This window comes from Solibacillus merdavium, from assembly GCF_014836935.1.
GTDB lineage: Bacteria > Bacillota > Bacilli > Bacillales_A > Planococcaceae > Solibacillus > Solibacillus ferritrahens.
Window position 1 is genome coordinate 1 of sequence record NZ_JACSPW010000004.1, and the last position, 57,671, is coordinate 57,671.

General features: G+C 34.4%; 46 protein-coding genes (1 of these 46 running past the window's edge). 6 read left to right on the top strand and 40 right to left on the bottom strand.

Annotated elements, in window-relative coordinates:
• Positions 1-159: 159 nt before the first annotated feature.
• Positions 160-2,157, bottom strand: coding sequence for a S8 family peptidase (locus tag H9632_RS05680; RefSeq protein ID WP_191703155.1), 1,998 nt, complete (start codon positions 2,155-2,157; stop codon positions 160-162).
• 339 nt (positions 2,158-2,496) lie between these two features.
• Positions 2,497-5,796 (bottom strand): DUF6359 domain-containing protein, encoded by a 3,300-nt coding sequence (locus tag H9632_RS05685; protein WP_191703156.1) that lies wholly within the window; start codon positions 5,794-5,796, stop codon positions 2,497-2,499.
• 473 nt (positions 5,797-6,269) lie between these two features.
• Between H9632_RS05685 and H9632_RS05690 the strand changes: the two genes are divergently transcribed.
• Positions 6,270-6,422: a hypothetical protein gene (locus H9632_RS05690; protein ID WP_191703157.1), complete on the top strand. Its 153-nt coding sequence runs from the start codon at positions 6,270-6,272 to the stop codon at positions 6,420-6,422.
• A gap of 285 nt (positions 6,423-6,707) precedes the next feature.
• Positions 6,708-7,598 carry a sulfurtransferase gene (locus H9632_RS05695; protein WP_191703158.1) on the top strand — a complete coding sequence of 297 codons (891 nt, stop codon included), beginning with the start codon at positions 6,708-6,710 and terminating at the stop codon, positions 7,596-7,598.
• 118 nt (positions 7,599-7,716) lie between these two features.
• Here H9632_RS05695 and H9632_RS05700 read toward each other — a convergent pair whose 3' ends face one another.
• The 23 genes from H9632_RS05700 to H9632_RS05810 form a co-directional block, all read right to left on the bottom strand.
• Positions 7,717-11,154: an S-layer homology domain-containing protein gene (locus H9632_RS05700; RefSeq protein ID WP_191703159.1), complete on the bottom strand. Its 3,438-nt coding sequence runs from the start codon at positions 11,152-11,154 to the stop codon at positions 7,717-7,719.
• A 402-nt stretch (positions 11,155-11,556) separates the two neighbouring features.
• Complete coding sequence (locus H9632_RS05705) at positions 11,557-13,251, bottom strand: phospho-sugar mutase (protein ID WP_225223702.1); 1,695 nt, start codon at positions 13,249-13,251, stop codon at positions 11,557-11,559.
• A gap of 3 nt (positions 13,252-13,254) precedes the next feature.
• Positions 13,255-14,529: a glucose-6-phosphate isomerase gene (locus H9632_RS05710; RefSeq protein WP_191703161.1), complete on the bottom strand. Its 1,275-nt coding sequence runs from the start codon at positions 14,527-14,529 to the stop codon at positions 13,255-13,257.
• Positions 14,530-14,643: 114 nt separating this feature from the next.
• Complete coding sequence (gene galU, locus H9632_RS05715; protein WP_191703162.1) at positions 14,644-15,519, bottom strand: UTP--glucose-1-phosphate uridylyltransferase GalU; 876 nt, start codon at positions 15,517-15,519, stop codon at positions 14,644-14,646.
• Positions 15,520-15,535: 16 nt separating this feature from the next.
• Positions 15,536-16,099: a sugar transferase gene (locus tag H9632_RS05720; RefSeq protein ID WP_191703163.1), complete on the bottom strand. Its 564-nt coding sequence runs from the start codon at positions 16,097-16,099 to the stop codon at positions 15,536-15,538.
• A gap of 8 nt (positions 16,100-16,107) precedes the next feature.
• Positions 16,108-16,962, bottom strand: coding sequence for an NAD-dependent epimerase/dehydratase family protein (locus H9632_RS05725; protein ID WP_191703164.1), 855 nt, complete (start codon positions 16,960-16,962; stop codon positions 16,108-16,110).
• A gap of 89 nt (positions 16,963-17,051) precedes the next feature.
• Entirely contained in the window at positions 17,052-17,804 is a 753-nt protein-coding gene (locus H9632_RS05730) for a glycosyltransferase family 2 protein (protein ID WP_191703165.1), read from the bottom strand.
• A gap of 9 nt (positions 17,805-17,813) precedes the next feature.
• Positions 17,814-18,944: a glycosyltransferase family protein gene (locus H9632_RS05735; protein ID WP_191703166.1), complete on the bottom strand. Its 1,131-nt coding sequence runs from the start codon at positions 18,942-18,944 to the stop codon at positions 17,814-17,816.
• Between the two features lie 44 nt (positions 18,945-18,988).
• Positions 18,989-20,053, bottom strand: coding sequence for an acyltransferase (locus H9632_RS05740; protein WP_191703167.1), 1,065 nt, complete (start codon positions 20,051-20,053; stop codon positions 18,989-18,991).
• 228 nt (positions 20,054-20,281) lie between these two features.
• On the bottom strand, positions 20,282-20,698 hold the full coding sequence (locus H9632_RS05745) for a GtrA family protein (RefSeq protein ID WP_225223703.1): 417 nt from the start codon (positions 20,696-20,698) through the stop codon (positions 20,282-20,284).
• A complete protein-coding gene (locus H9632_RS05750) occupies positions 20,691-21,632 on the bottom strand; it encodes a glycosyltransferase family 2 protein (RefSeq protein ID WP_191703169.1) in 942 nt (313 codons plus the stop codon). Before H9632_RS05750 ends, H9632_RS05745 begins: the two co-directional genes overlap by 8 nt.
• A 7-nt stretch (positions 21,633-21,639) precedes the next feature.
• Positions 21,640-23,127 (bottom strand): glucosyltransferase domain-containing protein, encoded by a 1,488-nt coding sequence (locus tag H9632_RS05755; RefSeq protein WP_191703170.1) that lies wholly within the window; start codon positions 23,125-23,127, stop codon positions 21,640-21,642.
• An 86-nt stretch (positions 23,128-23,213) separates the two neighbouring features.
• Positions 23,214-24,236 (bottom strand): glycosyltransferase, encoded by a 1,023-nt coding sequence (locus tag H9632_RS05760; RefSeq protein ID WP_191703171.1) that lies wholly within the window; start codon positions 24,234-24,236, stop codon positions 23,214-23,216.
• Between the two features lie 19 nt (positions 24,237-24,255).
• The gene (locus H9632_RS05765) at positions 24,256-26,595 is read right to left on the bottom strand and encodes a methyltransferase domain-containing protein (RefSeq protein ID WP_191703172.1); all 2,340 of its coding nucleotides are present in this window, start codon (positions 26,593-26,595) and stop codon (positions 24,256-24,258) included.
• A 4-nt stretch (positions 26,596-26,599) separates the two neighbouring features.
• Positions 26,600-27,847 (bottom strand): ABC transporter ATP-binding protein, encoded by a 1,248-nt coding sequence (locus H9632_RS05770; protein WP_191703173.1) that lies wholly within the window; start codon positions 27,845-27,847, stop codon positions 26,600-26,602.
• 12 nt (positions 27,848-27,859) lie between these two features.
• Positions 27,860-28,648, bottom strand: a complete 789-nt coding sequence (locus tag H9632_RS05775; protein ID WP_191703174.1) for an ABC transporter permease — start codon at positions 28,646-28,648, stop codon at positions 27,860-27,862.
• The gene (locus H9632_RS05780; protein ID WP_191703175.1) at positions 28,649-30,475 is read right to left on the bottom strand and encodes a polysaccharide biosynthesis protein; all 1,827 of its coding nucleotides are present in this window, start codon (positions 30,473-30,475) and stop codon (positions 28,649-28,651) included.
• 26 nt (positions 30,476-30,501) lie between these two features.
• Complete coding sequence (locus tag H9632_RS05785; protein WP_191703176.1) at positions 30,502-32,058, bottom strand: O-antigen ligase family protein; 1,557 nt, start codon at positions 32,056-32,058, stop codon at positions 30,502-30,504.
• 15 nt (positions 32,059-32,073) lie between these two features.
• Positions 32,074-32,571 carry a tetratricopeptide repeat protein gene (locus tag H9632_RS05790; RefSeq protein ID WP_191703177.1) on the bottom strand — a complete coding sequence of 166 codons (498 nt, stop codon included), beginning with the start codon at positions 32,569-32,571 and terminating at the stop codon, positions 32,074-32,076.
• A 289-nt stretch (positions 32,572-32,860) separates the two neighbouring features.
• Positions 32,861-35,416, bottom strand: coding sequence for an S-layer homology domain-containing protein (locus H9632_RS05795; RefSeq protein WP_191703178.1), 2,556 nt, complete (start codon positions 35,414-35,416; stop codon positions 32,861-32,863).
• 691 nt (positions 35,417-36,107) lie between these two features.
• A complete protein-coding gene (locus tag H9632_RS05800) occupies positions 36,108-36,830 on the bottom strand; it encodes a WecB/TagA/CpsF family glycosyltransferase (RefSeq protein WP_191703179.1) in 723 nt (240 codons plus the stop codon).
• Positions 36,831-36,909: 79 nt separating this feature from the next.
• Positions 36,910-38,178, bottom strand: a complete 1,269-nt coding sequence (locus H9632_RS05805; RefSeq protein ID WP_191703180.1) for a nucleotide sugar dehydrogenase — start codon at positions 38,176-38,178, stop codon at positions 36,910-36,912.
• A gap of 678 nt (positions 38,179-38,856) precedes the next feature.
• Positions 38,857-39,336, bottom strand: coding sequence for an IDEAL domain-containing protein (locus H9632_RS05810; RefSeq protein WP_191703181.1), 480 nt, complete (start codon positions 39,334-39,336; stop codon positions 38,857-38,859).
• Positions 39,337-39,775: 439 nt separating this feature from the next.
• Between H9632_RS05810 and H9632_RS05815 the strand changes: the two genes are divergently transcribed.
• Positions 39,776-41,350 (top strand): hypothetical protein, encoded by a 1,575-nt coding sequence (locus H9632_RS05815; protein WP_191703182.1) that lies wholly within the window; start codon positions 39,776-39,778, stop codon positions 41,348-41,350.
• A 51-nt stretch (positions 41,351-41,401) separates the two neighbouring features.
• On the top strand, positions 41,402-44,152 hold the full coding sequence (locus H9632_RS05820; RefSeq protein ID WP_191703183.1) for a DEAD/DEAH box helicase: 2,751 nt from the start codon (positions 41,402-41,404) through the stop codon (positions 44,150-44,152).
• A gap of 171 nt (positions 44,153-44,323) precedes the next feature.
• Here the strand turns inward: H9632_RS05820 and H9632_RS05825 are convergent, their stop codons facing one another.
• Entirely contained in the window at positions 44,324-44,734 is a 411-nt protein-coding gene (locus tag H9632_RS05825; protein ID WP_191703184.1) for a single-stranded DNA-binding protein, read from the bottom strand.
• A 256-nt stretch (positions 44,735-44,990) separates the two neighbouring features.
• Here H9632_RS05825 and H9632_RS05830 point away from each other — a divergent pair, with 256 nt between their 5' ends.
• Both H9632_RS05830 and H9632_RS05835 read left to right on the top strand, forming a co-directional pair.
• Positions 44,991-45,419, top strand: coding sequence for a YwpF-like family protein (locus tag H9632_RS05830; protein ID WP_191703185.1), 429 nt, complete (start codon positions 44,991-44,993; stop codon positions 45,417-45,419).
• Between the two features lie 164 nt (positions 45,420-45,583).
• Positions 45,584-46,552 (top strand): nuclease-related domain-containing protein, encoded by a 969-nt coding sequence (locus H9632_RS05835; RefSeq protein ID WP_191703186.1) that lies wholly within the window; start codon positions 45,584-45,586, stop codon positions 46,550-46,552.
• A gap of 794 nt (positions 46,553-47,346) precedes the next feature.
• Here the strand turns inward: H9632_RS05835 and H9632_RS05840 are convergent.
• From H9632_RS05840 to atpD, 14 genes are all read right to left on the bottom strand, one after another.
• Positions 47,347-47,709 (bottom strand): hypothetical protein, encoded by a 363-nt coding sequence (locus H9632_RS05840; protein ID WP_191703187.1) that lies wholly within the window; start codon positions 47,707-47,709, stop codon positions 47,347-47,349.
• A gap of 111 nt (positions 47,710-47,820) precedes the next feature.
• Positions 47,821-48,204 carry a hypothetical protein gene (locus H9632_RS05845; RefSeq protein ID WP_191703188.1) on the bottom strand — a complete coding sequence of 128 codons (384 nt, stop codon included), beginning with the start codon at positions 48,202-48,204 and terminating at the stop codon, positions 47,821-47,823.
• A 192-nt stretch (positions 48,205-48,396) separates the two neighbouring features.
• Positions 48,397-48,834 carry a 3-hydroxyacyl-ACP dehydratase FabZ gene (gene fabZ, locus H9632_RS05850; protein ID WP_191703189.1) on the bottom strand — a complete coding sequence of 146 codons (438 nt, stop codon included), beginning with the start codon at positions 48,832-48,834 and terminating at the stop codon, positions 48,397-48,399.
• Between the two features lie 172 nt (positions 48,835-49,006).
• Positions 49,007-49,297 carry a DNA-directed RNA polymerase subunit beta gene (locus H9632_RS05855; RefSeq protein ID WP_191703190.1) on the bottom strand — a complete coding sequence of 97 codons (291 nt, stop codon included), beginning with the start codon at positions 49,295-49,297 and terminating at the stop codon, positions 49,007-49,009.
• 25 nt (positions 49,298-49,322) lie between these two features.
• A complete protein-coding gene (locus H9632_RS05860; protein WP_191703191.1) occupies positions 49,323-50,162 on the bottom strand; it encodes a flagellar hook-basal body protein in 840 nt (279 codons plus the stop codon).
• 65 nt (positions 50,163-50,227) lie between these two features.
• Positions 50,228-51,070, bottom strand: coding sequence for a flagellar hook-basal body protein (locus H9632_RS05865; RefSeq protein ID WP_191703192.1), 843 nt, complete (start codon positions 51,068-51,070; stop codon positions 50,228-50,230).
• A 72-nt stretch (positions 51,071-51,142) separates the two neighbouring features.
• Positions 51,143-52,135: a rod shape-determining protein gene (mreB, locus tag H9632_RS05870; protein WP_318247676.1), complete on the bottom strand. Its 993-nt coding sequence runs from the start codon at positions 52,133-52,135 to the stop codon at positions 51,143-51,145.
• Between the two features lie 191 nt (positions 52,136-52,326).
• On the bottom strand, positions 52,327-52,593 hold the full coding sequence (locus H9632_RS05875) for a sporulation transcriptional regulator SpoIIID (protein ID WP_191703194.1): 267 nt from the start codon (positions 52,591-52,593) through the stop codon (positions 52,327-52,329).
• 338 nt (positions 52,594-52,931) lie between these two features.
• Positions 52,932-53,582 carry a M23 family metallopeptidase gene (locus H9632_RS05880; protein WP_191703195.1) on the bottom strand — a complete coding sequence of 217 codons (651 nt, stop codon included), beginning with the start codon at positions 53,580-53,582 and terminating at the stop codon, positions 52,932-52,934.
• A 49-nt stretch (positions 53,583-53,631) separates the two neighbouring features.
• Complete coding sequence (gene spoIID, locus H9632_RS05885; protein ID WP_191703196.1) at positions 53,632-54,540, bottom strand: stage II sporulation protein D; 909 nt, start codon at positions 54,538-54,540, stop codon at positions 53,632-53,634.
• Positions 54,541-54,771: 231 nt separating this feature from the next.
• A complete protein-coding gene (gene murA / locus H9632_RS05890) occupies positions 54,772-56,073 on the bottom strand; it encodes a UDP-N-acetylglucosamine 1-carboxyvinyltransferase (protein ID WP_191703197.1) in 1,302 nt (433 codons plus the stop codon).
• A 366-nt stretch (positions 56,074-56,439) separates the two neighbouring features.
• The gene (locus H9632_RS05895; protein ID WP_191703198.1) at positions 56,440-56,682 is read right to left on the bottom strand and encodes a DUF1146 family protein; all 243 of its coding nucleotides are present in this window, start codon (positions 56,680-56,682) and stop codon (positions 56,440-56,442) included.
• Positions 56,683-56,824: 142 nt separating this feature from the next.
• Positions 56,825-57,232, bottom strand: coding sequence for a F0F1 ATP synthase subunit epsilon (locus H9632_RS05900; RefSeq protein ID WP_191703199.1), 408 nt, complete (start codon positions 57,230-57,232; stop codon positions 56,825-56,827).
• 23 nt (positions 57,233-57,255) lie between these two features.
• Positions 57,256-57,671, bottom strand: partial view of a F0F1 ATP synthase subunit beta gene (gene atpD, locus H9632_RS05905; RefSeq protein ID WP_191703200.1) — the 3' end only. 1,000 nt of this gene lie beyond the right edge of the window; the window shows 416 of its 1,416 coding nt (coding positions 1,001-1,416); its start codon lies beyond the right edge, outside the window; its stop codon occupies positions 57,256-57,258.

Consider the following 57,671-nt stretch of genomic DNA (forward strand, 5'->3'; position numbering starts at 1 on the left):
ATCAGTTAACTTTATTTTAAAACAAAAAAGACTGTAGGCAAACTCGAATTTCTTCGAGTTTGTCTACAGTCTGAAGCGGCATTTCACTTAATGTGAAATGCCGCTTTTTAATATTATGCCAAAACCAACCTTTGTTTTAATAAGATATAAGAGAACTTACTATTTTAACCGTTTCAATAATTGCTCTTTCTCTTTACTATTAGGCAACTCACGTACCAGCTTTATTGCTAAATTACGATTTGTCTCTGTTTTTTTCTTCTCGTAATTTGCGACACGTACTTTTGCTTTAGCCATATTATTATTTACGGTTTTTTGAATTTTCTTTTCGAGCAGGGTACGTTGCTTATCATCAAATATTGCTTGTATAAACTCCTTAGCATTATTGTAATTCTTTAATGTTTGTTTTTTCTCATATAAAGAAATTTTAGCTGTCGCTTGTTTAACCGCAGTTTGTACTTGTTTATTCATTTTTTCCATTAAATCAGATTTGATGGACGAATCTGGTAAACTATTAATTGAAAAATGTGCATAATCATAGTTCTTTTTTGTAGGTTGCTTTTCATATTGCGCTATGCTGTCAATAGCGTTTTTTGCAAACAATTGTAATCCTTCATTTAATGCTATTTCAAGCTCCTGCTTCGCCTTTAAGGAAGGAAGTTTTTTTAATTCGGCATCTGCCTTTTTGTAATTATAAATTGTTTTATTTTTGCTAAATACATTTACAGCATTTACAGCCGGCTCAATTAAGGCAGCAATTACAGCATCTATTTCCTTTTGTTTGCGAAACTTTAAATCTGTCGAAACAACCTCTGTTAAAAGCTCATTTAATTGGTTATTTTTCTGCTCATTAGGATTTTTCGCAAAGTCCGCTAATATTTGATCGATTTGTGTAATGATTGTTTGCTGTGATTTATTCCATTCATTTTTTAAAGCTAATTTTTCTATTGTATTGGGCATTGTTTCAATTTTACTAAATTTTGATTTTACCGATACATCGCTATTTAATATTTCATTAATGACCTGACTATTCGGAAGTTGAATTTTCGGAAGACCATATCCATATAAAGTATCATATCCAACATCACCTAAATCTTCTGCGATATAGCGTAACCCTTCGCGCAACTCTGCAGGTGTAGCATATGGATACTGTTCCATTAACAGTGCAAGTAACCCTGTAATATGGGGTGTTGCCATTGAAGTTCCATTATATGTTGCATATTGCCCATTTAAATATGTACTGTAAATCTCTTCACCCGGTGCAGCAAAGTCATTTGTATCCCCTGTCCCACTAAATGAAGAACGTTTGAATTGACGATTAATCGAGGCTACAGATATCACTTCATCATGACGAGCCGGGTAATTAATTGTATTTCCCGTTCCGTTGTCATTCCCTTCATTACCACTTGCTGCTACAATCATAATACCGTTGTCAGCAGCCTTTTTTACGCCTTCATGAAGAGATTTTGCATATTCTAAATCACCAAAACTTAAATTAATGATATCCACCTTGTTTTCAATTGCCCAGTCAATTGCTTTTAAGACATCGGATACATCGCCTTTACCATCTTTTCCAATTGCTTTTAAAGCATAAACTTCAGCATTTGGCGCAATGCCGGCTACACCAGTTCCGTTATGCTTCCCAGTAATAATTCCAGCAACATGCGTGCCGTGACCATGATCATCTTCATAGCTATCTCCTACAAAAGCAACCCCACCTGCAATAGTAAGATCTGAATGGTTTGCAACTCCAGAATCGATAATTGCAATCTTTACACCTTCACCAGTAAATCCAGCATTCCATCCTTGTTGGACATCCATCGCTTTTAAATTCCAGCGTTCCAATTCAGCAGTCGATAGGTTTGCTACTTTAAACTGATGTTGAATAGAAAATGAAAGATTTTCTTCATAGAATTCAATATGTTTATCCTTCTTTAATGCTTGTAATCGCTCTTCTGAAATATTAATTTCCAGTAAAGGAAGTTGATTATATTCCTTAATGACCGAATCCGATTGTTGTATAATCTGCTTCTTATCATACTCTGCGGCATATTTAACAATAATATTTGTTTGTTGTTCCGAAGCAGCTTCCCCACTAGATAATGGTGTTAACATCATCATTACGAAAAACAAAACAATTCCAAAAATAACTTTCTTCATACCTTACACCTCTTACTTAATAAGTATAGATTCCCTATATATAACATATCACATTCATCAAAAAAACCCAGCCTCTTCCATAAAAATTTCAGTGACTGGATACTATATTGATATTTTAATGAGGCTGGGACAAAACCAAAAACATCATTTTTCTCCGAGAGAAAAATGATGTTTTTTCGCTGTATACAAAATTGATTTCCATTACGAGGACGCTTTCCACGGGCGTGACACCTGAGCCTGTAGGAGTCGCTCCTCCATTCCAATCAATTTTATTAAATATCCATTTCTTAATAAGATTTCTTTTTATTCAATGAGATTTCTACGTATGTCCCACTCTCATTACTTAAATTCAATATCCTCTGCTGAAGCTCCTTTTGTATACGTAATGTTCGCTCCTGCAGGTAAATTGCGAATTTCTTTTACATTTTTGCCTTCAATAATAATTTTGCCTATTTGCGTTCCTTTAAAATCAATAATTGCCTTCCCTTTTTTCGGACTGATTGTGACTGTTTTGTCCGCAAATCCTTCTCCGTGGAATTCCGCATATTGACTAAATACCGCCACCCCGTTTTTAATATTCGTATTTTCCCCTAAAGTAAGAGAAATACTAGGGCGATTCATGATTAACTTACCTGTTTTGTAGTTTTTATAGCTGTACACATTTTCAGGTACGATTGGTGTTGGTATCTCTTCTTTCCCTGCCTTCAAGTCAATTTGAACTAATACTGGATCATGGTCCGATGCACGTCCTTGTGCTTCAGTAAAGTTCGCATTAATATGAATCAAATCAATTTCCGTTATATTCGCAAGATTATTTGATACTAAAATATGATCCAGTACTTGGTTATTTCCTTGGAAGTAGTAAGTAAAACGATCTTCTTCCGGTGCTTTATCCACCATGTTCGTTAAAATATCACCTTTTAATGTTTCAAGTGCCGGTGTGAATTCAAAGTCATTCATATCACCTGCTACGACAACATTTAAATCCGGATCTTTTGCAAGGCCTTCATCGATAAAGTCATTGATTGCCTTTGCCAGCTCAAGACGTTCCGGTACAGATCCTAATACTGGGGGTTGTGTTGGTCCCCAAAGTGAATCATCTCCACCTTTAGAATTTAAATGCGCTCCAATAACGATGATTCGTTCATCTTGGAATTCAAATTCTGCAGCAATTGGTTTACGTGTATCTTCAAATTTTGATGGGTCGACAAAACCTGGATTCAATGTCAGGCTTCCTTCTGCTGTCCATGAGTTTGCTTGATCACCCGTTCCTTTTACACCGTCTACTAGTGAAACACGTGTCGGGTTGTACAAGTAACCTACACGAATATTGCCGCCTGGTGCACCACCAACTGTATTGTTAATCGGTGTAACATCGGTCCAATCATAAGAAGGGCCACCTGCAGCTTTGATTGCGTTAATTAAACGCATATAACTTTCTGATGCATCTGCATTTCCTGAATCGATTTGACCATCATTATCCTGTACTTCCACTAATGTAATAATATCCGGCGACTTCATATTATGCACAAAGCTTGAGGCAATTTTTCTTACTTTTTCATCTGGCGTATTTGCACTATTATTCGAGAAGTTTTCGATATTATAAGCTGCGACATTAAGCTTGTCCGCTACTGGTTCCAGATGTGTGACTTCCTGCTGAATATTCGCCTTTGTTACTTCCGGGAACACTTTATTCGTATTCAGTCGGTAGCCATCCGAAAAATTTTCCACAAATCCGATCAGCGCTTCATTAAAACGATCGCCTGATTCATAATTTTTACCTCCTACCCCTTCAAGCATAATCTTTTCCGGGTTATAATCATCAGCAGCAATATTTAAACCGCCATTTACGTTAAATATGTTATTTGTTGTACTCGGTACGACGATTGGTGAATCATTATTATAGATTGGCCCAATTACTCTCGCATCTGGGAATGATACTCGCATGTACTCGATTGATTCCCAGAAATCGATACCGTCTTCCTGTGGATCAAAAATTGCAAAATTGTCATTATCGATAACTTTGTTTGGTGGGAATAAGTCCTCTCCTATAACAAGAGGTTCTGGCATTACTGTATTACCTGTTTTTGTAATTGTTGTTGCTGTAATTTGTGTATCTTTTAAACGCGTGTTTCCACCTACTTCAATTACATCACCTGTTACTTTTACAGTGTCTCCAACTACTACATTGTGCGCCGATTTATTTACTTTAATCGCTGTTGATTTTACGCCATCGAATGCCGACTCATCTTCTTGCATTATAAAGCTCGAAGAATCCATAACAAATGTTACGACTCCTTCTACATCATTTAAAGATAAACCTAGATATGGCGATGTATGTCCCGCCCCTTGAATATCACTAATTATTGCATTTTCAGTATCAATAATTTCGTAAACAAACATTGCAATTGCACTGTTTGTTAAACCTTCCTTCACCGCTACCGCTTTAATCGTCATCGGATTATTAACCGTAATCTCACCTGTATACTTTGTACTTGCTGTAGTTGGTGTTGAGCCATCCAATGTGTAATAAATTGTTGCACCTTCTGTAATTGTAGAAAGTGTTACGTTCGTACCTGCTGTCACCCCACCCGTATGAGAAGCTTTAACGTCCTGAACTTTCGTCGTATCTTCTATGATACGGATTGGAAGCAGCTGATGGTTTGTAAATTGACCAACGATGCCCGTAATTTCACCATACGTTTTACCAGTAACCAAACCGGAATTTCTTGTTTTATCATAAATAGCGAATGTACCAGCCGTGTCTGTTCCTGTGAAGTTTTGCCCTGATCCAGTAATTGCTACATTTTTAATCGTTACTAGTCTTGATTCATTTTCTTCTGTAATGCCTGCACTTGTCACGATATGTGGCTGTGGTACTACCGAGGAAACCGGTGTGCCTACGAGCGTAATATTTGTTAATTGTTTTAATCCACTGTACTCAGCTACTTTGCCTTGAACTGTTACAAGGTCTCCCACCTTAGCAGAAAGACTATCTACAGGGTAAATTGCAATTGCTGCTCCATCTTCATCTTGGATATGAGCTGTAGCCGTTTCTAACTTTGCTGTCACAATGCCTGATACAATCACAACTTCCCCGATTGCAGCTTTACGTGCATCGCTAATAGAAATAATTTCTCCATCTGGAGGATCAGTTGGCTCGCCCGGATTAGGTGGATTCTCTCCAACAAAAGTTATGGCAGATAAAGATTTTATTCCTGCATGGTTCCCAAAGTATTTCTCCAACGAACCTGTTAATTTAATTTTAACCCCTAAATTACTTGGGTTCGATTTTAAACCAAATTCAGCTCTAAATGTAGAAGGTGAAGATGGTAATTGAATATAAAGCATTTTCGTTACATCTGTTTCACCCGGAGTTTGTGCTATCGCAATATTAGTATCGCTTTCTGCTTCCACCACATAGGTCGTTTCACTTTTGGCAAACCCTACTATATAACCCTCTACAGTAACATTTGGCTTAACAGTCGTTGCATCAAACAAACTGATTGCTTCATCAACCCCAATGGCCTCTGTCGTTTCCGCATTTACAACTGCCAGATGAGGTAAAATCATTGAAATTACAAGTAAAAATGATAATGCAATTTTAGAAATGAAATGATTAATTCCTGTTTTATTCATTCATTTAGCTCCTTATCGTGTTTTATAGTTTGGATGGATTAAAAATGTAAAACTTAAAAAACTATCATTTTACTCCAAATGGTTATATATCCTCTCCTTATCTCACTATTTCTTATAATCATTATGGTTAACGGATTTATTTTAACAGGAAAATGTTAAATAAATTGTAAGATAATAAGAATTTTTAGAATTATGATTAAAATACATATTTGATACTATTAATGATGTAAATAAAACATTACTAAATACCTTCTATTAACTTTAAAGATATATGTGAATTGGACGGTATGCTATTTTAAAAATGCCTAAAAGTAAATTTTGATTACAAATTAATAAAATTCTTATTATCGGTTAATCTATAGAGTGAAAAGGTTAGGACATATCCTAATTAGCTTTTTCAAAACTTAATGGAGGTTGAGGTATCAAATATGAACAAAAATTCTAACAAAATCATTGTTAAGAAGGCACATTCTGTGAATAAGTTACAAGTCAATCAAGTGCGTCAGAAGTTCCTGCATGAAGAATTTGGTTCTGAACTACACCCCGGTTCATCCAACAAACTTGCAGAAAAACAGAAATCTACAGAAAAAAATCAACCTGTTAGTGAACGCACAGCTTGGAACTAGTTTATATTTGAATACAATTCAACACATTGAAGAGAGGGAATCAAGGTTTGACCTTGGTTTCTTTTCTTTGTGTAGAGGCAGGTGCTCATGAGTATATTTTGTTTTTTCGGTCTACCTATCCTTTTATACTTTCTACTTCTTTAAATGAAATTTTAACTTTACTAAGGGAAGTAGCAAATCACTAAATATTCCATACATATCAAATGAATTTACTAGACATTTGTGCTAAAGTAAAATTTATACAGATAGAGACTAAACAAAATAGAGAAATGGAGTTTGTTAAAGATGAGAACTATACCTTATTTAGTAGATGGCGACTGGTTAGAAGCACGTCTAAAGGATCCAAACTTACGCTTAATCGATGCCTCTACTTTTTTAAAAATTCCAGAAGGCCAAGGTTTGCCAGAATTATGGTCTGGTTTTGAAGCATACCAGGAAGAACATATCCCGGGAGCTGCTTATGCTGATTTACTAAAGGATTTCACTAATCCCAATGGAACGGCACCTTTTACAATTGCAACCCGAGAACAATTTCTAAAAGCAGTGGAACCGTTAGGAATTACGGATGAATCATATGTAGTAATCTATGACCGTGGTCCATTAGTAAATGTCGATATATTAGCATCCGATTGGTCAGCACGTTTACGCTGGCAGTTAAAATATGAAGGCTTTGATAATGTAGCTGTGCTGGACGGCGGATTCCGTAAATGGAAGCTCGACGGACGCCCAACAGAATCGGGCATTTCAGAATATGAGCCGAAGCCATTTGCTAGTGAACGCCGCGAACATTTAATTGTCTCAAAAGATGAGGTAAAAGCAGCATTGGGTGATGAAAATATTGTGTTAATCAATAGTTTGTCAGAGGCCGATTTCCGTGGTGAAACAACAACATACCCACGCCCTGGTCATATCCCTGGAAGCAAACATGCCTTTTTCGGTGCTCATTCTAATCCGGAAACCCGCTTACTTAACGACGATGCTACGTTACGAGCAACATTTGAAAAGTTAGGCGCACTTGATCCAAACAAAAAAGTCATTACTTACTGTGGTGGCGGAATTGCCGCGACATGGAACGCGTTATTATTGAATAAATTAGGTCAGGAAAACGTGGCGGTGTATGATGGTTCGTTGAATGAATGGGCCAGCGATGAGAGTTGTCCGTTGGTGAGGGGATGACCGAGGTCTTTCCCACGAATTATATAATATGAGAAACGACCCTCGTCCAAATCATCAACCATAAACACACAAAAAAACTGCGTGATTCCTTAATACTAGGATCACGCAGTTTCTATCATTACTGATTAATGCTTACTTCAAGCTCTTTTATTTCACCATTTTCATCACGGAAACGAATTGTTACTTTTGTTATATCTGTTTCAACCAAACTTGCAAATCTTATTTTATTAAATGAAATATTAATTTTTCCATCCTCAGTAGTTGTTACTGCAATGCCATCTGCACTTGTAATAGTTATTGTGTCTGCAGTTGTACCAGCAATTATCTCAATTGAGTCAATTGTCGTTAATTGCGTAATTTCTGTGTTTGTAAACGCAATATTTACTGTGTCAGCTGTAGTTGTAATTACACCTGCTGTATCATTCGTAGTATTCACTGGAGTTTCTGTTTCTTCTCCCGGGTTATCCGTGTCTTCTTCTGGATATTCAACTTGTGGTTCACGTGGCTCTGATAAAGTATTAACTGGTCGAACTTCTACATTCTCACCATTATTCGTTACAACTAAATCAAATACGTTCCAATAAATCTCTGTCCCTTCACCTTCTGGTATTTCGAAAATATGGGCTGGAGCTGTCGCATTCCCTAAGAACACTTGAACTTTTGCTCCAGATGTACGTAGTGTATTACTACCATAGAAATGATGTACATAGAAACGGTATTCTCCATCTAATAATTGACGAATTGTTGTCGTTTCTGGACCGTAAGAATCTACATCATCCCAATCTAAATCCGCATAAACGATTCCATTTGAAGTTGTACGCTTCTCCCCGAAATAAATGTGGAATTGCTCACCATCTACTGTTGGCCCCTCTAAATGAGAATCTAAATCACTTGGATCCTTGTCCCAAGAAAGCATAATTTTAATTTCTTGTGAAGCTGCTGCACGGATGGCTGTTTCATGTTGATCCGTTAAAAATACATCCGTAGAAGCATTTCCAATCATGTAAGAAGTCACATAACCAGGTGCTGAGAATTCCCCTGTATAAACGCCTGCTGGTAAAGTCACTGAATAGTAACCGTACGCATCTGTTGTTGCAGTTGCTACTACCTCACCTTGTGTAGTACCTGAACCTGCACGGAATTTAATCGATAAGTTTGGAATACCAACATATTGAATATCTGTAATACGACCTGCAAAGCCTGTTTTTACTTCGTATGAAGAAGCTAAATCAACCCCAGTTACTTTAGCATTTTTAGAAGTTACTTTCACTTGAACAGTTTTCCCAGCATTTTCAGCCACATGAAGTGGTGTATACGTAATACGTTGTTTATTTGCATCATATTCTAAACCTTGTAATACCACTTCATTGCCATCAATGTATGCTTTCACTTCAAAATCAGACATCGTTAAGCCAGCAATAAAGTTTGTTAATTGTAACGAAATTGCATTTTGTGAAGCTAACGCCGATGTTAATGTTGCCGTTGCATTTGGATCAGAGTAGCTCTCTGTAACTGTTTCACCAGCAATATTTACTGAACTGTATCCACGATTAATGTCTAATACTAAGTTTTGTGGACGTTGAGATAGTGTAGAGCCTTCTGCATTAATGTGAGCTTGTTGAATAACGCCCTTACCTAATACTTCTGCTGCTGCATTTAATACTAATGTACGAATATCCGTTTGTTCACTTAAATTAATACGAACATTTGTCGCTCGTGAGTTAATTGTTTCAAATACACCCGTTAATTCAACTTGGAAGCCTTCACCAGCTGTTTGCATTGCTTCAGAAACAGTGATGTCTTCAAAGCCAGAAGAACCCTCAGCTAAGTTTTGCTCAACTACTAAAGTTGGTGTTTCTAATTGTACTTCATATACTTGTGTGCTACCTTGTGCAACAATACGAACAGCACCTGTATTTTTATTTACGATTACTATCGCTAATACTGAGTCAGTAAAGTAAATACTGTTTTTACCGCCGCCTTTAACGATCGTTTGACCCGTTACATTAACACCATTTAAATGAACATCTCCTTCACCGATACCTTCACCTAAAATAAGATTGCCGTTAATTGTAACATTTTGTAAGTTTACATTCGCTGTATTAATGAATAAATCACCAGTAATTACTTGTTTGCCTGTTGTTGGACCATATGTACCTGCTGCAGAAATTGTAGAGCCTGAAATTTGTTCCACACGATTACCATTTGATGTTGGAATGTATTCTGAGTTCGAGCCAGAAGTTGTCGGTGCTTCTACCTTAACCCCATCAGCTGTTACGATTTGAGCAATATTTGATTTAATCGACTCATAGTTTTTAATAACATCAACTGCACTAGCACCTACTGGTAATATAAATTTACCGACCTTAGTATTTGTACCTAAAGTAATGTTTGAGTCTTTTTCAAGAACGTTTACTGTTTTAATTGTTCCTTCGATATTAATAGAAGCTGTACCAGCTTTCACTACAGTTAATGTATCCACAGTTGCTGTACCAGCTACCGTTGTATCATTACGGTTTACTTCAATTGTAGGAGTAGTAACCTGATCCAATGTAATTGTAGAACTTTTTGTGCTATTAGCTACAAGTGCTCCTAAAGATGCTACTGGAGAAGCTTTAATAGGATCAATAACTAATTTCCCTTGAATTGTAGCATTTGAAATTTTAACGGATGCGCTATTAAGTATTACGTTACCAGAGATAATCGCTTGTCCTAAATCTAATACTGCAGGTGCTTCTTCAGAGCTAGCGGCTGCAATTGATAAAGTTTTCACTTCTACTATTTCATTATTTTTTACAACTGCTGTTATTTGTGCACCTTTTAAAGCGGCTGCATTTGAATCGGTGAAAATTGCTTGTGTTGCTGAAGCGGCTTTTAATTCGCCTGTTGAAGTTTTAATAGTAGTTCCTGTAACTTCATTAATCGTGAATGTTGCTTCTTCATTAGCCTGAACATTTTCTGCACGTACCACAAAAGTTGCTAATTGGCCGCGCGTTACATTAGACGCACCATCAAACGTAGTAGCTGTTTTACCAGTAGTGACTTCGTTCTCATATAATGCTGCAATATATTGTGCATAATCTTTACGAACATCCGTAAATGGTATATCACCTTCTAATGTTACTAGCTTAAAGCCATTAGCAATCATTTTCGCCATGTGGTTACGTAAAATCGGTTCGCCTTGACGGAACGTTTGATCTTCATACCCACTAATAATTCCCGCATTGGCTAAAGCGGCAATCGCGCCGAAATATTGATGATTTTCCGGAATATCTTTAAAGCCTGGATTTGTTACGTTTACTGTATCCAGTCCTAAAGCACCAGCTAAAATTTTCGCTGCTTGTCCACGCGTCACCTGAGCATTCGGGCGGAATGTACCATCAGAAAAGCCTTGGATTATCCCCCGTTGTTGTAGGTTTAATATATCATTATAAAAATAATCAGTCGTCTTTAAATCTTTAAAACTTGCCTCAGCAGTCGCTGGAGCCACTACGGCAATGGCAGACCCCACAAGCGCTGCTGCAAGTGCTGCATTCAAATACTTTTTCTTAGTCATTATCTCATTTCTCCCTTTTTGTAAACACTAGAATGGTTTAAGTGCCGTTATTTAATAAAACCTAACGACTAAAAGCCTAGTTTTAATTATAAGCAAAATTAAATACTTTTACCCATAAATTTCAATTTTAAAAGGTAAAATGGCATATAAAGAGGTAAATATAGTTATTATTAACATTCTTAATATTATTCTGGTAATTCATTATTTTAATCGGAATAATATTAAGAGATACCGTAGATGAAATACTCAGTCCAATTATATTTTTATGGACCTGAATTATCTATAATATAAACTTTATAATTTTGCTTTTAAAGATATATAAAACGAAATGTAAGAAATAAGTAAAAGGCATAGCCTGTTGTAAGCTATGCCTTTTACTTATTTATATTCAACATTCACCTGTCATACTAAAATGTTTTCTTTTAGCAGCCCTAGAATGTTATTCGCTTGCTCTTCGGTTTCTCTAACTACACCAAAATAAAATTTACATTTTGGTTCTGTCCCTGAAGGGCGAATGGCAATCCAAGAGTCATCCTCTAATAGAAACTTTAATACATTTTCTTTCGGCAAGACGATTGGCTCAGTAGTGCCATCGTCTAATGTTGCAATTCCTGTTAAGTAGTCCTCAACACGTACTACCACTAATCCAGCGATTTCTTGAGGCGTGTTTAAACGGTAGTTATTTAAAATAGCCTTCATCTGGTCTTGACCGTCTTTTCCTTCAAATACTTTAGATACAAGCGCTTCCTTATAGTAGCCAAAGTGCTCATATAGTTCTTCTAAAGCATCAAGCAATGTTTTTTCTTGTGTTGAATAATAAGCAGCCATTTCTGCAACTTTTAAAGCAACTTGGACCGCATCTTTATCACGAGCAAATGTCTCAATTAGATAACCGTAGCTTTCTTCATAACCAAACAAATATGTATGGGCTTTCGTCATTTCAAACTCTGCAATTTTTTCTGCAATATACTTAAACCCTGTTAACGTATTGACTGTTGTTACTCCATAATGAGCTGCAATAGCAGTACCTAGCTCCGATGTAACAATTGTTTTTAACATAGCACCCTTATTTGGGAGTGTGCCACTCTCTTGCTTTGTATGCAAAATATAATTTAATAAAAGTGCACCAAGCTGATTGCCTGTAAGAAGCTCATACGAAATACCTTTACGCACAGCTACCCCTAAACGATCCGCATCTGGGTCTGTTGCCAGTAATAGGTCTGCTCCTACTTGGTTACCTAGCTCGATTGCCATAGCAAAGGCCGCGGCTTCTTCCGGGTTTGGATAGGCCACAGTAGGAAAAGCGCCATCTTGTACAGCTTGTTCCTCAACAACATGTACTTCATTAAAACCGAATTTCTTTAAACCTTCTACTACCGGAACAAGTCCTGCTCCGTGTAAAGGAGTGTAAACAAGCTTCATATTATAATCAATATTATTGTTATTTTTTAAAGTTAATAAGTTATTCATGAACTTTTCATCAAAATCTTCCAAGATCCAATGAAACAACCCCTGCTTTTCAAGCTCTGTAACATCTGCAACTTCAATCGCAAAAATATCACTAATTTGGTTCATATGCTCAATAATAGCATTTGCACCAGTTGGCACTAGCTGCGCACCGTCCTCACCGTATACTTTGAAGCCATTATACTGCTTTGGATTGTGACTGGCCGTAATGACAACGCCTGCAAAAGCATTTAACTCACGCACTGTAAAAGATAACTGGGGTGTTGGACGTGCCTCTATATATATATAAGAAGTAATACTATGTGCACCTAATACACGTGCTGTCTCCACCGCAAATACATATGAAAAATGACGTGTATCGTAAGCAATCGCAACACCACGCTTTTTGGCTTCTTCTCCATTTGAAGAAATATAGCGTGCCAGGCCCTCTGCTACTCGTCGGATTGTATAGATGTTCATACGGTTTGTACCTGCACCGAGGATCCCACGCATGCCACCAGTTCCAAAAGATACATATTGATAGAAGCAGTCTTCGATTGCTTTTTCATCTGTCATAAGTTGAGTTAATTCATCGGCCAAATAAAGGGGAAGTTGTTGCTGCTGCCAATTTTTATATAGTTCTAAACTCATCACTTATTTCTCCTTTAATAGCTCTAGCATTTTACGTTTATATGCTTCTACACCCGGTTGATCAAATGGATTTACTTCCAATAAGCACGCACTCATCGCACATGCTTTCATGAAGAAGTAAATTAAGTAGCCTAAATGGTATTCATCAAGCTTTGGAAGTTCTAATTGAATAACCGGAACGCCACCTTCTGCATGGGCTAATGCAGTTCCCTGCTTTGAAATTGCATTAATTTCATTGAAAGTGCGACTCGATAAATAATTCAATCCATCCTCATCCCGCTCATCAAATGGTACTTGCAAGTCTCCTTCTATTTCATGGAAATGAAGTAAAGTTTCAAACATAATCGGACTGCCATCCTGGATAAATTGGCCGATTGAATGTAAGTCTGTTGAAAAATTAACTGTTGAAGGATATAAACCTTTCTTTTCCTTCCCTTCACTTTCACCAAATAATTGTTTCCACCACTCATGGAATTTATTTAACCCAGGTTCAAATGAAGCGAGTAATTCAATAGAATAACCCTCTTGATAAAGCATGTGACGCATCACAGCATATTTATAGGCATCATTATTAGCTAAATCCGATTCAGATAATTCTTCTGCTGCTTGCTTAGCACCAGCCATTATTGCGCGAATATCTACTCCCGCCACTGCAATTGGTAATAAACCAACCGGTGTTAATACTGAATAACGTCCACCGATATTTGATGGAATGACAAATTGGCGGTAGCCTGCTTTATCCGCAATCCCTTTTAAAATACCTTTTTCAACATCTGTCGTTACAATAATTCGTTCAGAAGCTTTCTCTCCATAGCGATCTTCCATATAGAGTCGCATTACTCGAAAGGCGAGAGCTGGCTCCATTGTGCCACCCGATTTTGAAATGACGTTAACATAAACTTGCTTTTTATCTAAATACGATAAAAGTTCCTTAATATAAGCACCGCTCATGTTAAGACCCACATATACAACTTCAATACCATGTTCCGCTAATCCAAAGTACGGCTTTAATGCTTCTTGAATTGCACGAGCACCTAAAAATGATCCTCCTACTCCAATTACAACAAGTACGTCGGCACATGCCCGTATTTCTGATGCCACACGATCTATTGAATCTAGTAATTCCTGTTGATTCTGAATAGGCGAGTCAATCCAACCAGTTAAATCAAATTGAGGTAAAGTTTGATGAATATCCTGTACTTTGTATTTATATTTTAAAATGTCCTTTTCTTCTAATGAACAATTTATGAGTGTCGTTTTAAGCTTTTCAATTTGCATTTTAAATTCCCCATTTTAACGTTAATTATTGAAATATCCCCAAAATATTCCTCCAATATAAAACCTTAAATAATCATCATACAAAATGAATTATTTAAGGTCAAATTTTAATTATTAATCCATTAGTTCTCTTGCTTTAGATAAGATATAACTTTTTAAATCTTCATGTAAATCTTCACGTTCTAGGGCAAAATCGATTGTTGTTTTTATAAATCCCATTTTTTCTCCAACATCATATCTTTTCCCTTCAAATTCATAGCCATATACTTTTTGTATAGAATTTAATCTTTCAATTGCATCTGTTAACTGAATTTCTCCACCTTTACCTATTTGTTTTTCTTCTAAGAAAGAGAAAATCTCTGGAGTAAGTATATATCTGCCTATTATCGCCAAATTTGAAGGTGCTTCTGATAATGTTGGTTTTTCTATAAATTGTTTAACTTCCATTAAGTTTGAATCAGTATTAATTGGATTGATTATGCCATACCTATGAATATCTTTATCGGCAACCTGCATTATACCTATTACACTAGATTGAACTTTTTCGTATTGATTAATTAATTGTTTAATACACGGTTGTTCGCTCTTAACAATGTCATCACCTAAAAGAACAGCAAATGGTTCATTACCAATAAACTTTCTAGCGCACCATACAGCATGTCCTAAACCTAACGCTTCCTTTTGTCTAATATAATGAATATCTACATTCGCTGACTCTTTGACTTTTTTTAAATCCTCAAGTTTATTATTACTCAATAAATTATTCTCTAATTCCCATGCACTATCGAAATGATCTTCAATTGACCGTTTTCCTTTGCCAGTTACAATTAATATATCCTCAATACCTGCTGCTATAGCTTCTTCCACTATATATTGGATTGTTGGTTTATCTACAATTGGTAACATTTCTTTAGGCATTGCTTTAGTTGCGGGTAAAAATCTCGTACCCAAGCCTGCTGCTGGTATTATAGCCTTTTTTATAGTACCCAATATAATCAATCATCCTTTACTTTAGTCGAACACCTTCTGCTTTTATAACACTGAAAACAGTAAACCAAATTATCTTCAGATCAAAAAATATATTACTATTTTTTAAGTAGATATAATCATATTCAACTTTTTTCTCATCTGTAATTAAATCTCTCCCCATAACCTGAGCATAACCTGTTAATCCTGGTCGTATTGAGCTTATTCCAAATTCATCCCTCATTGCAATAAGATTATATTGGTTATAAAGCGCAGGTCTAGGCCCAACAATGGACATGTCACCTTTTAAAATATTAAATAACTGGGGCAACTCATCCAGACTTGTTTTCCTCAAAATATTACCCACATCTGTTATATACGCAGCTGGATTTCCTAAATCTTCAGTTGAAACATTAGGTGTATCTGTCTTCATTGTTCTAAATTTATATATATTAAATAGTTTTCCATCCTTACCAACTCGTTTTTGTGTAAACAATATTGGTCCTTTTGAATCTGCTTTTATCACTAAGGCAATAAATATCATTGGAATTATAAAAATAACTATTGCTAGTAAACTACTTATTAAATCAAAGAAACGTTTCATAATTATAGTTAAGTCCCTTTCCCTTCTGTAATAGCAATTGCTTGCTGAAAATTATATCTTTGATAGCTGTTATCAGCATAAAATGATAGGCTAGGTTCATAATATAAATCTCCAAATACTTTACTGTAAATATTGGTTTTCTCAATACAAATCTTTAATATAGAGGCCCCAATAACCGTAGTGTATATTTTTTTATTATGTACTTTGGCAATCTCGTTTACCATATCCATTGTATTAATATATTGTGGATCTTGTGGATGGAAAATTCCAGTGGCTCTATGTTCAATCAATTGTTTTATAAACTCTGTTAAATTTCCTACAAATATCATACTTCTTTTGTTTTCTATAAAAGGAAAAATCTTAGTTCTAATACTTAAATTCCTTAAAAGCGCATAGTTCCCAGGGCAATTTGGTCCGTAAACCATAGGTGGGCGTACAATAGCTACATTAAAGGATTCATCATGTAAAGTCTGTAAAATTCCCTCTGCAATTAATTTACTTTTACCATAATAACTAATTGGATTTATCAAAGTTTTGTCTGAAATTTCACCTTTCACTTTTCCAAATACGGCCATCGTACTAAAAAATATAAAATGTTTTACTCCAGCTTCCTTTGCCATCTTTGCTAGCTTTTCAGTAATCTTTGTATTCACATTCATATAATCTTTTTCAACATAATTTTTCTCATTTTTATGTACTAAGCCTGCTAAATGCACAACAACATCAACCCCAGTTAGCATTGAACAGTCAAAATTATTTTTGATACTTCTTTTATTGATAATATAGTTGCTATTTTGGGATTTCAAATAATTGTATAAATAGTTTGCAATATAACCTGTCTCTCCTGTAATAAGTATATTCATGAAAAAACTCCATTATTTTGAATTAATTATATTTAATTATGACATATATACAAACGGAAAGCCAACTTCAATGAAGTTGGCTTTCGTTATTATAAGTAATGTTTTTTAACAGCGTTTATTGCATACATCATAAAATACCATGAAGATTTCCATACTGGGAGATTCTCTGATTTACGATAAACAACCCACATCTTCTTCGCTACATTTAGTTTATTGCTAGAAGCAGAATTTCCGACAATTCTATATTTCGCTAAGACTTCTTGATAACAATATGCCGTTTCGCCATTCTTTAAGACTTTTAGCCATAGAGCTGTGTCTTCCGGTTGTAAATCAGGCATTTGTATCTTGCCTAATTTTTCAATGTTTAAAATTACGGTCAAACAGCCAATAGTTGTATTTCTCAAAAGTTGCTCGTAATTAATTGTTGATGGACATATAACTTTTCGGTTTATGTCGTTCCCCTGTTCATCAATCATTTCATAATTCGTGAATGTAAAATTATAATTATTCTCTTCCATAAAAGCTATTTGTTTTTCAAGCTTATCTGAGTGCCACAAATCATCGCTATCTAAAAAGGCTACATATTTCCCATTAGCCTTTTGGATACCAAAATTTCTTGCTAATGCAGCCCCCGAATTTTTTTCTAATTTGTATATATTAAATCTCGAATCATTAACTATGGCATTTTGAATCAATTCTAATGAATCATCTTTTGAACAATCATCAACAATAATCATTTCAAAGTTTTGATACGTTTGATTTTTTACAGAATTAATTGATTCTAAAATAAACCTTTTACTATTATAAGAAGGTGTAATGATAGAGACTAATGGTTGTGTCATGTAATCACCTTATCCACATATAGAACTGTAATTTTCTATAAGTTTATTTTTTGAATGTTCCCAACTAAATTGGGGGTATATTAATTCTGCATTTTTTCCCTTTTCCAACAATTCTATTTGATTAATTCCGCTAAACGTTTGCTTTAAACTTAATACATCAAATTTTGTAACATACCCAATGTCGTACTTATCTACAAATAAATCAATAGACGTATTTTCAGACACAATACATGGTTTCCCAAGATACAGTGCTTCATAAAGCTTATTAGGAGACGCTATTTGATTATGCTGGTAAGTTGGATCATAAACCATATAAATAATATCTGTTTGGCTAGCAACTGAAAGTATCTCAGGTAAGCTTAAATAACCTAAATAATTTATATTACTATTAATTTCAGCTGCTTTTATGATATCTTCTTGTAACTCACCTTTTCCAGCAAACCAAATGCAAATATCTTGTTGCTGTAATAAAAGTTCAATTCCACGATCTCTACTTAAAGCCCCATAGTAAAAAACATTGAGCAGATTAAAGCTTTTCTCAATGGGATATTCAACTTTTTCCTTTGGTGGATCAATACTATTATTTATAATAATTGTCTTTTCATGAAGCGCTTTAGGGATATTACGAAAGCGATTTTGATCAGGGATAATAATTATCTCTGCACTTTTCATAATCTTTTCGCTTATACTCTTAATAATTTTCCTGACGAATATTGGAATAGGACTATGAAATGTTTCTACAAAATCAGCAATATCATATATTATTTTATATTTCAACTTAGGATTAATGAGCTTTGCTAAAAATACCGGCAGACCTAAATCGAAGTCTATAGCATGAACAACTTTGTACTGTTGTCCAGACTTACATAAAAATAAAATCACCTTGATTATAAACAATAGCTTGTTCACAATTGTAATAATCCCTTTTCCGTACGGTGTATTTCCACAGTAAATAGAATGTACAGTAATTCCTTCTTTTTTAAAATTTTCAGTAGCAGCTTCTATAACTGAAGAATTTACACCACGGTTCCAATTCAATATATCGACATCATAATTTGCTTCCTTTAAAGCTTTTGCTGCACGCGGCAAACGATTTGCAATAAAGGCGCTATTTTGAGCCAATAGAATTTTTTTCTTCATAAACTTCAATCCTTTAATATTATTGCAAATAACTAATATCTTTTTTAAGTCCATTTCAACCGAATTAACCGTTTATTCTTAAGAAGTTTATATAAAAATCCCACAATTTTCTTTCTAAATATTCCTGATATTATAGAAAGAACTAAAATAGAAGCTACTACGGGAACAAAATATATAATTATTAAGGCTTGGTTTTCAAAGTATCTTAAAGCATAAGGATAAACCATTCTATCAAAAATATAGGATGCCAAATATATATCTAAAGTCATCCCACCAATCATAATAAATATTTTATTCAGTACAAGGTTTTTAATTTTAATATCATAAATTGCTAAGAAAAAGAAAATAGCAGTTCCCATCACCGTTAACGAACTGTAATAACCAGTTGCCTCAACAAATATACCTCCCTGTGCAAAATAAAATGTTAATATAGTTTCAATAAGAATTATTAATGCACATAATGAAATTGCTTTATACTTTTTTATTTTTGGTTGATATTCTTTAAAATAACATCCTATAAAGTAATAAGTTAGCGGATATATATTAATCCACCAATTCGGGAAGTATAATATTTTACTTCCTTGAAAATATAATGGGATACTATTTAATAAACCAGGTAAACCAGTTAAAACTATCAATGTGATAATTAAAGCTTTTTTTTCATTTTCTGATTTCAAATTATTGAAAATTATATTTATAAATGGGATCAACAAAAATAAACCCAAATACATATTTACATACCATCCATACCCATTTGCCTCAAAGCTAAGGATTTTATAAAGCCATTCTATTACAGATAAATCTTCTTTAAAATATGTTATCCTCATAACAATTGATAAAAGAGAGTAAAAAAGATATACTCCGATTACATTGATTAACCCTTTATAATAATTTTTTTTTAGTTTTTTTTGGGACATTACATACCCAGTAACCATCATAAATAAAGGAACACATATTAAAAATAACCATCTCAAGTATGTTTGCAAAAATAATAATTCACTATTAATTAGTGGTGTAGAATAATAATAAGTATTCATAAAAAAATGAACTGATGGAACAAAAAATACAGCTATAACTTTTATTAAATCTATTCCTACTTCTCTCTTCATAGAACCCTCTATCAAATCGGTTAAATATAACCATTTATTTTTATTTGAGTAAATTTACAAAGCAATGATTACTGAGGTTTCTATCGCTCATTTACAGTATCTGTTTCTGTTTTGTAAAGAAATTATTCATAGCCGACAAGGACTTAAAAATACTCTACAAATATTCATTCGTAGAGTATAGTAATATTTTTTAAGTACTTTCTATATATTTCGGTTATTAATTTAAAACTAAGAATAGATATTTTTGTCAGTTACTTTAAAAACAAAGTATTTTTGTCCAAAGTAATTTAATATCACAAAAATAATCATTCCAAATATCATAGAAATGTTATCAATAAATTTAGAAGATAAACTATTTAATATAAATTCTAATATATTTTTCGCTACGGTATATGCTATTAAATAACATACAATAATATTTATTATAAATTTGATTACCTCTGTAAAATTTCTATTTTTACTTTTAGATGTATAATATTTATTTAAAATATAACTTATTATACTTCCAATAAAATAATTTAAAAACGTTGATATCCAGTAACCCATTCCGAATAAATTATAAGCTACAAACATTATTGATGTTCCAATGACGGTATTTATAATCCCTACTATTACAAATTTATTGAAAGTTTTTGAATTACTCATATACTTTAACTTTTGTTTTTCCATGGATTTTTTTTGAAATAATATAACTTGGCCTAGATTTTATTTCTTCAAAAATTTTATTAATATAAATCCCTAAAATTCCTATACTTAATGTAATAGTACCTCCAACCAATAAAAGGAGTAAAATTATAGTAGTGAATCCTTCTAATGAATTCCCTGTAAAATAACTTATTAATGAATATCCTCCTAAAAGAGTTGCAAAGATTAAATAAATAACACCAATCAATGATACTAAATGTAGGGGCGCAGAAGTAAATGAGGTAATATTAGATATAGCATATTTAATTAATGATCCGAAAGACCATTTACTTTCCCCATTAACTCTTTCTTGTACTTCAAATTCAACTGTAGCTTGTTTAAAGCCTACCCAGTAAGATAATGCACGGAAAAATCGATTTTTTTCAGGCAACTGATTTAGCTCATTTATCACTTTTCTATCAAGTAGTTTGAAATCAGATGATTTATCCATTTTAAACTTTGTCACTTTTGAAATTGATGAGTAAAAGATTTTAGAAAATAACTTGTAAACAAAGGATTCTTTTCCCCTAGAAACTTTCACACCCTCAATTACTTCGTATCCAACTTCCCACAATCTATACATACTAATAATCATGTCGGGTGGATGCTGCAAATCACAATCTAAAACAACTGCACAATCACCATTACACATTTTCAAACCAGCCTCAATAGCAGCTTCTTTACCAAAATTCCTTGAAAAATTAATTGCCAGAACTTTATCATCTCGGGATATTTCTTCAATTCTATCCCAAGTGTTATCTTTAGAACCATCATTAATATAAACTAATTCATAATCAATAGAATTATTATACATCAATTCACTTATTACATTATATGACAAATTTATATTCTCTTCTTCATTATAAGCTGGTAGAATAATGCTTAATAATTTCATCCTTGTCTCACTCAAATCTTATTATTATAGTATTATCGATTACTTTGATCGAATCACTCAATGGCCATTGTGACATTTCATTAATTTCTTCTGCATTTATCTCAACAAATTCCGACTGAATATCCATTGTTTTCAATTCATGTCCTAAAAAATTATTTAAATACAATGTAGTTGTATACTCATTAAATACAATATTTCCAATCCCTACATTGTACGGGACTTTAGTATTGTAGCTTTCGACTAAATTTATATGTGTAGTGGGATTACCAATAACTAATAAAGAGTCAACTAAAGGTGAATTCCTTTGAATATTTTCAATCTCATAAGACACCTTAGTCATTAAAGAATTTGTATAATTATTAATAAGTGAAAGTTTTTCATAATAAATATTTGTAATTACAACTAAATTAAATGCAATTAAAAATAAGATAATTATTGCCACTTTATTAATTACTTTGTAAATAATTTCACTTTTAAAAATATTTGTTTCCAAAATAAAAATTCCTATCAAATACATTAAAGGGATATTTTGAAGCATTAAAACGTGATAAAAAACACTTGGAGAAACAAAATATATTAAGTATAAATAAAAAGGACACAAGCCAATTAACATTATAATTAAAGTGAAATTCTTAAATTTAATTTTTGAAGTTAACACAAATATTAATAATGTAATTAATACTAATAATATATAAAGTAAATTTAACTTTTCGAATAAGTTAGTAAAGCTATAATTATTAAATATAAATATATTAAATGCATTAACTGCTTTCTGTGCTGCTAAATAAATAGTTTCAAAATTTATAACCCCTGCATCATTTATTCCACCATATTCAGTCAATCCAACTTTATTTTGGTAGATTTTAAAATGAATAATATATAGTAACAATCCTCCAACTATAGTTACAATATATTTAATAAAAGACTTAAAGTCTAAATTATTATTATTCATTAATCTTTGGATCAATATGACTACAACCATAGTTACAGCTAAAGTTAAGTTTGCTTGATAAGTACCCAAGGCTACATATAATAAAAATACAGCTCCAATATTATACCAAATGTTTTTAGTAGATATATATATAGCCAATAAAGTTAAAAAGAAAGATATATAATAAGCGTCAGCTGTAAATGCATATGAAAATATCCCGGAAACAGAAGGAAATGCAGCATATATAACAATAAACATTATAATATTTTTTTTATTAACAATGTTAAATATTTCTATAATTAATACAAGGCCTAAACTTAAAAATATGCATGAGATTAATAAATTTAAATAATGCAAGTCGAAATAACTACTTAAACTGCCTAAATATTTTAATGTAAATCTCCCAGAGGAAGATAAATCCATATCGCCATAAAAATGCCAGAGACTGTCATGATTTTTTAAATTATTCACTAACATAAATAAATGAATTATAATGGTTGAACTTAATGAAAATATAAAAGTAAATTTCATTCTTTCAGTTATAGTTATATTTTTTTTATCCAATTTCTTCTTCATCCTTTTCTATATTACAACAACAATCCATCTAACTTGGATTAATTAATTTTAATAATTTTTAATTATGTATAACTCTAACCATACATAGCGTCCCAATCTTTTAGAAAAGCACTATCAGTTAGTTTACTTTTATACTTACCTAATCTTTTTTTACAAATATCAAAATTTTCTGTTATATATTTTATTTTATTAGTGGCTTCATTGATAGAGTTTAATTCATATAAAAAGGTTGAATCATTGTCAACTAATGCGTTATGGATATTAGAAGCTAATATTGGAATATCATTTACAATTGCTTCAGCAATAGAGAGGCCAAAGCTTTCACCTTTTGAAGAAGATATAACAATTCCATTATTATTCTTTATAATATTAAATAATTGTGGCACTTTCTCAAAAGCAATGGGTGGTAAATAAATAACCCGGTTAAGTAAACACTTATCACTTATAATTTTAAATAAATCAACTTCTGTAGTAATAGGCCCTGCAATTATTAATATAAATTTATCACCAACCTTTTTTTGCAAATTTACAAAGATTTCAATGACTTCTTCTACATTTTTTAATTTATCAATTCTGCCTATATACGCAATTGGAATTTTAGGGAAAACATTAGTACTATTTACGTTTTTTTCAACAAGAAGTGCTGGAACAAAATTTCTTAATACTATAGTCTTTTTTTGAAGTTGTTCTGGAATTTCATTGATAATATCTTCTTTAAATTTGTCAGAAGGAACAATAATATTTTTAATATTAAAGGGTAAGTCACTTAGATATTGTCTATTCTCCGTATAGGCTGTATGACATTCAAAAACTATTTTTTCATAATTTTTTGTCATTTCGAAAATCTCAGGGGTATCAATAACGTGAATAAAATCATAATGATTGGGGTTAAAAGTTTCAACTATTTGTAAATATCCGCCTAAATCTTTCCCCTTAATATATTGATTTAAAAGTATTTTCCCTCCCGAATCATGGAGGAAAAATACATCTTGAGATACGTTATAATTAGCTTCTTTAAAAGCTAAAGCTCGATTGAGTAAAACTCTTTCAACGCCTCCCATAGTTGCCCATTTATATACATAAAGGATTTTTTTCATTTTTTAAATTACCTCATTTTCAGTCAAATAACTCTTGCAATATATTATTATTATTGATTTCATCCATTATAAAATTAAATCTGCTATCCCAAGTACTATCTAATAGGAATTCATTTACATTAGAATACTGAATTTTACCCTCTAATATTTCATTATACAATTTTTCTATTGTATCATAAAATTGTTTTGTACTTTCACTATGTGTTACTAATGGATAGTTATTTAAATGTGGGATACCTGTTGAAATAGTAGGAAGACCAAAATATAAATATTCATAGACTTTGATTGGATCTACAGCTTCAGATAGCTTTGAATGTTTAAAAGGGATAATACCTATGTGCCACTTTTCAACGACTTCATGTAATTTACCAGGATGAATTTTCCCATAATACTTAATATTATTGTATTTCATTATTTTCTCTAGTGTCTTATCATCTGCACCATAGCCTATTAAATGTATAAAGATATGGTCCTTTTTAGCTATTTCAAAAATTAGCTCCCAATCAAACCACGCTGCGGTCATATGTCCAAAGTAACCAATATGGATTTTTTTATCATCTGCAGACTGTTTTAAAGAAATATCTTTATATTTTGAAACTTCCTCAGCATATCCATTTCCTACTACTTTTATATCAGTTCTTAAATAATTGAACTTACTTCTTAATGGCTCAGAAACTGCGAAAATCGCATCAGAATTCAAAATAATAGCTTCCTCAACCTCTTTTTTGTACCAAGGAGATTCACCCTGATCATAAAATCCTTCCCATTCATCCATAATGTCATAAATTATATGAAAAGCATTTTCCCTAAATTTAATAATTAGATCATTAAATTCTTTTGCTGGAAAAGTAATAATAAATTTTTTATTTTTGATACCATTTATTAAACTGAAATCTGTTTCTAAAAAATCAAATAATGGTACTTGGTAAATATTATTCAAAAAAGACTGGTAGTTTTTCTCTAATTTTTCCCCTTTTTCCCACTGCCATGCAATATATAATACTGCAAAGCCTTTCTTAGCCAAATATTTAGCAAAATTTATCGTTCTTTGATTATATAATTCATCGAATTCAAAAGCTGAAGGAATAATAACTAGCCCCTGGATTTTCCCTACCTCATAATCATTTAATAAATTTGAATAAAGATTTATTAATTGTGAAGAATTAATAGAAGCTACCTGTTCTTTTGGAGAATTTAGATAAGTAGCAGATCTACTAACTGCCTCCTTTAAACCCTTTGTCTTTAAAATATAGTAGAATTTTTTTGTATAACCCTTTAATTTTTTCCTTACTCCCATAAAACGATAATATTTATTTAAAATTTTCCATGCCTTCGTATTTTGAAAACTAGTTAGCTGATAATTTAAATCATAATTAACATTGTTATAATAAGTAATTTGTCTTTCATATTCTTTAATTTTTTCTTTGAATTCATTCTTATCTTGAAGAAGATTAGATATAACTTTGTCTTTTTGGTTATAGGAATCTGATAGATTTTTTATAATGGTATTATTATTTTCTAATGTAGATTTGAACCAATTAATGGAATTTTCTTTCTCATCTATTTGGTCTTTATGCCACCTTAACTCATTGTTAATTTCTTCAAGCTTTTTATGAAAGCTTGTTTCATTATCAACTAGTTTATTTTTCATAGTTTCTAAAGCTTCTTTTTGGCTAAAATATTCTAACTCATAAAATTCTCTTCTAGCATTAAAGTTTCCTAAATCAATTTTAGTAAAATCAATATTTACTTTTTTAGAATAAATAATTATAGCTTGTTTACCATACCAATGAGTTCCTTCTATTAATTTACAATCAATTTCTTTAAAATATGATAATTGAAAATTATCTATTTCCATTGGGAAAGATTTATATTCAAATGTATACATATGTTCTTTAATTCTATCGTCTTCTAAAAAAGGCACCATTAAAATCAAATGTTGTTTTGTATTTTGAAGCATTTTTGGGATAATTTCAAATGGGTTAGAAAAATGCTCTAATACGTTAGAACAAATTATCACATCATAATTCTGTGGTAGATTTTTTATATCCCCCTGTGCATAATCTACATTGGGATAATATTCTTTGGCTTTGCTAATTGCTTCATTTGAAAAATCTATTCCCACAACATCTAAGTTATTAAATCTATTGGCTAATAAATTTGTTCCATCACCTTCCGCACAACCGGCATCACAAATCGACCATTTTTCTTCCTCAAGTTGTTGAATTATTTCAAAAGGTAAATTTTCAAGTAATAAATTCAGGAAAAATTCAGTTTGCTCTCTACCAAGATAACTTTCCCAGTTAGTTTGGAAACGATTATCCCAATAATCTTTACTGTTTACTTTATATTCACTCATTTTATTACTCCTTTAAAAAACTAATAGATTGACTTACTGGAGGATGGAAATATCCAAATATTTTTTTGTCACTTATAATTCTAAAATATTTTGCCCCTTCAATATAATCATAATACTCAGGTTGCATATTACTTCTATTCTCAATAGCTACTACTAAAATATATTCATCGTCTTTTAGATAATTTTCAAATTCAAAATTCACTTCGATTACATTTGATTTTACCTTTGATAAATTGTGGTTGTGATCATAAGTTGTACTTACAATTAAATCCGTGCCTACTTTATTTTTTATTGAAAATGCAACACTACAATATTTCATATCAATATTTTTAGGTATTTCTGAAATTACTTTTATGCAAACTTTTTCTCCAAATTTAATAAGCGAAGTTTTCTCTTTTTTTGAATTAAATATTTCTACGTATTTAATTATTCCCTGTTGTGATCCCCAACGATTAATGGCTTCAAATTCTGTATTAAAATCTTCTGATCGATGATTTATAATCTCTCTTTCATTAACTTCATCGTCATTCATATATTTCATATATTCTGCTGTCACTTCTAAGGTTTCACCAAACATTCTCATTTCACCTTGGTGAATCCAAAGGGCTTTATCACAAAAAGTACGGATACTTGAAACATCATGTCCTACAAATAGTATTGTCGCACCACTTTCCTTTAATTCATTCATTCTATTAAAGCATTTTGCTTGAAATTTCATATCTCCTACAGCTAAAGCTTCATCAATAATTAAAATTTCAGGATCAACATTAATCGCAACTGCAAAAGCCAATCTTGCAAACATTCCTGAAGAGTAGGTCTTTACAGGTTGATATACATATTCTCCGATATCAGCAAAATCTAATATGCCTTGAATACGTTCATCCATCTGGCTTTTAGAATATCCCATTATTGTACCTTGTAAATAAATATTCTCTATCCCTGTATACTCCATATTAAACCCAGCGCCTAATTCTAATAATGCTGCAACTTTCCCTGCCACTTGCACATTACCAGAAGAGGCCGATAGAACACCAGTAAGTATTTTCAATAAAGTCGATTTACCAGATCCATTCTTCCCTACAATCCCTAATGTCTCTCCCTTTTTCACTTCAAATGAAATATTTTTCAAAGCAAAAAACTCCGAATGATACAATTTCCTTGATATACTTAATGATTCTTTTAAACGGTCTTGTGGATTATTGTATAATTTATAAACTTTTGATAATTCTTGAACAACAATTGAATTTTTCATTTTAATCTCCTCTTATAGCACATCTGAAAAATGAGGTCGTAATTTTTTAAAGATCCATACACCAAATATTAAAACAGTTAATGTAAATAACCAAAAATAGATAGTCAAAAGAGGATCTTCCCAAAACCACTTTTGATAAATTAAAGTATTACGGTAACCCTCTACTATATAATAGATGGGATTTAATTTAAATAAAAACTGCAGATTAAGAGGCACAATTTGAAATGACCAAAAAATAGGAGTTAACCAAAAGCCAAATTGTAATAAAACAGATACAATTTGTCCCACATCTTTTGAAAAAATAGCTAGCGAAGATGTGATCAATGACACACCGTATACCAAAATTACTGTTGCAAATAAAAAATAAAAAATTTGAATATGGTATATACTGAATCCAAACCCATAAATGGCAAATAAAACTATTACTATCAATAAAAATATAATATGGATGAATAATGCTGATATAGTTTTTATAATTGGTAACAAACTAACTCTAAAAACTACTTTTTTAACTAAATAACTGTTATCTAATATGGAGTTCGTCCCTATTGCTATAGCTTCTGAAATAAAAAACCAAGGTATAATACCTGCAATTAACCATAAAATAAATGGAACATCATCTATTGGCATAGATCTAAAACCAATCTGAAATACAAACCAATAAATTAATATCATAATTATTGGATTCATAAATGCCCAAAAAATCCCCAAATAAGAGCCTAAATATTTAACTTTAAAATCATTTTTTGCAAGTTGCATAATAATATTTCTATCATTATATAAACTTTTTAAGTAACTCATCTATTTACTTCCCATCATTATTTTTTCATGAGATTCTATCTCTTTTAAAATATTTGCTATGATATTTGTTAATTCATCATTTTTATATAATAAGTAATCCTCTAATCTTACATCAATATTTTTTATATATTGTTCATTATGAAACGCATTGATTTTTGGATGTACTTTTCTGTACGATTCTTCATATTCATAACAGAGTTCTTCGTATAACTTTTCACCATCACGAATTCCCGTAAATTTAATTTCTATATCTTTTTCATCAAACCCAGATAGTTTAATTAATTGTTTGGCCAAATCGGTAATTTTCACTGGTTGTCCCATATCTAGTACAAACGTTTCGCCACCATTTGAAAAGCTTGCAGCTTGAATAACCAATTGAGCCGCCTCGGGAATCGTCATAAAATACCTGGTCATCTCAGGATGTGTCACAGTTACAGGTCCTCCATGACTAATTTGTTCTTTAAATAACGGGACAACACTCCCACTACTTCCCAATACATTACCAAATCGTACAGAGGAATACTTTGTTTTACTTACAAAGTTTTTCTCATTTATAATTAACTCAGCTATACGTTTTGTCATTCCCATTACATTTGTTGGATTAACAGCTTTATCAGTTGATATCAGCACAAAATTACTAACATTTGCCTGGTCTGCTGCATCAGCAACATTTTTAGTACCTAAAATATTTGTCGATACAGCGGAGTATACATTTTCCTCCATTAAAGGTACGTGTTTATATGCCGCTGCATGAAAGACAACATCTGGCTTATGGTTATTCATCATAATCATAATACGGTCTCGGTTTTCAATACTCATAATCTCAGTAGTTATGTTAGTTTGATATATATTCTTCGAAAGCTCGCTTGTGATTTTATAAATATTATATTCGCTGTGGTCTAACAAGATTAGCTCATACGGTTCAAACTTAATTATTTGCCTACATAGTTCCGACCCTATCGATCCACCTGCACCAGTAACCAATATTTTCTTCCCTTTTATTTTTAATGAAATCGATTCATTATTTAAAATGACCGGTTCTCTACCAAGTAAATCTTCTATTGATACATCCCGAATTTTTGTGTATTGGATATTTCCAGTTGCAAAATCAAGATATGAAGGTAGAATTTGCACATTATCTGTATATTTTTTCGCATTTGTAATTAAACTGCTTAATTTTTCTCCTTTTAAGGAAGGCATAGCAATAATAATGTGGTTAATACGATAGTGCTCAACGACACTTTCTATTTCTTCTAAACCACCCACAACTGGAACACCACTTAATTCTAAATTTTTTAAATTAGGGTTATCATCTAGAAAAACAATCGGATTTAATATCGTACTTTCTGCTTGTAATTGATTTACAATTGTTCTCCCTGTATTGCCTGCCCCTAAAATAAGCGCTCTACGCTTAATACTAGTACTCTCTACTTCTTTTTGTTCTTTTAATAATTGCCAGTATCTCCAAAACAATCTCACACCACACAATAAAACAATATGAAGAATCCAAGTTAAAAATAGTGCTCTTTCATATAAATCTCTAAATACAAATATTTGAAATAAAGCTGTTAATGCCACCGATGTCGTAATAACTTTACACAAGCCAATTATTTCATCAATGTTTGCATATTTCCATACTCTCATATATAAATGAAATTTATATGATAATAAATGATGCGTTAATAATAAAATAATTGAACTTGATACTACAAAAAAATTAATTTGTGCATTAAAAGGATTTAAAAATACATGAGATAAATAAATCGAAAACAGCACTATAATCGAGTCTATTAAGATTAGAGATACTAATCTAAATTTGTAATCCAATTTAATTACCTCATTTCTTATAAGACTTATTCTTTGTCTGGATTTAATTTATTTCCATGTGAAAACACTATACCTAAAAAAATAAATACTACAGCTGTTATGGCTGGGATTGAATCATTAAATAGTGCCTGTACGGAATAAGCAAGTACTGCTACTCCTAATATTAAAACAGCACTATTTATATTATTTTTTTGTACTAATGCTCTTAAAACTAACGTCACATTCCATATAATAATAGATATTAAGGCTATAAAACCAAATATACCCGTCCCGTATAATATTGCAATATAAATGTTATGTGCTTTATCAACAATTGTATTTTCATCCAGCATACCTGCTCTACTTTCTAGTTGGTAATGTGGAAAATTGTATACTAGAGAATCATTACCATATCCAGTTAACGGGCGCTCTTTTACCATTTCTAAAGTTTCATTCCAAATATAACCACGACCTGTCCCGAAAGCTAAATATCTTTCTGGTAATACAGGTAACTCAAGTGCTTTCTCACTAGCATATACTTTGTTATCATAACTAAATCCATAACCAAGTGAGGATGCCTCTTCTTTTGAATATGGGTTTATATCAACAAAGAAACCGAATGATTCTTCCCATACCCTATCATTTTCCTTTGAAAGAATATGAAAAATGGGAACAATAATTATTAAAGAAATTACAAGGGCTGTTATACTTTTCTGCTTTTCACTATTTTTAATACTTAATATTAGTATTAACGGCAAAATAACAATAATAGTTAAAAATCCACTAGTAGAAATGGACATTAATAAAATAGCCAATGAAGCTGCCGCAGTGATAGAACCAATAATCACTTCAACCCATTTTTTAGATAACACTGCCCATGCTAGATACATCACCGACATAATAGCGAACATACCACTCATATAATTCCACTGATTTAACGTTCCTACTAATAATGAAGATTCTGAAATATTTGCTCCTTCAGGTAGCAAGATTGATACTAAGTTTTGAAGCCATTTTGCTTGTAATAAATCATTACCATAAAAATTCATTGCAATAATATATAAGTTTATAAATACAAATGGAATCATTGCATACATTATAGAAGGCACAGCATTTTTAGGATATTTAATATTTATCGCTACAAATAATAATGCAATATAACATAACCAACTGATCGCTCCATCTGAACGGTTATATTGACCATTTAAAGCAATCGTAATATTTGGAGAAGCAATTGTAGAAATAATTATGGCTACAGTAAACACCGCTAAAATATAATTTAAGGCTGTTTTTCGTATTATACCTTCCATAAAAAAAATTTTAAGCATTAGCATCCCAAATGTAATTATAGTTATACTTACAATAAAAATTAATTTATAGTGAGTAAATAGATCTCCCTTTATTCCAGATGTAAGAACATCAATATTAGAAATTAATGGACTCACTACTTCTTTAACATTTGCCATTACAATTAGAGGCATAACTGCGATTAAAAATAAGAATAAACGGAAAATCCATTTATCAATATTTGCACGTGACTGAGTATTTTCTATTTCATCATTAATTACTGTTGATTTATTGAGCTCTTCGTAAAATGAAGCCATCTAACCTTACCTTCCTTATTGCATATTCTCAATTTGAGTTAATAATTCTGTGACATGTTCTTGGTAAGTTGGATACTCTTGTGGCGCCCAACCCCATTCACGACATTTTTCTAAGACTATCTTAGCATCCTCATAGCGTTCAGCAGAAATTAAAACTTCCCCAAATTGGATCATAAACATCGGATCTTCTACTTTATGTGGGTTTATATCTAATGCCTTTTGAAATAATATTGTGGATCTGGTAAAATCACCCAGATTCGCTGAGGTTACAGCTCCAATATAATTTACCACTTCGGAATTTGGCTGGCGCAATAATAATTCGTTTATTAAATTCTCTGCATCAGAATATTTGCCATCATTATATAATTGACTTGCTTGTTGATAAAGAACATCATCCATCAAAAAATCCTCGTCTTGTTTACTTGCTAGTACTTTCGCAGTTATAAAACCGACTATTATAAAAGCTACAATGCCAAGTAAAATATATTTCCTCTTAGATTCAGTAAGCTGCATTGTTCACAATCCTTTATGTATTGAATATTGAATAACATTCTCATTATACACTAATTTAGGATAAATTTCCTTACAATTCCCTAATTTCCATGGCTATAAATCAATTTAATATCTAAAATTTGACACGATGTAATAATTTGAACCATAGAATTCACTAATATTTCAATTACAAATAAAAATTTAAAATTAATCGTATTTCCACATTAAATAAAAAAAGCAGAATTGCATGATGCAATTCTGCTTTTTATAACCTAGAATTATAAAACTCTAGCTTCTTAAAGAAAAATTATTATTGTGCTCTGAATACGTTTCTGCCGTTAGCATTTGTTTCATATACAAAGCTGTACACTTTACCTTTGTAAGAAATAGATACTGTTTCTCCAACAGATACAGGGTCAGCACCAAAGCCTACATATAGAACTTTGTTGTTGGCAGCGTCAGTAGTGATTGTACCACGTGTACCACCTGTTTTAGTTGCTTCAATACTTGTAGCTGCTACTGCTTCAGTAAATGTTAATGTAATTGACGCAGCATCTCTAGAAGTAGGATTAGTTTCAGTAGTTTGTACTACATCTGAAATCGTGAAGTAAGAAGTACTTGCACCTGATAAGAATGTTGCTGTTTTAGTAACAGATGTTAAACCAGATAAACCAGAGTTTGTTGGTGTTGCAGTAACACGAACATCTGAACCGTTAGATTTTAAGAAGATAGAAATATCCGTTTGTCCAGCAACTACAGTACGGTTTAAGATTGTTTTTGAAGTATATGCAGGGATTACAACAGCTACTCCATTTTCTAAAACAGCGTTACCAGCTGCATCTACTAATTCAACTGCTTGTGCACCTGCACGTACTGTAAATTGTACTGGTGTATCTGAGCCGTATGAGCGAGCTTTACCATTTTGATCAGATAATTGGTAAGAAAATTCTGCAACTGTGTCGCTACCGAATGTTGTAACTTCCTTATCATCCGCATTTGTAACTACTAATTCACTTCTGTAATCAGCAGTTCTTGTAGTACGGAAGTAAGTGATTTCTCCTGTAACTTGTAAATCTTTCTTATCTAATTTGCCAGGTTCAGAACCAGTACCTGTACCATTGTCGATAAATGCAATTGGTGTTACAAATGCATCAGCATCAGGGTGACTAACTGTAAACTTAGCTACACCATCTTTATCTGTAACAATACGGAATGTAACAGAATCTGTTGTAGTTGAAACTACTGGCTCACCATCAGCATCAAATACTTTTACATCACCGCGTGTAGTAGTAGTTTCATTATTAAATGTTACTAAAAGCTCTGCATTAGCTAATGCTTTACCTTCTCTATTTTTCAGTGTTGCAACATAGTCACGTCCACCAGTTTGTGTATCATCTTTGTAAACTGAAGCAGTTTGGTTACCTTCAGCTTTAATTGATAAATCAAATACTGATTCTTTAGCAAATGTTGCAGTTGAACCTACAGCTTGTAAAGCAGTAGCATCGTATTTAGGAGTTGTGCCTGGGTTGTTTACGAAAGCAATTGGCGTTACTGCTGCATCATCACCTGTTAATACTAGGTTAGCTTTACCTGTAGAATCTAAACGAATAACACCTACAGCATATCCGCCAGTTGTATATTCATAAGCAAATTTAGCAGTAGCAGTATCACCAGTAGTGTTTAAACCTAAGAACTCTACACCACGAACAGCTTTTTCAGGAGCTACATTTAAGTTTTCTTTGAAAGCTACGTAAACTAATTCATTATTTTCACCAGTAATTTGGTAAACTTTTTGTTCACCATTAGCTAAAGTTGTTCCTTCTGTAACATCTTTAATTGCTAAAGTTGTATCCCAGTATACTTTTGCAGCTGCTTTTAATGCTGGTTTACCCGTTGCATATGCATTTACGTTATCTGTATTACCTTGTGAACGAGTATAAGTATAAGTTGCTACACCGTTTGCGTCAGTTTTTACAGTTGCTGTAATTTGAGGAACGATAGTTGTATCGTTAGCCAATTTTTCATGGAAGATATCAAACTTCACAGGAATGTTAGTTGTAGATTCACCTTCAGCTACAGTTACTTTAGCTTTTAAAGTTACTGTTTCACCATACTTACCTTGGATTGAAGTTTGTTCAAATGCAATTGCAGTTGGTAATACTGATGAAGCTTCTTGATCTTCTTGACCAGCAGCTGTGTAATCAGCAGTGATTGTTTTGTGTAAGAATGACGCGAATTGACCGCGAGTTGTGTTGCCTTTTGGGTTGAACGCTGGTGCAGCTGGGTTTGTAATGTCATAGAAGTCTAATACAGAAATCGCTGTGCGAGCTTCTGCTTTAGCTTGAGTTAAGTCAGTTACATCACCTTTGAAATCTTGAGTAGCTACGTACTCTTCTAAGCTGATATTGTATACAGTGTTAACTGTACGTACTAAAGTGATAGCCATGTTTTCGCGAGTGATTGGGTCACCAGCTAAAAGGTTACCGTTAGAACCTACGAATACGCCAGCTTCTTTAACTAAAGAAGCGTATTTTAATAACTCTTCGTTAGTTTTTGTAGTTAAGTCAGCGAATGCTGGACGAGTTTTGTAGTCAGCAGAAGCTTCATAACCTTTAGTTTCTAAAAACTTACCTAATAATTTAACTACGTCAGAACGAGTTAATTCTTTGTTAGGCTTGAATGTGCCATCTTGGTAACCAGAGATGATACCATCACTTACTAATGCAGTGATCGCTTCCTCGTGTGTGTTACCTGAAATGTCCGATAATGATGCAGCAGATGCAACTGGTACGATTGCAGATGCTACTAATGTAGCTGTCGCAGCTGTTGCTACGAATTTTTTGTATTTCTTTGGTTGGTTAGCCATTGAAAAATTTCCTCCTCATAAGTGAAAATAATAATTTTAGTTACCCACACGAAAAATGTGCAGAAAAACTAACTACACATAAATTCTAGTAGTATACATTTACTATGTCAATCTTTTTTTACCAATAAACCCACAAATCACCTGTTTATAAGGTAAAAGATATAAAACAGCAAATATATTCAGATAACTTAGAATTTCTTTAATTATGACACACATATACTCATAAAGACAACATTTTCTTTCACCAATAATCGATAAACCTATTTTAATATAGTTATTCTATTTGTTAAATTTAGGTTTTCATAACTTAAAAAGGTATGGATTTGGTTATATAATACAGTAATACCAAGGTTTTAAATGGAATTATCACATTACAAATATTACTAAAATATTACTTTTATAATATAATGATTATTTATGTGAACATATTTTTTACTACTTAGCTATTATATTAATAGTACAAATTTATAGAACCTATTCGATAAATTTCGACAAAAATAAAAAAAGAAAAAGGCTTTAGCATTTAAATGCTAAAGCCTTTTTCTCGGGCTACCAACCGTTTTTTTCCTTGCAGGGAAAAGTATAAATTTAACTATATATTGTAGAGGAAATCTTACTACTGAATTTAGTGTAACACTTACATTACAAATACACAATCAAATATTACAAAGATTACACTATTTTTTTTCCATTACTTACTCTTTTTAGGGCTACGTGCCACTTCTAATAAAAATAAAGGCAACGCAATTTGACGTTTAATACGATGTGGTTCCTTCATTAAACGGTAAAACCACTCCATACCCACCTTTTGGAAAGCTTCTGGTGCGCGCTTCACATTTCCGGCCAGTACATCAAATGACCCACCCACTCCTTGATAAATCGTTGGATGCAGCTGATCTCTGTTTGCATTGATCCAGTTTTCCTGCTTTGGCGATCCCATTGCAACAAATAATAAATCAGGTTTCGCTTCATTAATTTTGTCTATTATCTTTTGATTATCCTTTTCATAGCCGTCCTGTGTGCCGGCTATTTGAATCGTTGGATATAGTTCCTTTAACTTCTCGGCTGCTTTGTCAGCGACACCTGGCTTTCCGCCGTATAAAAAGATCGGCTTTCCGCGCTTTGCTGACTCTTCACATAGACGAAGCATCATATCTACACCTGTGACACGTGATGTAATTTGTCCCTTTTGTATTTTAGAGGCTAAAATGACACCGATGCCATCCGGAATTTGAAACTCAGCATTATTGAGAAGTGTTTTTAATGCCGGATCTTCTTTTGCTTTTATAATTTTTTCTGGGTTAATGGCCACAATTAATGATTTTTGCTCTTTTTCGATTTGTTCGAATACGATTGGCAACAAATCATCATAACTTTCGGTATTAACTTGTATGCCGAGTACGGTTTCTTTCATATTAACTCTTCCTTTCTCAATATTGCTTCTATAAACACAGCTGGCAGTACGCTTTATACGCACTGCCGAATTTACTTTATTAGTTCTTCGCATCTCCAAGTAAGTGGAACTGGAAGCCTGCCTTTTCCCAAACTTCGCGGTTTAGGCAGTTTTTCGTATCAAATACGATTTTACTTTTTACGTTTAACGTAGCAGGATCAAGTTCGCGGAATTCTTTATGATCTGTTAGGAACACTAAAATATCTGCCTGCTCCAAAGCTTCCTGCATGCTTTGAGTTTGTGTTTCATGCTTATTTTGCTTAATATGCGGGTCATGTGAGACTACTGTTAAACCAAGCTTTTGCAGTTCATCAATAACAATTGTTGATGGGCTTTCACGCATATCATCTACATTTCCTTTGAATGCTAAACCGAACGCACCGACTGTTGCACCGGCAATACCGTTTTTATTTAAAATAGCTTGTGTTTTTTGTGCTGTGAAGCTTGGCATAGAGTCATTTGTATTACGAGAAAGGTGAATAATCTGTGCTTGTTCGCCACCTAATTCCACTAAGAACCATGGATCTACTGCGATACAGTGACCACCTACACCTGGTCCTGGGAAATGAACATTTACACGTGGATGGTAGTTCGCGAATTTGATTGCTTCCCAAATATTCACGTCTAATTTCTCAGCCATTTTCGCTAATTCGTTGGCAAACGCAATGTTCACATCACGGTAAGTGTTTTCCATAACTTTTACTAATTCTGCTGTCGTTGCATCTGTTAAATGGATCTCGCCTTTTACAAATGTTTCGTAAAGCTCCTTTGTAAGCTCAGCTGACTTTTGTGAAATCCCGCCAACAATACGATCGTTGTTAACTAGTTCTTCAAAAATACGGCCTGGAATAACTCGCTCTGGAGAATGTGAAACAAATAGTTCTGTTCCAATTTCAAGACCAGATTTCACTAATTCTGGCAGCATTACATTTTCAACAGTTTTTGGTGGAACTGTTGATTCTAATATTACTAAATCGCCTTTTTTCACGAAAGGTACGATTGAAGCCGTTGCCTGACGAACATATTCTAAATTCGCTGTATTGTCCGGATTAATCGGTGACGGTACCGCGACAATGTACACATCTGAAGTTACTGGTGTTGTAGATGCAGTTAAAAAGCCTTCATCTACTGCCTTATTCAGGCGCTCTTGTAAGCCGTTCTCCTCGATATGTAATTGTTTTTCCTGAATACTTTTCACAGCTGCTGGATTCACATCAACACCGTGTACCTTTACGCCGTGATTTGCAAACATTACCGCCGTTGGTAAGCCGATATATCCTAACCCAACGACACAGATTGATTTTGTCATGATCGTTTCTCCCTTTCACTTTCAAAAAAGCTATATCTCATTGTTTGATTATTGTTTAATTTGTTCCGCGCATTTCGCCCGCATTCAATTTAATACGGTTTTTCACTCCCGCTTTATATATGTAACGAAATTAATAATCGAATGGTTGCAATTTAATGCTTAGAAAAATAGTCCTGCCTTACAGTATACAACTTTCTCTTCGCTGTGTGAAATAGTTTTTATTTTTTGTTAAAGTTGCGCTTTTAATAAGAAGAGCGTTCAAAAAAGCATTTGTATAAGTTCGGCTTTTTGTTATAAACTTCCCCTTTAAATGGAGGTATTATACTTATTAGAGCGCTTGGAGTGAGTTGAATTAGGTGAATAAGCTATCTGTCTAGAAGGATATAAGCCTTTTCTTGATTTATCATGTCCGATTTGATTATTCGCCACTTTTTTTGTTTTATTAGTCACCCTTGAACTGATAATCGACCATTCACATGTGATATTAGACAGTTGGTAACAAATAATGTCCACTTCACCCTTGATATTCGTCAATCGGAAATATATTATACACTTTAATGATTTAATCGCCACTCACATCAGCATATTCGCCACTTCCCCAAACTCCGCACACATTCCAAAAGAAAAAACCCCATTAGCTAAAATAAGCTAACAGGATTTAATATTGATGTTGGACAATCACGATGCATAGCCTCCAGTTAATTTTGCCTTCTCTGCCATAAGGTCATGGAATAATGCTTCGTTGCGTGCTTCTAGGGCATCATCGATTAAGCGTGTTAAATTATGTTCTTCCAAGTTACGCACAATATTTTCAACCTCTTCATTAAACTGGTACTGCTTTTCACTTTCTGCTGGTCTTACTTGATTCGAAACTTCCTCGATAAGAGGCATTAAATATTCATGTACGTTGGATACAAGTAAAAGTTGATAAAGTGGAAGGCGTACAAATCGATTGCCGCGCTGGAAAACAAATACTTCTGATAAATTTTCAACTTGCATTGAATTTAAATCAATAATCATTTCCTTCCCCTCGATCGGAATGAAGTGGAAAATTTCCTCTTCTTTTGTGATTGAGAAATATTGATAAGCAAAGACTAAACGTAATTTCGACCCTGTCATTTTTGTATAGAATGGTTTCATAAATTGAACTTGAATCATTGGAATTCCTCCTTTATTGAATTTTTTATACTGCTTTTATTCGAGTCCTAAGACCTAATTTCAATTATCATATGGATTATTTAACCGAAAAGTTCCTGCTGCTTTTCTCATTTCTTATAGTTTCCCCATACTTTCTTTTTTTCAAACTCCCTAAACTTAACATCCTTTAAAAAATTAATTCCCCGCTATTCAGATTACCGCTTTGTATTAATTCGTATTATAATGGAAGGAACGACTTTTTTAACTTCTTGCAGCAAAGTCCCTTTTAGGTGGAGTGATGTTACAGAGCGCTCTTCCCTTATGGACGAGATAGCTGTAATTTTTGTTGCAGAAGTTAAAGCCTCCAACTTTCGAAGGAAGGATTCTTTGCGCTAGCATACAGCCAAATCCGGACAAATAACACCGAGGCGTAATTGATAATTAGGAGGGGAAACCCGTTTTGAGTTTAACGTTTTCTGAAATTGCTCATGCTCATAAAGATTTTATTCAACATACATTACAAACTTTTGAAGATCAGCTTCACCCTTCAGCCGATGAAGATGCAGAATTGGTGACTCGCGCTATGTTTTCCATTCGTAACCAAGCAATCAAGCCGCCACATTATTCTACATTTTCTCAAATCTTAGTATGCCAAATACAGGATGTGAATACTGCGGAAGTGACGATTAATTTCCCACAGAAGCAAATTAGCTGCAGTTGCCCAAAAACTGAACTGTGCCGGCATCAGCTCGCAACCATTTTAAAGCTATCCCAATATTTTATTTCCTTACAGCAATGGCTTTCAAATTGGCGTTCTAAAAAATCAATTCCGCTGCATTCATTGGCAGCAGCACGAAGCCCTGAAAACTGGCAACGGATGGCGGATGAAGTACTGAATTATGCGGTTAAAGGACCCCAGCCGATCGAACCTTATGCACTTTCTGCACTAAATGAAAGTATTCGTTCAAAAATTCAGCGTCATCGTCCATATGAACAGGAATGGCAGGAGCTATACCAATTGTTTATGGACATTGCCATTTTGAAACATTTCCTTTTGCATGCGGTTAAAACAAAAACAGATATGGAACATCATTATTTTCAATTCTTTTTGGAAAATACATTAAGCCGCATTCAACGTTCGATCGATGCATTAAGTAAAACGACACGCTTATTTGCTACTGAACCGTTTTACGATGCCTTGCAGCAAAGTGTACGGGACATCCTCTTCATTGAAAAGGGAGCAAAATCATTCCGCCTGACACTGTATTTACAATTTTGGACGAAGCTCTTTGATGAAAAGAAACGTATTACAAACGAATTGATAATTTTAGAACAAAGCTCTGATATCGAAACAGATTTGGATTTAGATGTAGTATTGGCGATTTTCTATATTTTATTAGGCTCTACATCACCTTTAGAGCGTGTAACGGAAATACTGGATGAAGATAATGTAGAAAGCTTTATTGAAGTCGCACAATACGCTCTTCACAAAGGCTATGTCGATGAAGCGGCGATTATTTTGAAAAAGGCACTTCCTTTATTACAGACGTTCGTACAGGACAATTTGCTCCCGATTCGTCGCCAAAAGTTTATACGTAAGCTCGATAAGCTATATGGACAAATTTCGTTAACCGAAGAAGAAGAGCTGGGGTTATACGCTTCTTTTGGCCGATACGGCATTGAGTCGTTTTCCAATTATTTATTGCGCCACAATCGCTTCGATCAATGGGTGGCACTGCATCAACTTTATAAGTCCTCCATTCCTTATTTGGAGCAATGCGGCTTAAAGGATGTTGTCGCACAATCTCCTGAAATCGCGCTTCCTCTTTATCATTATTATGCGATGGAGGAAATTCAGCAAAAGTCACGTCAAAATTATAAACAGGCAGTACGTATATGGCGTGCGATGAAAAATGCTTCCAAAAAAGCCGGAAAGCTCGACTATTTCACATCATATATTGAGGCCGTACAGCAACAATTCAAGCGTTTACGTGCGCTACAAGAAGAAATGAACAAAAGCAACTTACTCGGATAAGTTATGTATTTTGCTAATAGGAGGTGACATTGCGTTTATAGCGCAAATACTATGCATTATTTATTTAATACAAAGCTACCCTTTGTGAAAGTAATTCGCATCAAGCTTACGGAGTTACGTCCTGGTTACTTCCGCGCTACTGCGTACAATAAAAATGACTTAATCTTACCGACAGCTAACTGGATTCCGTCGCTATTTTTTAAGTTTGAACAAAATTTTTATGGATTAAGCACTTCCTTGGAGGAACGTGATTTAATCCTATCAGCTGCTCAATTGCTCGATGTTCTTTCACCTGCAAACCGTCATCCATTTTTGGACTTCGCTGCCTATGATGAGGAAACCGTTGAGTATTTTCAAACATTACAAACAACTCTGCCACTATGGAGCGATCCGGCACTCTGGCAACAGGCAACGGTAACTGCAGAAGACTTCTCTTTTCCAAATGAACTCTTACAATATGCGGTCGAACAAAAGCTGATGGACGCAGGGTTAACTAAGGAAGACACATTGGCTCTCATTCCTTTTTTCCAAAGTGGTGGCTGGCCGATGCAAACTTCGCATGTTTTTGACGGTGTTAAAATGGCACTACGCTTACGCGAACCAGAAGAAAATGAGGAAAATTGGATTTTAGAAACCGTCCTTATTAGTCCCAGTTCCATTAAACACTGGACACCTGCTTCGTCAAAACGCAAACTTCCGATTGAAGAGGCATTGCCCAAAAAGTGGAGGACGATTGCCAAAAATATTGAAGAGCTACAAAATCAAATAATCGATTTAATTCAATTAAATGCTGAAAGTACGCACTTTATTCATAGCCATTTCAATGATCTGGAAGTACGTGATTTTCTGCGTCAGGAACTAGCCAAATTACAGGCATTAGGTTTTGAAGTAATTTTACCCGCATGGCTTAAAGAATTAAGGCAATCTAAGATGCGCGTACGAGTAAGTGCAAATAACCAATCCGCTCGAAGTGTGGCAGGTCTTGACGATATTTTGACATTCAAATGGCAGTTTTCGATGAATGGCGAAGAAATTTCAGCTGAAGCTTTCCAAAAACTCGTGGACGAAAAACGGGAATTTGTTCGTGTCGGTACAGAATGGTTCCGTATCGATGCAGAATGGCTCAATGAAATGCGTGAGCTTATGGAACAAGCGAAAGAAGAAAATTGGACAGTACGCGATTTACTGTTCCGTGAACTTCCTGAAACGCTGACTGCTCCTCTGGAAGATGATGAATCAGATGCCGAGCATGATGACCCATTATTCGCATTTGAGATGCAGCAATCGCTTCAATCCTATATTGATCAGCTGCAAAATAAAAAAGGACTACCAAAAGTCAATGTACCAGCTAAGCTCCATGCCGAATTACGTCCATACCAGCAGGAAGGTTTTGAATGGCTCGTCTTTATGCGTGACCAGAAATTTGGTGCCTGTTTAGCGGATGATATGGGGCTTGGAAAAACTGTACAGCTTATCACGTATATGCTTCATACAGTATCCGTGCTACAAATTGATAAACCGACATTAATTGTTTGCCCTACATCGGTTGTCGGAAACTGGCAAAAAGAGCTAACTCGCTTTGCTCCTGATTTAGAAGTCTATACACATTATGGACCCCGTCGTTTAAAAGGGAATGACTTAACAAGCTATTTAGAGACTCAACGTCCTCATGTTATTCTTTCGACATATGGAACGGTTACTCAGGATGCGGATGATTTACAGCAAATTGATTGGTCGACAATCGCTTTAGATGAAGCACAAAACATTAAAAATATGCAAACACTGCAATCCCGTGCCATCCGTAAATTAAAGGGCGATCATCATATTGCGTTAACTGGAACACCTGTTGAAAACCGCCTTTCAGAACTTTGGGCCATTTTTGACTTTATTCATAAAGGGTACTTAGGTAGCTTTACGAAGTTTGCGGATAGTTTTATTACACCAATTGAACGCGATGAGTCAGAAAGCCATAAGCGCGTTTTACGGATGAAGATTCGTCCGTTTTTACTGCGTCGTTCAAAGCGGGATCCCGAGCTTCAGCTGAACTTACCGGAAAAGCAAGAATCGCTTGAATTTTGCGCCCTTACACCTGAGCAAGCTGCACATTATGAAGGTTATATTCAAGATACGCTGGCATCACTTGAACAACTGACTGGGTTTGAGAAAAAAGGGCGTATTTTAAAAATGCTCAATAAATTAAAACAGCTATGTAATCACCCTGCCCTGTTCTTAAAAGAGCCATTTGATGGAGCGAATAGTATGGTCAAACGTTCAGTAAAATTGAAACGTATTATTGAAATGACGAAGGAGATTATTGATAATGGTGAGCAATGTTTAATTTTCACTCAGTATATTGGAATGGGGAATTTAATCCAGCATTGCTTAACAGAACTTTATGATGTGGAGGTCCCATTCCTGACTGGGAGTATGCCAAAACAACAGCGCGACAATTTAGTCGAACAGTTTCAAGCAGGTGAATTCCCTGTATTTTTACTTTCACTTAAAGCTGGCGGTACTGGACTTAACTTAACTGCAGCTACACATGTACTCCATGCCGATCGATGGTGGAATCCAGCAGTGGAAAACCAGGCAACAGACCGGGCTTATCGAATTGGGCAAACACAGTTTGTCCAGGTGCATAAGTTTGTAACGATTGGGACAATTGAAGAGAAAATCGATAAAATGATTGCAATGAAATCTACACTGTCCGAAGAATTAATACAGTCGAGTAAATGGCTGACCGAGCTTGACGATTCAGAACTAATGGATTTACTCGTTCTCGATACAGGCAATTTAAAATAATAGAAAGAGTCTACTTTTACGCCATGAAGTAGACTCTTTTTATGCTTACTTCACTACTTTTATTAAGTTGTTATAGGATTGTGAGAAAGAATGTACTACTGTGCGGTCAAACAGTAGATTAGAGCTGTTCACCTCCGCTATAGGAATTTTACTTTTAGGAGAGTATACAAATTAAAGTGGTTTTACGAGTTTGCTATCATGTTCGGGTAGCACGAAATCTGCTGAAATCGAGGGCGGTGATGCAAGTATTTCCACTTCACCTGGGGTTTTGAGTGCATAAAATTGGACTTCCTCAGCATTCACTTCCATCGTATACACCTTTTGATTATCACGATTTAAATAAGTTCTTGTTTGCAGACGTCCTTTTATACCGATGAGCGAACCTTTTCCACAATACTTCGTGATCACTTCGGCTGTTTTCCCCCATGCAATACATTGTACGAAATCTGCATCGACCTTCCCTTCACTATTTTTGTATGGGCGATTGACGGCGACTGTGAAACTTGTTTGCATACGCCCCTCCGATAATTGTCTTAGTGCAGCATCTTTCGTTGTTCTTCCTACAAGTCCAACATGATTCATTCATTAACCTCCCTTCTTTCGGAACTAGCTTTATCATAGCCACATGATTCTTTTTTGGCAAAACGGCAAAATGACGATTTCAAGTGAAATGGACTTCGAAAAATTTAATTTAACATACTTGTTTTTAGAATGATTTTTAGGTAAATACTAATAAACAATAGCTTGAAAGCATTAATTTAAGTATGCTGATTCTTACAGTTTCGCATTTTTTATATGTTATACTTTTACAAAAGACAATTGTGGGGGGATTTATTAATTGAAGACCTTTAAAATGCTTGCTTTCGATTTATTACTTTCGAATGAAATCAAAAAAATCCCTTTAATTGATGGCATTATTATTAACCAGGAAAACAGCCATCAAATGTGGATTTTAGAGCTTTTTACAGAAGATACATACTATGATTTTTTCCAAAGCTTTATCACGTCCGGCGAAGCTATCGATGCACGTGCCATTATCTCTCTTCCTGACAATGAACCAGCACCGTTTGCAGTTGTCGTTCATTCCATTACAAAATTGGACGATAAAATTTCAGTGCTTATAAAAGGACGATTAAAGGCACAACGTAAAAAGTACGCGGAGCTATTATTAGGAAAGCTGCTTGAGGATGGTTTACGTAATGATGAACTTCTTGAGGCATTTGAACAAGGGATGCGTAATCGTCCTTCGTTAAAAGATAAAAAGTGAAAGTACGGTACTTGATGCCGTACTTTTTTTGTGGAAATGAATATTTGGTATGTACAGATAAGTGTAAAAAGCAGTTTACTTTAGCAATATATTTAAAATTGCACTTTTGGTGTAATTTGTAAATAAATTTCACACATCGTATATTTATGGTGGAGGTGTAGTCAGTGCAAAAATCAAAACATTATCTTTATACAGAAACCTTAATGAAACGAATTTTACCAGATGACTATGAGGTAAGTTCAATTCAGCAGGAGTTTTATCGGTTGGAGGCGGGATTATCAGGTGAAGTGAAGCTAAAGCAAACTCTTTCTGATTATTTCTTTAAAACGGATTATCACATAATTTATAATTTCGAATGTATGAATGAAAATGGCTTTTCACACCAAATGGATGCAATTTTAATTACTCCATTCTTTATTTTGATTTTTGAAGTAAAGCAACTATCCGGCACATTATTCTACAAACCTGGACAACATGAATTTTTCCGCATCCATAACGACAAGCGCGAAAACTTCCGTAATCCGCTTGATCAAGTATACCGTCACCAGCTATTTTTGGAACAATGTTTGAGAAAATGGCAAATTAATATTCCAGTTTATTTTGCTGTTGTCATTGCAAATTTCCAAGCGATGTTGGATGAATCACTGGACAGTTTCCCTATTTTCCATATTAGCGGTGTCCCGAGCTTTATTGAAAATCTATATCGCAATACATCAAAATCAAATGCTAACATTAATGTTATCATTGCAAAGCTTAATCAACTTTATAAGCCCCTTCCTCCACGCCGTTTCATCAGCTCGAATCGACTTCGTAAAGGCGTCCTCTGTAAACAGTGTAACTTTGAAAATACGATGCATTATCATTATGGTTTATTTATTTGCAATTTTTGCAAGTTAAAAAGTCGTTCTGCCCTCTTCGAAACACTCCATCATTACCGTATTTTAATTAGCGAAAAAATTACTAATCAGCAGTTCCGTGAGTTTTTCGGAATTCAAAGTATCCAAGCTGCTTCAAAACTTTTAGTACGACTCGGCCTCGAGCGCCATGGTACGAAAAAAGGAACTTATTATATTATTCCCGAAGACATTTTACAATGGGAAGAAAAAAGAGTGCGAAAGGTACACATTCAGTAACTTCTGTAGGTGGCGGATATTTTATCTTAAGTGACGAATATGACAGAGGATTTGACGAATATCCTGGTTGAAGTGGCGATTATTCTTCTATTTGACGATTATCATGGCTGAAGTGGCGATTATCTAATCCTAAGTGACGAATATTTCAGAGGATTTGTCGAATATCGACCCAAGAGTGGCGATTAAATTGATAAAAGTGGCGAATTTCTAGTTAAGGTTATTGTATAGCGACCCTTTTCAATATTAAGTGGATAATAAAATTCATTAAGTGACGAATATATGATCCTAAGTGGCGAATATTTTTCTATTTGACGATTAACGAGGCTGAAGTGGCGATTATCTAATCTTAAGTGACGAATATCACAGAGGATTTGTCGAATATCGACCCAAGAGTGGCGATTAAATTGATAAAAGTGGCGAATTTCAGGTTAAGGTTATTGTATAGCGACCCTTTTCAATATCAAGCGGATAATAAAATTCATTAAGTGACGAATATATGATCCTAAGTGGCGATTATTTTTCTATTTGACGATTATCGAGGCTGAAGTGGCGATTATCTAATCCTAAGTGACGAATATTTCAGAGGATTTGTCGAATATCGACCCAAGAGTGGCGTTTAAATTGATAAAAGTGGCAAATTTCAATTCAAAGTTATTGTATAGCGACCCTTTTCAATACCAAGCTGATAATACTGAACACTTGTCAATTATCGATCCAATGTGGCGAATAAACCCCAAATTCTCACTCGTCCCTAAAAAAAACCAGCGTCCAAAATGAACGCTGGTTCTTTTTAATTATTGATTGTCTATCTTGTCTTTATCATCTCGGTCTTTTCGATCCTCAATGATATCTTCCTGGTTTACGGATGGTGCACCTGGTGCAGTTACACCGTTATCACCATTTGGACCGCTTGAGCCATTCGGTACATTGGCATTGTTGTCCATTGTACTTTCATTTGTTTGCCCGTTTTTGGCATTCGGATCGACCGTGTCAACCGTATCATCAATGACGTCACGTGTATCATCCATTACATCATTAACACCATTTTTGACATCGCCCGCTGGAGTATTGCCATTTTGAGCGTTATCATCGTTGTTACACGCCGCTAAAAATAACGCCGACCCAAGTGAAATTGCTAATAATAATGATTTTCGCATAAAAAAATCCCTCCTCTCCGTATGCAATCATTGATCAATCACATCATGTCCTCATGTGATCGTACATAGATTGCCCGGGAAAAGAAGGATCTATCCTACAAAAAATTTTGGTTATTTTAATTTATCTTTTAAAAGCTGTTCAACATAAGCGGCTTCTGCTTTACAGTCAAATTTGAAATTTGTTCCTAATTTTTTCTGTAATTTAGCAATTTCTTTTTTTTGCTTTTCTGTTGGCTCTTCATTTAAAATTTTTGAAATGACCTCGTCCATTTTCTTTGCAATTTCTTCATGGAATTCTGTGCTCAGTAAAATGTCTGCTGGGATCTTATCAATCCATGCCGCATTTTCCTTAAAATAATTTTGCCAGCTGGCCATGTAGTCTTCCATTGAAAACTTTTCCTCATCCCAACCAATGCTTGCTAAATAAGCTTCAAACGACGTCGATATTGATCGTGTAATGCTAATTTTTACGCCTGAAGACAGTTGTTTATACATCTATTTTAAAACCTCCTACGTTTAAAGCCGAACTTCGCTCATTGTATATGAGTGTTTGAAACTTCCATAAAAAAGGGGTAACTTGCAATAATCTCTCTAATTGCGTAATTTGTTAAAATTTTGTAAAAAAGAGGCTGAATAATTTGTTCAACCTTTATATTTTATAATCTTTAAGTTATAAATGCAAATGGCTTACTTTGGCTGTTCTGGTCCGATCGCAAACAAAATCTCACATTCGCATACAAGTTCGCCGTCTACAGTAGCAATACCGCGACCTTTACCCATTTGCCCACGCAATTTTATAAATTCCACTTCTAGCTTTAATTGATCGCCCGGTACAACTTGTCGTTTAAAACGACAATTATCTATACCTGTTAAGAAAACAAGTCTTCCTTTAAATTGTGGTGCATTTAATAGAGCAACGCCGCCTACTTGTGCTAATGCCTCGACAATTAATACCCCCGGCATAACCGGGTAGCCAGGGAAATGACCGTTGAAAAATTCTTCATTTATCGAAACATTTTTTAAACCTAGTGCACGCTTTCCTTCTTCTATTTCAAGAATACGATCTACTAGTAAAAACGGATAACGGTGTGGTAATATATTTTGAATTTGTTCTGAGTTTAACAAAATAATCCCCCTCATTTACTCTATAATATTATGTATAAAAATGTTACCAATTATGTATGGATCAATAAATCAACGAAAGCATGGAAGAAAAGCGCATGATTTTTTGCAGCTTTTCCGCATTTACTTTTTCGTTGTAAAGGGATCGTTCGGTAATGACCTTCCCGACAATCCCCTACTCTTTCCCATTGATAATATTGAGAAGATGCTGCCATGTATCCCCTTTTAAAACATCCGATGTAGCGCCATCTCCTATGATACTATAGCCAACAATTAGCCCTACAATTGTTGCGATACCAAAGAGAAGGAAGACAACTATTATTCGAAGCCAAATGGGAATTAGACGAAGTCGGACCCAGCGAGCAGGCTGATCCGTGTTTGGCTCAGAAACTTCTCTTAACCTACGTCTCGTCTTTTTTGCTGGAGGCTCTTGTTGTACAACTCGTCTATCTAGCTCTTTTGTCATAATTTTTCTCCCTTAGAAATACTGCTTAGCGAATGCCGTTAATTAATCCAAGCATTTGGTCTGCAATGGTTACCGCACGTGTATTAAATTGATATGAGCGCTGTGCCTGTATCAGATTTGTCATCTCTTGCGATAAATCTACGTTCGACATTTCAAGCGCACCTTTTTGTATACCTACTTGACGATTTGCTCCTTGTAAATCCGTTAGCACTTGTGCCTGTGTAAATCCAAGCTCGTCCAGGTTTTCTGGTAAACCAATATATGTCCCACCCTGTAATTTTTCCATTACTTGTGGTTTTTGCAATGATGAAATACCTAATTGGAAAGTTAAGGTTGCACCATTATCATAGTTTGCCACTAAAGTGCCATCCGAATCCATCGTAAACTGTGTCACATCATCTGGGAATGTAATCGGCTGACCGTTTGCATCTGCTACTTGGTATCCGTCACTGTTCACTAGTGTGACAATTCCAGCTTCTGTAGGAGTTACATAAAAGCTACCGTTACGTGTATAGGCAGTACGTACGTCACCTGCATCATCTTGCATCAATACATTAAAGTATTGGTTTTTCGTTGTTAAAGCAAAATCCAAATCACGTTCTGTCAATTGAATTGAACCTTGTGCCTGGTTTGATTGGATTTGACCAATTTGTGCCCCGACACCATAACGAATGCCTACAGGTGTATCCCTTACAGTACGGTCATATTCATCGTTATTAAACTGTTGATAAAGCATTTCAGAAAAATTCGCTTGCTGTGCTTTATAACCATGCGTATTACTATTTGCAATATTTGAACTGATTGTATCTAGTTGCTGTTGAACTTGTGACAATGTATTTGTCGCAGTCATCATTGTACGTAACATTATCTAGTACCTCCCTATTATACGAAAATTCAACGGTTAATGAAAATCATTTACCATTTCCTTATTTAGTTAACGCGTCCAATTTCGTTTACGGCTTTCTCCATGCTCTTATCATATGCCTGCAGCACTTTTTGATTTGCTTCGAATGCGCGATACGCTGTTAAAAGGTCTGTCATTGCTTTTGATGCATCGACATTTGAACCTTCTAAATACTGTTGCTGCATTGCAAACTGAACATTTGCCTGACCGTAAGCTGAAGGTAAATCAACACCATCCAACGTATTAAATAAACCATTCTCTTGCTTAACAAGTACATCTGGATTTTCAGAAAATGCGACACCTAAAGTGCCAACCTGTACACCATTTTCGTCAAAAATCGCACCATCCGCACTAATACGAATATTGTCGTTTGTCAATTGCAGACGCTCGCCATTCGAATCCAATACAAATAGTCCTTGAGCATTTACTAGATTTCCTTGTCCATCCATCGTAAAGTTCCCGTTACGTGTATAGCTTTCTACACCATCTTCATTTTCCAGACGGAAAAATATTTGAGCAGAATTACCTGAAGCCTCGTCAATTGGTAACGAGCTATTTATTAATGCTATATCAGTCGTTAGGCCTGTAGAATATATTTGGCCTTGTGCTTGATTAGGCATCGTTTCTTGTAAATATACACCGGCATTTAACGCGCCTACTGGATTCAACTTTTTTAATGCAAAGCCCTTTTCGGTAGGGATTGTTGTCGAATTTACTGCAGACATCAACATATCCGGAAAAGATCGGATTGTCGTTTGGTCTGATTTGAAACCAGGTGTATTTGCATTGGCCATATTATTTGTTAGAATTTCTGTTTTACGTTGTTGTGCAACCATTCCTGTAGCTACTGTATAAAAACCTTTAAACACCCATTTCACCTCTAATTAATGTTTGTATTTATAATTTATCGGTAAAAATTAAAGAATTATTAGTAATTTAACTTATTTATTTACCGCGCGATCAATATTGTCTAGCATAATTCCAGTCCCAATTGCCACACAATCCATCGGGTTTTCTGCGACAAATACAGGAACTTTCAGCTCTTCAATTAACAGCTGGTCAATCCCATGCAATAACGCACCGCCGCCTGTTAAAATAACGCCTCGATCGATAATATCTGCCGATAATTCAGGTGGTGTTTTTTCCAGCACATCTTTTGCCGCTTGGACAATCATCCCAATCGATTCACGCAATGCATGCTCAATCTCTTCTGAATTAATTTCGATTGTACGCGGTAAACCTGTAACCATATCTCGACCGCGGATATCCATTGAGTCATTACGCCCACCTGGGAAAACTGTACCTATTGTTGTTTTAATATTTTCTGCTGTACGTTCGCCGATTAACAGCTTGTATTCTTTCTTTATGTATTGCAATATATCATTGTCGAATACATCCCCTGCGACTTTTATAGATTCGCTTGTTACAATATCCCCCATAGATAGCACCGCAACATCCGTTGTACCTCCACCGATATCAACGACCATATTGCCACTCGGTTGGAAAATATCCATGCCAGCTCCAATTGCTGCAACTTTAGGTTCTTCTTCCAAATATACTTTTTTGCCGCCTGATTTTTCAGCAGCTTCCCGAATAGCCTTTTGCTCAACGGATGTGATATTAGTAGGACAGCAAATTAAAATACGTGGCTTTGAAAGAAAACCTTTTAATTCCAATTTATTAATAAAATGCTTCAGCATTGCTTCTGTTACATCAAAATCAGCAATGACTCCATCCTTTAATGGACGAATTGCGACGATATTCCCAGGGGTACGTCCTACCATTTGACGTGCCTCTTCACCGACTGCTAGTACTTTATTTGTCTTTTTATCAATTGCTACCACGGACGGTTCATTTAACACAATCCCTTTACCTTTTAAGTGAATGAGCACATTTGCAGTACCTAAATCTATCCCAATATCTTTTGAAAACATGTTTTGTAATTCTCCTTCCGACCATTTCAACATGTATACGAATCTTTATATCTCTATCTTAGTTATTTTATCATATACAATACTTAATTACATCAATATTAAGGGAAGGTTTTTCCTTTATAATGGATTTTAATGGAATAATTATGGATTTATAATCACTTAAAAAAGCATTTAGTTGCTATAAAAACAGCCTAAATGCTTTTTTCTTGTTGCTTAGATATCCACTTTTTACGTGTTGCTTCACCACCGCGTAAATGGCGAATCGATTTGTTGTAGGATAATACCTGTTGTACTTGTAGCGCAAGTGGTTCATTCACTTGTTTTAGTCGCTCTGTCAAATCTTTGTGTACAGTACTTTTTGAAAATCCCGTCATTTTCGCGAGTGCACGCACGGTTTCCCCTGTCTCTACCAACAGTTCACCCAATCGAACGCAGCGTTGCCGAATATGTTCGTGCACGTCCTCTCCCTCTCTACCCGAATATCAATTACGCCTCGGCGTAATTGCGTCCAGATTTTTTTGAGTTTAGGCTCACAGGATGTGGGTCAGTTTGCCATTGTCGCACGAAGCGACGTTTTTAGGCGGACTTCCTCAGTTCCTTAAAAAATCTGTGACAACTGCCAGAGGCATATCTTCATACAACAGGTGTCACAGACAACTATGGTATGAAGATTAAGAGCCTTTCTTTCTTAATATTTCACCTTATGTGAGTTGGCTCTTATTTATTCGAGTTAGAATGAAGGAATCGTTGAGATCTTGCTAAAAACATTTCTGTATCAATCCATTTTGTCAGGAAATCAAAAGGATAAATATTTGTTCGGGTTCACTAATACCCCATCTTCAATAACTTCGAAATGTAAATGGATACCTGCTGTAGGATTCCATTCATTTTCTTGAGAAGTAGCGATTGGCTCTCCTTGAGAAACTTTATCTCCTTGTTTTACAAGAATATCTGCCACTGAGTTATAGCGCGTTTGCATACCGTTTGGATGTGTTAGGGTAATCATATTGCCCGTAAACGAATCCATCTTTACTTCCGTTACTTCACCGCTCATTGCAGCAACTACTTCAAAAGGCTCGCTATTAATCGCAATAGATACCCCTGTTGATGTTGTGAATACTTGATTAAATACAAGTAATGCATTTTCTCTTGTTGCTTCATCTTTTGTAACATCATAAAAATCTTGTAAAATTGTCACTTCACTTAAGTATTGTTCTTTAAATGGATACTTTAATGTTTCTTGAGCTGTAGATGTTGGAATAATCGTTTCTTCCACTGGCGCAGATACTTCACTTAACAATTCTTGCTCTTCCTGACTTTCATATAATGCAGTAAAACTAAAAATTACGGCCACAATCATTACTGCCATACCACCGTATACAACCGGCCAAAACCATTTTTTTTGTGTAACTGGTTTTTGAGAAGGCTTTTGTTTAACTTCTCTCATATTCATCACCTCAAATGGAAGTGTAGACAGGAGTTTTAAAAGTTAAACATCATTTTTTACAATATTTTATAGTTTCTAGTGTAGTGTTTGGATAATAATGGGCGAGTATTTGTTTTGCTGCACTTCCATTATGAGCCATCGCATTAGCTCCATACTGGCTCATGCCTACCCCGTGCCCGTATCCATAGGTCGTTAGCGTAATACCATTCGCTGTTGCTGACCAAGTAAAATTACTGGATTTCAAATTTAAAAGTGTTCGAAATTCTCGTCCTGACCATGTTTTTTTGCCGATTTTGATTTGCTCAATACGTTGAGAGTCATTGCGCTGAATTTTAGCGTTTTGAAATTGGGCCTTCGAAAATTTTTGTTGAAGTTTTTTATTTAGTTCCTCGTAGGTGTAATGCGTTTTCTCGGCATCAAGTTGTTCAGGTGAAGTAGTAGATGTCAAATAAGGTATGGAGTTGCCACTATAATTTTTAGCGGATTCTGTTTGTTGATAGGACGAAGCATGAAACATTGCAGTAATTAGTTCATCATTGTAAGTGAGGATTTGATTCGCTGTTTGTCGAACCGCTTCTGTAAGCTTCTGTTCATTTTCTGCGAAGGTAGTTTGCCATTTTTGTTCACGTAAATTTTGATCATTGTATACTTGGTGTGCGGTCGTTGTAAGAATTGGTTTTGCACCATAGTCTGTTTGTTTCAATACGTATGTGCGTGCAGCAATAGCCTGAGCCTTCAATGCTTCTAGATGGAAGCTTGCCGGCATCTCTCCTGCTAGGACACCGATCAGATAGTCTTCAACTGGAATTGTTTCATTGTTCGCAGTAATGAGTATTGGACAAGACTCTGTTTGAGGCAATGGTTTTGTTGAAGTAGTGCTGGGATTTTTAGTCTTAAAAGTAAGGGGTATTAAAAATAACAAAACACAGATGATGGAATAAATTATAATTTTTTTCATGAGACAGTATATGAGATGGTTGGAGGAATATGAGTTGGATTATTTAAGAGAAAATGAGATATTTACATTCTACTTTTTATTGTCATTATCTATTTTTCGAGACATATACTCTACTGACTAGGTAGTTTTATTTATTTCTATAAAAATTCTCTATCATTTTAAAAATCTCCTGAAAATTAAAAAGCATTCCGAAAACTTTATAAGCCCTCGAAATGCCAAACTATTTATAATTTAAACTGGTACACTTGTTTCCTGTAAGATTTCTTCTTCTGTATCAATGCGCTCGATTTGAGCACCTAGAGAAGCCAATTTTTTGTGGAAATCTACATAACCTCGGTCTAAATGATGTAATTTTGTAACGCGTGTTACACCTTCCGATACTAAGCCAGTTAAAATAAGTGCGGCTGCTGCGCGTAAATCTGTAGCTGAAACTTCAGCTCCTTGCAGATTTTTTCCACCTTCAATAAAAACAGAGCGTCCTTCGATCTTTGCGTCTGCATTCATTCGACGGAATTCTTCAACATGCATGAAACGGTTTTCAAAAACTGTTTCTGTAATGATGCTTGTTCCGTTCGCTGTTAACATTAAGGCCATCATTTGCGATTGCATATCGGTAGGGAATCCTGGATGTGGCATAGTTTTAATATCCACTGCTTTTAAGGGGTCATTTGAACGTACACGTACGCCTTCATCTTCCTCAATAACTTCAACGCCCATTTCACGCATTTTTGCGATTAATGCCGTCATATGCTCAGGTACTGCATTTTCAATAAATACATCGCCGCGTGTAATTGCTGCTGCTACCATAAATGTACCTGCTTCAATACGATCTGGAATAATATAATGCTCGCAACCTTTAAGTTCTTTCACACCCTCGATGCGGATTGTATCTGTTCCAGCACCGATAACACGACCACCCATCGCGTTAATAAAGTTTGCTAAATCTACTATCTCAGGTTCTTTTGCAGCATTTTCTATAACCGTAGTACCTTTTGCAAGTGCTGCTGCAGTCATAATATTTTCTGTAGCGCCTACACTTGGGAAATCTAAATAGATTTCTGCGCCTTTTAATTCATCTTTTACCTTTGCTTCCACATAACCATGTCCAAAGGAGATTTCTGCGCCCATTGCCTCAAAGCCTTTTAAATGAAGTTCAATAGGACGAGATCCGATAGCACATCCACCTGGTAATGCAACACGTGCATAGCCATTACGCGCCAATAGCGACCCCATCACTAAAATCGATGCACGCATTTTACTAACAAACTCAAATTGTGCTTCACTTGATAGCTTCATAGATGCATCTATAATCATTTCATTTTTCTCAACATTAAACTCTACAATAGCATTTAAACTTTTTAAGACTTCACCGATCGTTCCTACATCAGCTAGGTTCGGTACGTCTTTAATCATATTTTTATTTTTAGAAGCTAATAGAGAAGCAGCTAAAATTGGCAATACAGCATTTTTTGCACCCTCAACGCGTACTGTTCCTTTTAGAGTCTGACCCCCAGTAACAATAATTCTCTCCACAATTCGTCCCTCCGAATTCAATTCTCATATAATAAATGGATAAGTTCAATTTAATAATAATTATTTTAAACTTCATTTGACTTCAATTTTACACACAAAAATCATACTACATTTATTGGCACTTTATTTCAAGCACCCAAAATACTATTTTAAGCTAATTTTTCTGAAAAGGCTATTAAATTATAATACGCAGCGCAACTATTTAATGTGAATAGACAAATTTTCACAACTTAAGTAGCATCTTCTATTAACTACCCAAAACAAGTAGCTATACAAACGTCAATATTTCCTAGGAAATTTTATTTCTTGGAGTGAAAAACAAACGGTTATTGCTCCCTGCAAGAAATAAAATGCTTATCTTCCTTTTTAACCGAAAATATAAGGGATTGTTTTAGACCAACTTAGAAAATTTAAAAAGAAGTCTGCAACAGCCGAGCCGATTGCAATACTCATAAATATATAAAAGAGCTGGATTTGAAACGTTTTCCCTTTTTTAAACAATTGTTCAATACGTAAGCCTTGTAATGCATAAAGAGCCATTCCTATAAATATAATATATGCTAAAACATTAATGATTGCCTGTTGACCAGCTTCAACAAATAAATCCATTTTTCTCCACTCCTTTTAAAAAACGAGAATAGATTTCGCACGTAGTATTATGGCGAATCGTGCTTTCAGATTTTTGTTACTTGAAAATATGTTACATCCAAAAAAAGCGGGCAGAGAGACCTCTGCCCGCACGTCATCAAATTTAGATGTTACCCTCATGAACGTTGATACGATTCATCGCGCGATTTAAAGATAGTTCCGCACGTTTGAAATCGATGTCATCTTGTTTCTTTTGAAGGCGACCTTCAGCACGCGCTAAAGCTTCTTTAGCACGTGCAATATCGATAGAAGCAGCAACTTCAGCAGAAGGAGCCAAAATCGAAATTTTCTCAGGACGAACTTCAATGAAACCACCGCTAACCGCTGCAACTTCTGTCGTGCCATCTGCTTTTTTAAGCTTCACTGCACCAATTGCAAGTGGAGCAACCATAGGGATATGGCCAGCTAAGACACCGATTTCACCTGAAGTCGTTTTAGCGATTACCATCGTAACCTCTGAATCGTATACTGAGCCGTCGGGAGTGACAATATTGACTTTAACTGTCTTCATATTTTTTCCTCCTCGTCAGCTAATTAAACTTGTACGCCCATTTCTTTAGCTTTCGCTACTACTTCATCAATAGAACCAACTAAACGGAAAGCATCTTCTGGTAAGTGATCCCATTTGCCCTCAAGGATTTCCTTGAATGAACGAACAGTTTCTTTAACCGGTACGTAAGAACCTTTTTGACCAGTGAATTGCTCCGCTACGTGGAAGTTTTGAGATAAGAAGAACTGGATACGACGAGCACGTTCTACAGTTTGTTTATCTTCATCAGATAACTCATCCATACCTAAGATAGCAATGATATCTTGTAGCTCACGGTAACGTTGGATTGTACGTTGAACACTAGTTGCGATTGCATAGTGTTCTGGTCCAACGATTTCTGGTGATAATGCACGAGAAGTCGAAGCTAGTGGGTCTACCGCTGGATAGATTCCCATCTCAG

Bases quoted from the DNA above. Each gene is read 5' to 3' on its own strand.
- H9632_RS05680 (WP_191703155.1), bottom strand. From the start codon at position 2,157: ATGAAGAAAGTTATTTTTGGAATTGTTTTGTTTTTCGTAATGATGATG.
- H9632_RS05685 (WP_191703156.1), bottom strand. From the start codon at position 5,796: ATGAATAAAACAGGAATTAATCATTTCATTTCTAAAATTGCATTATCA.
- H9632_RS05695 (WP_191703158.1), top strand. From the start codon at position 6,708: ATGAGAACTATACCTTATTTAGTAGATGGCGACTGGTTAGAAGCACGT.
- H9632_RS05700 (WP_191703159.1), bottom strand. From the start codon at position 11,154: ATGACTAAGAAAAAGTATTTGAATGCAGCACTTGCAGCAGCGCTTGTG.
- H9632_RS05705 (WP_225223702.1), bottom strand. From the start codon at position 13,251: ATGAGTTTAGAACTATATAAAAATTGGCAGCAGCAACAACTTCCCCTT.
- H9632_RS05710 (WP_191703161.1), bottom strand. From the start codon at position 14,529: ATGCAAATTGAAAAGCTTAAAACGACACTCATAAATTGTTCATTAGAA.
- H9632_RS05720 (WP_191703163.1), bottom strand. From the start codon at position 16,099: ATGAAACGTTTCTTTGATTTAATAAGTAGTTTACTAGCAATAGTTATT.
- H9632_RS05725 (WP_191703164.1), bottom strand. From the start codon at position 16,962: ATGAATATACTTATTACAGGAGAGACAGGTTATATTGCAAACTATTTA.
- H9632_RS05730 (WP_191703165.1), bottom strand. From the start codon at position 17,804: ATGACACAACCATTAGTCTCTATCATTACACCTTCTTATAATAGTAAA.
- H9632_RS05735 (WP_191703166.1), bottom strand. From the start codon at position 18,944: ATGAAGAAAAAAATTCTATTGGCTCAAAATAGCGCCTTTATTGCAAAT.
- H9632_RS05740 (WP_191703167.1), bottom strand. From the start codon at position 20,053: ATGAAGAGAGAAGTAGGAATAGATTTAATAAAAGTTATAGCTGTATTT.
- H9632_RS05745 (WP_225223703.1), bottom strand. From the start codon at position 20,698: ATGAGTAATTCAAAAACTTTCAATAAATTTGTAATAGTAGGGATTATA.
- H9632_RS05750 (WP_191703169.1), bottom strand. From the start codon at position 21,632: ATGAAATTATTAAGCATTATTCTACCAGCTTATAATGAAGAAGAGAAT.
- H9632_RS05760 (WP_191703171.1), bottom strand. From the start codon at position 24,236: ATGAAAAAAATCCTTTATGTATATAAATGGGCAACTATGGGAGGCGTT.
- H9632_RS05765 (WP_191703172.1), bottom strand. From the start codon at position 26,595: ATGAGTGAATATAAAGTAAACAGTAAAGATTATTGGGATAATCGTTTC.
- H9632_RS05770 (WP_191703173.1), bottom strand. From the start codon at position 27,847: ATGAAAAATTCAATTGTTGTTCAAGAATTATCAAAAGTTTATAAATTA.
- H9632_RS05775 (WP_191703174.1), bottom strand. From the start codon at position 28,648: ATGAGTTACTTAAAAAGTTTATATAATGATAGAAATATTATTATGCAA.
- H9632_RS05785 (WP_191703176.1), bottom strand. From the start codon at position 32,058: ATGGCTTCATTTTACGAAGAGCTCAATAAATCAACAGTAATTAATGAT.
- H9632_RS05790 (WP_191703177.1), bottom strand. From the start codon at position 32,571: ATGCAGCTTACTGAATCTAAGAGGAAATATATTTTACTTGGCATTGTA.
- H9632_RS05795 (WP_191703178.1), bottom strand. From the start codon at position 35,416: ATGGCTAACCAACCAAAGAAATACAAAAAATTCGTAGCAACAGCTGCG.
- H9632_RS05800 (WP_191703179.1), bottom strand. From the start codon at position 36,830: ATGAAAGAAACCGTACTCGGCATACAAGTTAATACCGAAAGTTATGAT.
- H9632_RS05805 (WP_191703180.1), bottom strand. From the start codon at position 38,178: ATGACAAAATCAATCTGTGTCGTTGGGTTAGGATATATCGGCTTACCA.
- H9632_RS05810 (WP_191703181.1), bottom strand. From the start codon at position 39,336: ATGATTCAAGTTCAATTTATGAAACCATTCTATACAAAAATGACAGGG.
- H9632_RS05820 (WP_191703183.1), top strand. From the start codon at position 41,402: ATGCATTATTTATTTAATACAAAGCTACCCTTTGTGAAAGTAATTCGC.
- H9632_RS05825 (WP_191703184.1), bottom strand. From the start codon at position 44,734: ATGAATCATGTTGGACTTGTAGGAAGAACAACGAAAGATGCTGCACTA.
- H9632_RS05840 (WP_191703187.1), bottom strand. From the start codon at position 47,709: ATGCGAAAATCATTATTATTAGCAATTTCACTTGGGTCGGCGTTATTT.
- H9632_RS05845 (WP_191703188.1), bottom strand. From the start codon at position 48,204: ATGTATAAACAACTGTCTTCAGGCGTAAAAATTAGCATTACACGATCA.
- H9632_RS05855 (WP_191703190.1), bottom strand. From the start codon at position 49,297: ATGACAAAAGAGCTAGATAGACGAGTTGTACAACAAGAGCCTCCAGCA.
- H9632_RS05860 (WP_191703191.1), bottom strand. From the start codon at position 50,162: ATGTTACGTACAATGATGACTGCGACAAATACATTGTCACAAGTTCAA.
- mreB (WP_318247676.1), bottom strand. From the start codon at position 52,135: ATGTTTTCAAAAGATATTGGGATAGATTTAGGTACTGCAAATGTGCTC.
- H9632_RS05880 (WP_191703195.1), bottom strand. From the start codon at position 53,582: ATGAGAGAAGTTAAACAAAAGCCTTCTCAAAAACCAGTTACACAAAAA.
- spoIID (WP_191703196.1), bottom strand. From the start codon at position 54,540: ATGAAAAAAATTATAATTTATTCCATCATCTGTGTTTTGTTATTTTTA.
- H9632_RS05895 (WP_191703198.1), bottom strand. From the start codon at position 56,682: ATGGATTTATTTGTTGAAGCTGGTCAACAGGCAATCATTAATGTTTTA.
- H9632_RS05900 (WP_191703199.1), bottom strand. From the start codon at position 57,232: ATGAAGACAGTTAAAGTCAATATTGTCACTCCCGACGGCTCAGTATAC.